We start from the raw sequence: 55853 nt of genomic DNA, 5'->3' as shown, positions 1-55853 counted from the left end.
GCGTTTCCCGCGAGGGCGTGCAGCGCGACCTGCTGCCGCTGATCGAGGGGACGACGGTCGCCACCAAATATGGGCCGGTGAAGACCGACCATATCCTGTTCATCGCCTCCGGCGCCTTCCATGTGGCGAAGCCCGCCGACCTGCTGCCCGAGCTTCAGGGCCGGCTGCCGATCCGGGTGGAGCTAAAGGGGCTTTCGAAGGCGGATTTCGTGCGGATCCTCTCCGACACGGAGGCCTCGTTGACGCGGCAGTATGTGGCGCTGATGGGCACGGAAGGGGTGGAGCTGAGCTTCACGCCGGACGGGATCGAGGCGATCGCCGACATCGCCGCGCAGGTGAACGACCGGGTGGAGAATATCGGCGCCCGGCGGTTGCAGACGGTGATGGAGAAGCTGCTGGAGGAGCTGAGCTTCGAAGCGGCCGACGGCGGCCCGCGCGCGCTGGTGGTGGACGCCGCCTATGTGGAAAAGCAACTGGCCCCCATTGCGCGCGACAACGACCTGTCGAAGTTCATTCTCTGACTTTTGTGGGAGGCGGCGCGCGCCGCTTCCCATTCCACGCTTGGAAAATGCGCTTTATTGGCTAGCATCATGCCATGATGCTGGCCCTTTCCATATTGGCGGTGCTGCTTCTGACCGGCGCGGTCTGGGCGATGGGCTTTCGCGGCCGCCCGGCGCTGGATGAAGCCGCTGCCCGCGACGAGGCGGAAGGGCGGCTGGCCGGCTTTCGCGCCGGCGAAGTGGCGCTGGCCGATTCCGGCCGTGGCGCAGTGCTGCGGGGGCTGGACGGCAGTTTCGCGCTGCTGCTGCCTTTCGGCGATAGCTGGCTGAGCCGCCGGCTTCCGCCCGAGACGCCGCTGGACTGGCGGGACGGCTCGCTGAACGTGCGGCTGGCCGAGCCGATGCTGGCCGAAGCGCACCTGCCGCTGGCGCAGCCGCCGCTCTGGCTGCGGGAGGCGCGGCCGTGAAGCTTCCCGACCCCGTGCAATATGCCATTCCGGCCTTCGTCGCGCTGATATTGCTGGAAATGTGGCTGACGAAGCGGCGCGGCGTCGGGCGTTACGACTGGCGCGACGCCGGCACCTCGCTCACCATGGGGCTGGGCAGCACGGTGGCCGGCGCGCTGACGGCGGGCGCGGTTCTGGCGCTGTCGCTCTGGGTGTGGGAACATCGGCTGCTGGACGTGCCCTGGGCGTGGTGGGCGTTCGCGCTCTGCTTCGTGCTGGACGATCTCGCTTATTATGCCTTCCATCGCACGGCGCACCGCGTGCGCTGGTTCTGGGCCAGCCATGTGATCCACCACTCCTCGCAGCATTATAATCTGACGACCGCCCTGCGGCAGACATGGACCGGCTTCTTCAGCCTGAGCTTCCTGTTCAGCCTGCCCCTGTTCCTGATCGGCTTCCCGCCGGCGATGGTGTTCTTCTGCTCGGCGCTGAACCTCATCTATCAGTTCTGGATCCACACCGAGCAGATCGGCCGCATGCCGCGGTGGTTCGAAGCGGTGATGAACACGCCTTCGCACCACCGCGTGCACCATGCGGTGAACCCGCGCTATCTGGACCGCAACTTCGCCGGCGTCTTCATCGTCTGGGACAAGCTGTTCGGCACGTTCGAGGCCGAGCGCGACGACGACCGGCCGCGCTATGGAATCGTGAAAGCGCTGCCCAGCTTCAATCCCTTGTGGGCAGCCTTCCACGAATGGGTGGCGATCGCGAAGGATGCGGCTTCCGCCCGCTCCCCGCGCGAGCTATGGGGTCGGCTGTTCGGCCCGCCCGGCTGGCAGCCGGGCGAAGGGGCGGAAACCTCGGACGTGATCCGCGCCCGCTGGGAGGCGGCGACAACTGGTAAGGAAGGCTGAGATGGCCCGCAAATTTCTCTGGCTGATCGCCATCCTGATCGGGTTGGTGCTGGTGGGCGCCATCGTCTGGCGGCTGTTCGCGCCGGACCTGCTGCGGCTCTCCTTCTCGCCCACGGTCAGCTTCGCGGAATCCGAACTGGCGCCGGCGCCCGATTATCAGGCGAAGGCAAGCTGGGTGGCGCACCCCGACATTCCCGGCAATCCCGGCCTCTGGACACCCGAAGGCTACAGCGCCGCGCCGAAACCGGCGGCGGCGGTGTTCTTCGTCAGCCCCACCGCCTGGCTGGGGCGCAGCCGCTGGAACGCACCGCTCGACGACGCCGACACCAACGAGCGGCTGGAGCGCTTCACCCGGATGCAGGCCAGCGCCTTCAACGGCGTCGCCGAAGTCTGGGTGCCGCGCTACCGGCAGGCGACCTATGGCGCCTTCCTGAAGCCCGGCCCCGATGCGTTGCAGGCGCTGGGGCTGGCCTACACCGATGTCGAGCGGGCGTTCGACGCCTTTCTGGCGGCGCAGCCCGCCGACCGGCCGATCATCCTCGCCGGGCACAGCCAGGGCTCGCTGCACCTGCTGCACCTGCTGAAGAGCCGGCGCGCGGCGCTGGGCGACCGGCTGGTCGCCGTCTACGCCGTGGGTTGGGTGGTGGCGATGCCCGAGGATACGGCGACGTTCGGCGTTCCCGCCTGCACCGGGCCGGGGCAGCATGGCTGCCTGCTGAGCTGGCAGACCTATGCCGCCGACGGCGAGATCGAAAAAGCGCTGGAAGCCTTGGCCGCAGTGCCCGACCTCTCCGGCAAGCCGCTGGCAGGCCGGCCGATGCTGTGCGTCAATCCGCTGACCGGCGGCTCGGGCAAGGCGGAAGCGGACCGCAACGCCGGCATGCTGGTGGAAGAGAAGCTGGTGCCGCACAAGGTGGGCGCCGCCTGCAACGATCGCGGGCTGCTGCTGATCTCGCCCACGCCCAAGGACGCCGGGCCTTTCGTGCTGCCGGGCGGCAATTTCCACGTCTACGACTATTCGCTGTTCTGGGCGAATGTCCGTGCGGACGTGGAGGCGCGGCTGTCCGCCCACGCCGAGGCGCATTTCGGCGCCGAAGAGCCGGTGAAGGCCGCCGCTTGATCCTGACGGCCGATGCGCAAGCCTTTGCCGAAGCGCTGCCGGCTAAGGGGCGCTTGCTGGGGCTGGATGTCGGCACCAAGGGCATCGGCCTGGCCACCGCCAGCGCCGACTGGCGCTTCGCCACCGCGCGCGAGACGCTGAAGCGCGGCAAGCCCTCGGCCGACATCGAGGCGCTGAAGACGCTGGCGGAGAAGGAGGGGATCACCGGGCTGGTGATCGGCCTGCCGCTGTCGATGGATGGCTCAGACACCACCCGCACCCAGTCCGTCCGGGCGCAGGCGCGCAACCTGCTGAAGGCGCTGGAGCGGCCGATCCTGCTCTGGGACGAGCGGTGGAGCACGGTCGCCGTCGAGCGGGCGATGATCGAGGCCGACGTCAGCCGGGCGAAGCGCGCCGAACGGGTGGACGCGCTTGCGGCAGCGCATATCCTGGAAGGGGCGCTGGCCCGTCTTGCCCATGTGGCGGCCGGGGGGTAAGCCGGCCTGCGTGACACGCGATCCCGAGGCCCCCGCTTTTCCGCACCCCCACCTCCTCGGCATCGAGGGGCTGTATCCGTGGGAGATTTCCTGTCTTCTGGACGAGGCCGAGCAATGGGTGGAGGCCGGCCGCCGCGCCCGCAAGCATGACGGGCGGCTGGCGGGGCTGACGCAGATCAACGCCTTCTTCGAGAACAGCACCCGCACGCTTCTCAGCTTCGAGATCGCCGGCAAGCGGCTGGGGGCGGATGTGGTGAACCTTGCCGCCGGCTCCTCCAGCCTGAAGAAGGGCGAGACGCTGCTGGACACGGCGCTGACGCTGAACGCCATGCGGCCGGACGTGATCGTGATCCGCCACGAAAGCTCCGGCGCGGTGGCGCTGATCGCGGAGAAGGTGGACTGCCCGGTGCTGAACGCCGGAGACGGCCGGCACGAGCATCCGACGCAGGCGCTGCTGGATGCGCTGACCATCCGCCGCCGCAAGGGCCGGATCGAGGGGCTGCGCGTGGCGATCTGCGGCGACATCCTGCACAGTCGGGTGGCGCGCTCCAACTTCCACCTGCTGACGGCGCTGGGCGCCGAAGTGCGGGCGGTGGCGCCGCCGACGCTGATGCCGGCCTTCGTCGAGCGGCTGGGGGCAACCGCCTACACCGACATGGCCGCCGGGCTGGAAGGCGCGGATGTGGTGATGATGCTGCGCCTGCAACTGGAGCGGATGGAGGGCGCCTATGTCCCTTCCACCCGCGAATATTTCCGCGCCTTCGGGCTGACCCGGGAACGCCTGCGGGCGGCGGGGCCGGACGTGCTGGTGATGCACCCGGGGCCGATGAACCGGGGAGTGGAGATCGATTCGGCGGTGGCCGACGACATCCAGCGCTCGGCGATCACCGAGCAGGTGGAAATGGGGGTGGCGGTGCGCATGGCCTGCCTGGACGTGCTGACACGCGCGCGGCGGGGGGAAGGCTGATGCGGCCGATCCTGATCCGCAACGCCCTGCTGGTCGATCCCGCGACGGGCAAGGAACAGGCCGGCGACCTGCTGGTGGCCGAGCGGGCGATCGCCGATTTCGGCCATGGCCTCGCCGCCCCGGCCGAAGCCGAAATCGTCGAGGCGGACGGGCAGGTGCTGGCCCCCGGCCTGATCGACGCGACGGTCTTCCGCACCGATGTGGCGGCGGCCGTTGCCGGCGGCATCACCAGCGTGCTCTTGATGCCCGACCAGTCGCCTCCGCTCGACGATCCGGCGCTGGTGGAGCGGGCCGAACGGCTGGGGAAGCCCCGCCTCTGGGTGCGGCCGCTGGCGGCCGCCACGCGCGGGCTGAAGGGCCGGGAACTGGCGGAACTAAGCCTGATGAAGGAAGCCGGCGCCGTGGGCGTGGCGACCGGGCGGGCGGCGATCGCCGACGCGCAGGTTATGCTGAGATTGCTGCGCTACGCCGCCGGGCTGGGGCTGGTGGTGGTGTCGCACGCCGAATGCCCCTTCCTGACCGCGGGCGCGGTCGCGACCGAGGGCGAACATGCGACGCGGCTGGGGCTGGCCTCGGCGCCGGCCGGGGCGGAGGCGTTGCAGATTGCCCGCGACCTCAGGCTGGCCGAGGAAGCCGGGGCGGCGCTGCACTTCGCCTGCGTCAGCACAGCAGAGGGGGTGGAGCTGGTGCGCCGGGCGCAGGCGCGCGGCGCGGACGTGACCGCGGGGACTGCACCGGCCTATGCCCTGCTCTCGGAAACGGCGCTGATCGGCTATCGCAGCTTCGCCCGGCTGTCGCCGCCGCTGCGTTCGGAAGCGGATCGCGAAGCGGTGCGCGCCGGGCTGGCGGACGGCACCATTTCCATGCTGGTCAGCCGCCACGACCCGCGCACCGAAGAGGAAAAGCGCCTGCCCTTCGCCGATGCCGAACCGGGGGCGGCGGGCTGCGCCACCTTGCTGGCGCTGGGGCTTTCGCTGGTGCACGATGGCCTGCTGTCGCGCGCGCAATTGCTGGCGCTGCTGTCGGCCAATCCGGCGCGGCGCTTCGGGCTTCCGGGCGGAGCGCTGGAGCGGGGCGCGCCGGCCGACCTGCTGCTGTTCGACTCCGGTTCACCCTGGCGGATCGATGCTGACGACCTGCCGGGCCTAGCCGGAAATACCCCCTTCGACGGGCTTCCGGTGCAAGGCCGGGTGCGACTGCTGCTGAAGGGCGGGGAGAGATTGATCTGATGCGGAACCTCGTGATTTCAGCCTGTTGCCTTCTGCTGGCCGGTCCGGCGTTCGCCAGCGTCCAGTCCGGGCAGGAAAAGTGGAAGGCCGGCGACTGGGACGGGGCGGTCGCCGAATGGCTGACGCCGGCGTCGCGCGGCGACGCGGAAGCGATGTTCAACATGGGCCAGGCCTATCGGCTGGGCCGGGGCGTGCCGCAGAATTCGGCGACCGCGATCGAGCATTACCGCCGCGCCGCCGAGAAGGGCCATGTGGGGGCGATGACCAATCTGGGCATCAGCCTCTATCAGGAAGGCCATAAGCATGAGGCGCTGAACCAGTTGCGGCAGGCGGCCGACAAGGGCGACCTGCGCGCTTCCTATGTGCTGGGGGTGGCGACTTTCGGCGGCGACGGCACGCCGCGCAACCCGGCGCTGGGCTATGCCTATGTGGCGCGCGCGCGGGACGGCGGGCTGGCGGTGGCGAGCGCGCAGGCGGCGCGGATGGCGACGCTGATGACGGCCGACGACCGGGCGAAGGGCGAGGCGACGGCCGCCGCGCTTGCGTCCGGCAAGCCGGTGGCGGTGGTGCTGGCCGAACAGTCGGCGCCGAGGCCGGCGGCCGAACCGGTGCAGGTGGCGGATGCCTCCGGCGCGATCGAAAGCGAGGACGAGGCCGAGGAGGCGCCCGCGAAGCCGGTGCCGGCAAAGCCTTCCACGCCGGCGAAGGCGAGGGGGGCGGAAAAGGCCGCCAGCGAGTCGCGCGCAAAGGAGAAGGCGGCCGACAGCGCCGAGGCGCAGGGCGATGGCTGGAAGGTGCAGTTGGGCGCCTACGCCAACCAGGGGGCGGCGCGCACCGCCTGGGCGACCCTCGTCTCGCAGTCGGCGACGCTGCTGAAGGGGCAGAAGCCCATCTACGCCCCGCGCGGCAATCTGGTGCGCCTGCAGGTCGGGCCATATGGCGAGCGGGGCGAGGCGGCGGAGCTTTGCACCAAGCTGGCGGCGGCGGGCCGCCCCTGCTTCGTGACGCGCTGACTCGACTCGGCGGTAGCCTTCCAAAGGCGATTATGCAGTTTACGAACCAACGGCAATTGTGCGGTCGCCGACCTGACACCGGACATTTCCAACAGCCGTCACCCCGGGCTTGACCCGGGGTAACGGTTGTCTTCCTCAAGCGAATCGCCGGCAGAAAAGCTGGACCCCGGGTCAAGCCCGGGGTGACGAGGGCGTTGCATAGCCGCCGCTTCCCACCGGAACCGACGTTCGCCATGCGGGTTCGCAAAGCGCACAATCACCCTTCCGAGCCGCTGCTTCCGGGCAAAAAAAGAGCCGCTGCGCTTTAGGGCGCAGCGGCCAGGGTTCAGGGAGGGAGCGTCCGGCACCATGAGGTGCCCTGACACTCGCGCGGGCGGCAAAAGGGGGATAACGCCAGCCCGCAAACGCCATTTGGGTCGCATGACAGGGAATTTCAAGAGGGCCGATGCAATAAATGCGAATAAATCGCATTAAGCTCCCCGATTCCGCGATGAGCCGCAGCCATGGCACGCCACCCCGACCTGGCGCGGGTCAGGGTGGCGAGCTGCACCGGATGCCGGCTGATAGCTTCGGCTATTCCTGTGTGCGGAACAGGGTTTCGGCGGTGTGCTCGCGCGGGGCGATTCCGTCTTCCTCGCCCTCCTGCGTCTGCGCTTCGCGCTCGGCGCGCAGTTCGGCCAGCATCGCTTCCCGGTCGGCGCCAAGGCGTCCGTCGTCCTGCGGCGTCACCCCCGCCTTCTTGGCGGCGGCGGCGACCAGCGCGTCCAGTTCCCGCTGCGAGCAGAGGCCGAGCGTCACCGGGTCCTTGGGGGTGATGTTGGCGATGTTCCAATGCTCGCGGTTGCGGATCGCGGCGATGGTGGTCTTGGTGGTGCCGATCAGCTTGGAAATCTGCCCGTCGGTGATTTCCGGATGGTTGCGGATGATCCAGGCGATGCCGTCCGGCTTGTCCTGCCGCTTGGCGAGCGGAGTGTAGCGCGGGCCGGAGGTGCGGCGCACCTGCGCCGGGCCGGCCGAGATCTTCAGCCGATAGGCGGGATCGGAATGGCCCTTGTCGATTTCCGCCTGCGCCAGTTCGCCGGCGCGGATCGGGTCGCGCGGGGTCAGCTTGGTGGCGGCGGTCTCGTCGGCGATCGCCTGCACTTCCAGAGCGTGGATCTGGCAGAAGGCGGCGATCTGCGCGAAGGTCAGCCCCGTATTCTCGACGAGCCAGGTCGCGGTCGCGTGCGGCATCAGCGGCTGGGCCTGCTTCACATGCTTCAGGCTGGTGGCCATGGCTTTGTCCTCAAAATCCTCGGCGAATGATGTTCGGCGGAATAAGATATGAAAACGGCCACCCCGTGGAGGGATGGCCGAACGAGCCGCGAGAGTAAGGCGACGAAGGCCGAAGTGCAAGCCTTCATGCGTTCGACTGGCGCCTCCGCTCGAACAGCACGAGATCATTCGTCGCCCCGGGCTTGACCCGGGGTCCAGCTATTTTTGCGCGATGCGGCGGAAACGAAAAGCTGGACCCCGGGTCAAGCCAGGGGCGACGGGAGATTGTGGCAGCGGCGGGCGCTGGCCATCTCCCCGCCTGAAGCTCTCTTGAAATCATGCTCCGCAGGGCCATCTTTCCCCCGCTGCCGCGGATCGACGGCCGCGAAAGGAGACTGGCAGGCGATGGCGACAGCCGCGACGCTGGAAGGTTTTGACGGGCTGGCTACGGTGCTGGGCGTGTCGCGCAGCCCGCGCGATGTGCGTTCGCGGCTGATTGTGCTGGAACGGATCCTGGAAGGCGCGGTGCGCCTGCCGGGGAACCAGCGCGTCGGTCTGGACGCCTTCATCGGGCTGGTGCCGGTGGTGGGCGACCTGATCTCGGCGACGATCGGCACCTATCTGGTCTGGGAAGCGCGCAATGTGGGCGTGTCGCGCTGGGCCTGCGCCCGCATGCTGGGCCGGGTGGGGCTGGACGCGGCGCTGGGCGCGATCCCCGTGGCTGGCGACTTGCTGGACTTCTTCTATCGCTCCAACACCCGCAACGTGAAGCGCATCCTCGCCCATATCGAAAAGCACCACCCCGGCGCCGGAGTGATCGACGGCGTCAGGCTCTGACCCAATAATCGATCGCGCCGAATCCGGCGGCGCCCAGCGGCTTCAGCCGCCGCGCCCTTTCCCGGCTCATCCCGCCCAGCGCCAGAACCGGCCCGCGCGCTTGTCGTGCGATCAGCCCGAAGCGGGCCGGCCCCAGCGCCGTGGCGCCCGGATGGCTGCGCGTCGGGAAAACGGGGGACAGGAACACCATATCCGCGCCGCGCGCGAAGGCCTGCGCCACCTCGCGGGCGTCATGCGCGGCGGCGGTGACGAACCGGCCGTGCGCCGGGCTCCGATCGCCGGCCGGCCGGTGCACGCCTGCGTGGGCGGCGCCGGGGGCCTGCGGCAAGCGGCTGACGGCGATCTTCAGCCCCCGCCGCCGCGCCAGCGCCTGCAGTTGCACAAGGAGAGCAACTCGTTCCGCGTTGCTCCAGCCATAGTGGCGGAAGAGGATGCCGCTACCACGCGGCAGGTTGCGCACGGCTCGCCACAGCGGGTCGGCCGGGTTCCGGCCGCCGAGGCGTTCGTCGGTGAACAGCCACAGGGTCGGAATCCGTTGCCCGGCGCCACTTTTCCTTGAGGCCATCACCGCTCCGCTCTACCGCCACCGGATGAAGAAGGCCATCGCCACCCCCGCGCCCACGCTTGAAGGCTCCGCCGAAGAAAGGCTGCGCGCGCTCCGCCATGCGCTTGCCGAGGCGGCCCGGGCCGGGGGGCACGCCGAACCGAAGCTGATCGCTGTCAGCAAAAGCTTCAAGGCAGACGACATCCGCCCGCTGATTGCCGCGGGCCAGCGCCTGTTCGGAGAGAATCGGGTGCAGGAAGCCGCCGCCAAATGGCCGGAGCTGATGGCGGAAACGCCGGGCCTGGAACTGCATCTGGTGGGGCAGTTGCAATCGAACAAGGCGGCGGAGGCGGTGGCGCTGTTCGCGGCGATCCACAGCCTCGACCGATCCTCGCTGGTGTCCGCCTTGGCGCGCGCCTGCGATGCGCGGGGAAGCCAGCCGCACCTGTTCGCGCAGGTGAACATCGGCGCGGAAGCGCAGAAGGGCGGGGTGGCGATAGAAGCGCTGCCGGCGCTGCTGGCCGAAGCACGGGACGCCGGCCTCGGCGTTTCCGGGCTGATGGCGGTGCCGCCGCTGGACAAGGACCCGGCCCCCTATTTCGCGCTGCTGGCCAAACTGGCGGCCCGGCACGGTCTCTCCGGCCTCAGCATGGGCATGAGCGCGGATTATGACATTGCCGCGACGCTGGGAGCCACCCATGTGCGCGTCGGCTCCGCTTTATTTGGTAAACGAATGTTAATATAAATATTCACCGTTAATATGAAGTAAATATCAATTCAAGGCGAAATGCCTGCCAAATTGTAAAGCATCGTCAAAACCGCTGGTCATCGGCTTGTAACAGGAAATCCCTGGGCTCATATTGAGAGCACAGGGTATTTTTGTTGGTTCTTCAGTATTGCGGAAGTGTTCCGTCGGATCGTGGGATGATCCGGCGACAGCCCTTGCGCATCAGTTGGACAGGGTCGGAACATGGTTGGAATGAAGGAAATCTGCGCGCTGCTGCTCGCGGGCGGGGTGGGCGCTGGCTCGGTTGTGACGGTTCAGCAAGTGAAGCCTGCTGTCAGCAAGCCGAAGAAGAAGCCGATTGCGCCCAAGGCGCACAAGACGGCTTCGCGCAATGTCACACAGACGCAGATCACGGACTGCCCGGCGGTGGCCGCGCCGCTGGGCGGCGGCATAGCCGATCTGGCGCCGCTGCCGTCGTTCGAGACGTTCGTGCCCGGAAGCGCGCTTCCTTCTTCGCCAGTGGCCTTCGTGCCGGACGGCGGGGTGGTTTTCCCGGGAGGTGGCGGCGGCGGAAGTGGCGGCGGCGGTGGCGGCCCCGTTTTCCCGCCCTCCCCGGCGCCGGGCGTGCCGCAGCCGGCGAGTTGGGCGATGATGCTGACCGGCTTCGGCCTCGTCGGGCTGGCGATGCGCAAGGGCAGTGGCCCGGCGGAGAATCTCCCGAAAAGCACCTGAGCGCGGACTTGATCGGGAAAAGAAGGGCGATTGTGCAGTTTACAAACCGACGGCAATTGTGCGGTCGCCGAGTTGACACCGGGCATTTCCAACACACGTCACCCCGGGCTTGACCCGGGGTTCTGCTGTCTTCCTCAAGCACTGCGCCGGCAGAAAAGCTGGATCCCGGGTCAAGCCCGGGGTGACGAGGGAGTTGCATAGCCGCTGCTTGCCACCCGAACCGACATTCGCCGCGTGGGTTTGCAGACTGCATGATCGCCAAAAGAAAAGGGGCGGTCCGATCCGGACCGCCCCTTCTTTTCGTCGCCGGAGCTTGACGCGCCTCTCGGCGGCCCCGTCGTCCGTAAGCCAGACTAGCCCACCAGCCGGGTCTTGCCGTCGCCCAGGATGCCGGACTTCGGGCACTTCATCACCATGGTGATATCGTCGAAGTCGCGGTCGCTGCCGCTGGTACGGTCTTCCCAGCCGAAATACATATATTTGCCGGGCACGCAGGGTTGCGTTTCCTTGTTCGGATTGCGGTTCCTGCCCTTGGGCACATTGCTGCCGGGCTTCGACGGATCGCATTTGTCCAGCGAATCGCAGCGCACCGTTTCCAGGATGTTGTTGCTGCCCAGCCCCGGGAAGCTTTCCACCCCGGCCGTGATCCGGGTGTCGGTGTAATGCTTTTTGGCATTGTTGACGTTGATGCCGTCCCACTGCTCGCTTGTCAGCTTCCCGTCATACCCACTGAAACCCTGATAGTTCCGCAGGTGGAAGCTAAGGCTTTGGCCGGCCTTGTCGCACTTCGGCCAATCCAGCGGCTCTTTCGCCACCTGCGTGACCTTGCCCTTGCTGATCGTGATGATGTCGGCAGCGTTTGTGATCTTCGCGCCATTTCGGATCGTTTTGCCTTTGTAGGTGACGTCTTTCCCGGTGTAGGTCGTGGGAAGCTTCAGATTGTTGCCGATCAACGTCTCCGTGTTTGCCACACGCTTGCCGGCGGCATTGTCATAACAATAGGCATAGAGTTCATTGTAGTCCCAAGCCTCGTTGTCGAGCAGCATCCGCTCCGGCGGCTCGTACTGCACGTTCAGCTGCCGCGCCGCGGTGGCTTCCGCGCGCAGCGAAATTTCGTCCGGACCCCAGAACACCGAAAGGATGCGCTTGGCGGCATTGCCCCGTTCGGGCGAGCGTTGGGTGATCACGCGAACGGCATTGGCATCCGGCCCGCTGCCGGCCACAAAGCCCTTGGCGGTGCTGTAGTTGCCGATCGTCACGTCGGACGCCTTCGTCATCTCGCCGAAGTCCTTGGGGACGTTGAGGCCGACGAATCGGATCGCCTCGTTCACCGAAGCGCCAGGCGTGTCGAGCGCCTTCACGCCGGCAAGCGCCCCGGCATCCGCCGCCGCCTGCATGCGGCTGTTGATGATTCGGTAATTGGTGAAATCGATGGCGAACGCCGCCGAACCGATAAGGACCGGGACGGAGACGGCCATGACCATGGCGACCACACCCTTCCTGTCGTCGCGCAGGGCGCGCAGGTTGCGCGCGATTCGATTTTCTTTGCTGATCATGCCCCTACCTCCACGAACGGAAGTTCCTGTTTCATTTCCACCGAACTTGAGATGTCGGTGGTCTGCGCCTTGGTGAAGAAGCCGATCGGCGTAGCTTTGGCGATCGGCAGGTCCGTCGTCATGGTGATGACATTGGTCGCCGGATTGGATGGTGCCGACTGGTTGACCGAAACGGTTACCGAATCGCTCGCCCAGGGCGGCATGCGCCTTTTCAGCTCCGCCTCGGCCTGGCCGGGCATCAATGTGTTCACAGCCAGTTGCCGCGTCACGTCCCGCGTGGCGGCCTGCATGTTGCCGTAGGTGAAATAGACGAAGCTATACTCCACCATGCCCATGAACATGCTGATGAAAAGCGGCATCACCAGCCCGAACTCGGCAGCGACCGCGCCCCGGCGACTGCGAGCCAGCTTCGCCATTGTGCTTGATTTGCGTGACCCCATTTTCTCACCCTCCTGCAGATAAATTTCATATCCGCAATATTGTGAATTTGACGCTATATCTGTCTTTAGCGAGATGGAGTCAATATGGCTTTTCACGACAATGGGTTGGAGGACATAGTTAGTTTACAATTCAGATACAATCAGCGTGGGTGGCTGGTTTTGCAGCTCGGCAATATTTGAATGTGAGAGTCCTTGCCCTTCAGAGATAGGGGTTTCTGACCTTGCTCTGGACAGCGCGCCGCCATTCGTCACCCCGGGCTTGACCCGGGGCCCGGCTTTCGCAGGCCAAGTGCTTGAAGTAAAACATGGACTTCGGGTCAAGTCCCGGGGTGACGGGGCGAGTTTGGAATAGCGAATGGCAGGGGAGCGAAGTTGGAGGCGACGAGTTGCGATCGATGTTCGGTGTCCGGGCAGGGATTGCCTCTCTTTCCCTCGAATCGACTCGCCTATGGATGCAATTCTGCTTGTGTCCGGTGAATTCCTGGACACGGAGACTGCGATTCGACGAGTCGGGACTTTCTATGCGGTAGAAAACGCAGTGGCAGGTTTATCGGTCGGGCGATTGATTTGCCGGCGCGCAGCTGCCCTGCGGCCCCGAGATACGGCCCCTGCTGGTATGCGATGCCACTTCATATGGTAGGTCCGGCCGCTTAGGACATGCTGCCGCAAAGCTTGCCGGAATGTTAACCAATGCAAAAAACCCATATCTCCAAGGGGGTTCCCGGCATTTTCTCTATTGCAACCCAAAATGGATATGGTTACCAGTCGGGGCAGAGGCACGGATCGGGGCGAAACCCGGCGCTCTTAACGGGGGGTCGGACTTTCAAGACGATGAAGTGCCCGCAGCGGCCAGTCTCCAGAAACGACTGGTTTAACTACAATGCCGGAAAATCCGGCCAATTAAATAGGGAAGTCGCAAAATGAAGAACTTCATGCAAAAGCTTCTGTCCGACAAGTCCGGCGCTTCGGCTGCGGAATACGGCCTGATCCTCGCCGTGATCGGCGGCCTCATCATCGTCGGCATCACGGCACTTGGAAACAATCTCAACGGCGCTTTCCAAGCCTCGGCTGACAAGATCAAAGTCGAATCTGACAAGCTGGGCTAAGTCTTCAAGTGCCCTCTTGGGCACTTTGACCTGCGCTTAAGAATCCGGGCCTCGCGCTTTCGCGGCGCGAGGCCCACTTCCCATTTCCGCGTTCTAAAACCAAAATGGATGCCTTTTAGCAACAGGTCTATGGAGAACAGGAAAATTCTTCGTGTAACTCTTGCGCGAAGCAGAAATTAACCATAGCGATTCCGGGAAACTGGCGCTGACCGGCTCCGCCGCTGAGGCGCCCAATAACCAGAAGGTGTCAAGGGGTCATGCGCCGATCGTCCATCTTCCTGTTAGTCGGAGCGGTTTTGCTCGGCCTAATGGCTGTGCTAGGCGTCAAGACGATGATGGGCAATGCCGCCAAGCCGGTAGCGGAAGCCCCGAAGACTTATGCAGTGGTGGCGGGTCGGGCGCTAAAGTTTGGTGAAAAGCTTGATGCGCAGGCACTCAAGCTCGCGCCTTGGCCCGGCACCTTGCCCGACGGATCTTACACGGAAGTAAGGGATGCAATAGCCGATGGTAGTCGCACGGCTCTTCGTGATATCAAAGAGGGCGAATTGCTGCTGGCCTCCGCCATTTCCGGTGAAGTGGGTCGCCTTGCTTCCTCTACGCTGCTCGGCCCGGAGATGCGGGCAGTTTCCATCCCGCTCGATGAAACCTCCGGCGCGGGCGGCTTCGTAGCCCCGGGAGATCGGGTGGACATCATCCTGACCCGCCAATTCGGAGACGAGGCAGCCTATGCCGCCGCTATCATTCAAGGTGTGCGCGTGCTGGCTGTCGGCCAGACGCAGGACACCTCAGCCAGCGAACCAGTGCTGGTAAAGTCCGCGACGGTGGAGGTAACGCCCAACGAAGCGCAGAAGCTGGTTCTGGCACAGAAGATCGGCCAGATTGCTCTGGCGCTGCGCCCCACAGGCGATGAGGCGCGGGTGCCGGTGGCGCTGACCAGCGCCAATGAGGCCTTCGGCATGCGGCCGCCGCCAACCGGCGGAGGGGCGTCCCACGCCAGTGCTCCGGCTGTGGCTTCCGGCGCCCCGCGTGTTGCCGCCGACACCTCCGGCACCGAGGTGCGGGTGGTGCGCGGAACGGAAACCACCAGCTATCGGGTGCCTCGCTGATGCGCAGAAATTCCCTTTCCCCGAAACCGGTTCGCGCTGCGCTGGTGGCGGCGCTGTTCGCGGCCGCGCTTTCATTCCCCGGCGTTCCGGCCGAACTGAAGGCGCAGACGATCAGCACGGGTGACGCCCGCGCCGGAGCTGTGATGGCGGTGCCGGTCAACAAGTCGCAGGTGCTGAAGCTGGACCGCGCGTTCGCGAAAGCGATGATCGGCAATCCGGAAATCGCCGATGTGATGCCGCTCAACGCCAATAGCGTCTATGTGCTGGGGCGGGCGACGGGTTCCACCAACCTCGCGCTTTACGATCGCGGCGGCAATCTGATCGCCGTCGTCGATGTGGTGGTCGGCCCGGACGTGCTGGGGCTGAAGCGGCAGATTTCGGAAATGTTCCCCGGCGAGCCGGTGAGGATCAGCAATTCCAACGACGCGCTGGTGCTGGAGGGGCAGGTTTCCAGCCCCTTGGCCGCCGAGCGGATCATGGCGCTGGCCTCCACCTATGCGCCGGAAAAGGTGCTGAATCTGATGTCCGTCGGCTCGCCGCAGCAGGTGCTGCTGGAAGTGCGGGTGTCGGAAATGTCGCGCGGCACGGTGAAACAGCTTGGGCTGAGCCAGGTGAGTTGGAACGGCGGATCCGTCGTCGGCAATTCGAATATGGAGAGCGGCCCCTATATCGGCCGGATTGCCGGACTGTTCGGAACGAGTCTGGATATCCAGTTTGAGGCGCTGGAACGGCAAGGCCTGATCCGCACATTGGCCAATCCCAACCTTGTCGCCCTGTCCGGCGAATCCGCCAATTTCCTGGCGGGCGGCGAACTCCCGATCCCCTCCGGCGTGGATCGCGACGGACGGCTTTCCGTCGAGTTCAAGCCCTTCGGCGTGGCGGTCGCTTTCACGCCGACGGTGCTGGCGGACGGACTCATCAACCTGCGCGTGGCGCCGGAAGTCAGCTCCATCGACCGGGAAGTCGCCATCCAATTGTCGGGCACCAGCATCCCGGGGCTGAAGGTGCGGCGCGCCATCACCTCGCTGGAACTGCGCGACGGCCAGTCCTTCGCCATGGCCGGGCTCATCCAGTCGGACTATGCGAACAGCGTTCGCGGCGTTCCGCTGCTGGGCAAGCTGCCGATCATCGGCGCCCTGTTCCGCTCCACCTCGTTCCAGAAGAACGAAACCGAACTGGTGATCGTGGTGACGCCGCGGATCGTGCGCCCGGTGCGCGCCGATCAGGTCGCGCTCCCCACCGATCGCGTGCGGGAACCAGGGGCGATGGATCTCTTCCTCCTTGGAAAAACAGAAAAGGTCGTGCCGCTCTCGCCGTCATCCTCGCCGAAGCCCGGCGGAGTCGACGGGGAGTCCGGACATATCGTGAGGTGAGACTATGCAAACCGAGAAGCCGCAACTGGCCCGTATCGCATTGCCGCTGATGGCGGCGCCGCTGTTCCTCTATGGCGCAGCCAGCGCCCCGGCTTCGGCCGAGGACAAGGATTTCGGCTGCACCGTCCGCCGAAACATCGAAGTGCAGACGGTGAACCTGGATCCCCGTTACGAAGGCACGCTGATGGAAGGCGGCGTCGGCGTGCGCAGCGCCGCCGCCATCCGCCGCTACATGACGGACAAGGTCCGGCCGCTGCCGGGCGCCAGCATGGACTCGGCGGTGGGGCAGCAGGGCGGCGCCGGCAACACCAGCGGCGGCGACGTGACGGGCGCGGGCAAGTGACGGCGCACGAGCCCCTGACGACGGAAGGAGCCGGCGTGAACGGACCATCTCCCTGGCGGCGGGCGGAAGAGCGCGGGCCTTCGATGGGCGCGCCGCGTATCCTGATGCTGGTGAAAAGCGCTGGCCGGGCGCCCTCGCGCGAGCAGCTTCTGAGCGTCGGGCTGGAAAGCGTCGAAGCCGAGATTTCGCTCCACGAACTTGCCGAGGATTCACCGCTGCTGGCGGAAGCCGATGCGGTGGTGCTGGAGATCGCGCCGCGCGGCGCCGACCTCGAGGCGTTCGACCGCATCGTGCACATGACCGGCGGGCAATTGCCGGTGATCGCGGCGGTGGACGGGCTGACGGTGGCCGACACCCGCACGCTGCTGCGCGCCGGCGCGCTGGACGTGCTGCCGCTGCCCTTCACCGCCGAGGAACTGCGCCAGGCGGTGGAGCCGGCGCGGCGCCCGGCGCGGCCGGCGGCCAGCCGCGGCGCCCCGCAGCAACCCCGGCGGCAGGGCAAGGTGGTGGCCTTTCTGGGCACCACGGGCGGGGCCGGTGTCACCTCGGTGGCGACGCAACTGGGCATCCTGTGGGCGGCGAACGCCAAAGTGTGCTGCATCGATTTCGACGTGCAGTTCGGCAACGCCGCGCTGCTGATGGACCTGCGGCCGTCGCTGCACCTGGGGCATCTGATCGAGGACGCCGAGCGGCTGGACCCGGACCTGCTGCAATCGGTGGCGATGGCGCATCCCTCGGGCATGGCGCTGGTGGCCTGCCCCAGCGAGATGATGCCGCTGGACATCGTTTCCATTGAGTTCGTCGACCGGCTGCTGCGGCTGGCGACGCAGGTTTACGACGTGGTGCTGGTGGACCTGCCAAGCGCCTGGACGGAATGGACCGTGCGTGTGCTGCAACGGGCCGACACCATCGCCATGGTGACGGGCCTTGGCGTGCCGGGCCTGCACCAGGCGCGCCGGCAACTGGAGGTGATCGAGGCGAACGGCTTGATGCCGAAGCTGAAGATCGTCGCGAACCGGGTGCAGAAAGGCCTGTTCGGCAAGGTGGACCTGAAGGAAACCGAAGCGGTGCTCGGCCGCAAGGTGGAGTTCACCCTCGCCGACGACCCCGCCGCCGTCAGCGCCGCCAACGACGAGGGGCGCTCGCTGAAGGAGGTGAAGCCTTCGTCGCGCGTGCTGAAGGATCTGAAGGCGCTGGCCGAGTCTTTGCAGACGGCCGCGGCCGTTGACGGAGGCGGGCAATGATCTGGCCCGGCCGCAAGGACGGCGCCGCCAGCCGGCTGGCGCCGACTCCAGCCGCCGCGCCCGCCCCGGAGCCGAAGGCCGCGCCCAAGCCGGACGCCGCGCCCGCCCCGAAGAAGGCGGATGTGCCGCGCATGGACAGCAACACCGAACTGAAGGTGGAACTGCACCAGAATCTGCTCAGCCGCATCAACCTCGCCGCGCTGGAATCCATGACCCGCGAGCAGGTGGGGCGCGACATCGGCGACATCGTCACCGAGATGCTGAAGGAAATGAACCACGCGCTGAACCTGGCCGAGCGCCGGCAGCTGGTGGAAGACATATTGGACGAGCTTCTGGGGCTGGGGCCGCTCGAGCCGCTGCTGAAGGACCCGTCCATCACCGAAATCATGGTGAACACGGCCTTCATCGTCTTCATTGAGCGCGCCGGCCGGATCGAGGAGACGCGCGCCGCCTTCGCCGACAACCGCCACCTGCTCAGGATCATCCAGAAGATCGTCTCGGGGATGGGGCGGCGGATCGACGAAAGCTCGCCGATGGTGGACGCCCGCCTGCCGGACGGCAGCCGGGTGAACGCCATCATCCCGCCGCTGGCGGTGGACGGGCCGATCCTGACGATCCGGAAATTCTCCAAGACGCCGATCGACATGGACAAGCTGGTGTCGTTCGGCGCCATGCCCGAAGCTTGCGCCGAGACGCTGCGGGCGGTGGTGAAGGGCCGGCGCAACGTGCTGATCTCGGGCGGGACCGGCTCGGGCAAGACGACAATGCTGAACGCCATGTCCGCCTCCATCGGCGAGCATGAGCGGATCGTGACCATCGAGGATTCGGCGGAACTGCAGCTGCAGCAGCGTCACGTCATCCGGCTGGAAACCCGGCCCGCGAATATCGAGGGGCGCGGCGAGATCAACCAGCGCGACCTCGTGAAGAACTCGCTGCGGATGCGGCCGGACCGGGTCGTGCTCGGCGAGTGCCGGGGCGGCGAGGCGTTCGACATGCTGCAGGCGATGAACACCGGCCACGATGGCTCGATGACGACGATCCACGCCAACACGCCGCGCGACGCGCTTTCCCGTCTGGAGCAGATGATCGGCATGTCGGGGCTGGAGATCAGCCCGAAGGCGGCGCGCTCGCAGATCGCGTCGGCCATTCATGTGGTCTTGCAGCTGGAACGCCTGTCGGACGGGAAGCGGCGGCTCACCTCGCTGGCGGAAGTGACCGGCATGGAAGGCGAGACGGTGCTGATGCAGGAGATCTTCCGCTTCGACCGGCAGGGGATCGACGCGCAGGGCAATGTGATCGCCGAACTGAAGCCGACAGGTATCCGGCCGAAGTTCATGGAATATCTGAGCGCGCGCGGCATCAACCTGCCCGGCAGCCTGTTCGATCCCTATCGCCGGCTGGACTCGGCCGCCTGATGTTGCCCGACAGCAGCACCCTCGTCCTGACGCTGTTGTTCTTCGGCGTCGTCCTCCTCGTGGAGGGGGCCTATTATTATTATCGGGACGTGCATGCGCCGAAATCGCGCGTGGGTCGGCGGCTGGATTCGCTGCGCTCGGGCGGGATGGCGACCGAGGTGCAGGCCTCGCTGAAGCGGGAAAAGCAGTCGCGTAGCGAAACGCTGGTTTCCTCGATCCTCAACAAGCTGGAGCTGAAGCTGACCCAGGCCGGGATGCGGATGACGGCGGAGCGGCTGCTGATGCTGATGGGCGTGGCGACCGCGGGCATCGCCCTAGCCGCGCCGATCCTGCTGGGCATCGCCGACATGCTGAATTCGGTGACCGCCTTCATCCTGGTGCTCGTGTTCGCCGTGGCGATCGGCACGGTGCTGCCGCTCATCCTCCTCGATCGCAAGGCGGCCAAGCGGATGAAGAAGTTCGAGGAGCAGTTTCCTGTCGCCCTCGACATCTTCGTGCGGGGCCTGCGCGCCGGTCACCCGGTGACGGGCGCCCTGGACCTTCTGGTGGAGGAAATGCCCGACCCGATCGGCTCGGAATTCGCGATGGTCGTCGCCGAAATCAGCTATGGCTATGACCTGCGCGACGCGCTCGACAATCTCGCCGGGCGTGTGCAGACGACGGACATCCAGATGTTTTCCGTCTGCGTAGCCATCCAGGCGGAAACGGGGGGGAATCTTGCCGACATTCTGGAAGGGCTCTCCAAGGTGATCCGCGAACGGCAGTCGATGGTGCTGAAGGTCCGCGCACTGGCGTCGGAGGGCAAGATGACGGCGATCGTGCTTTCAGTTCTGCCTATCGGCACTTTCCTCTTCGTCTTTTCCACCCAGCCACACTTCTATCTTGATGTGGTGGATGATCCCTGGTTCCTGCCTGGCCTGATCGGCCTTTCGGCCTGGTATACGATGGGCATCATGCTGATCCGCAAGCTAGTGGACCTGAAGGTCTGACCATGGGCGGCGAGATGATGACATGGCTGATCCTGGCGCTGGTGTTCGGTGCGGTGGTCTTGGTGGTGCTGGCGCTTGCCCCTCTGTTCGGACGGAAGGTGGATGTGGCGCAGCGCCTTTCCACCAGCCCGCGCAGCTCGGAAGTGACGAGCCAGCCGGGCATCCCCTCCCTCAAGACGGACCATAGCGGTTCGCTCTGGGCGAAACTCGTGGCGCAGGTCGAGGCGCGTGGACTTTCGCTGGAAGATTCGAAATCGAACGTGCTGGCCGAGAAGCTGGCACTGGCCGGTTATGAGCAGCCCTATGCCGTTCGAGCCTATGTGCTGATCCGTACCGGCCTGACATTGCTTCTGCCTGTGCTGGCCTATACCCTCGTGACGCTTTCGGGCGCCTCGCTCAGCGTTTCCAAGCTGTATATGCTGCTGGTCGTTGCCGCGGCTGCCGGGCTTTATGTGCCGAACGTGATCGTCAGCGGCCGGGCCGACAGGCGCAAGCAGGAAATTCTGAACGGCTTCCCGGATGCGCTCGACCTGATGCTGGTGTGCGTCGAAGCAGGGCTTGGCATAGACGCCTGTTTCGCCCGGGTCGGCCAGGAGATCGTCAACCTGCATCCGAAGCTTGCCGACCTGTTCGCCGGAGTATCTCTGGAACTGCGCGCCGGGCGGGCGCGGTCCGAAGCCCTGAAGAATATGGCGAAGCGCAGCGGTGTCGAGGAAATCCAGTCCTTCGCGACGCTGGTGATCCAGTCGGACAAGCTGGGGGCCAGCATCGGGCAGGCGCTGAAGGTCTATGCGGCTGAAATGCGCGAAGGACGGCGCATGCGGGCCGAAGAAAAGGCGCATCGGCTTCCGGTTCTCCTTTCCATCCCGCTGGTGTTGTTCCTGTTGCCGACTATGATCGGCGTGCTGGCGTTGCCGGCCTCGATCTCGTTGCGGGATGGAATGTTCGGTGGCTAACGCTAACGTCAACAGAGGCATGTGGACGAAGGAGCGGCTTCCTGCCCTGGCGCTGGGCGCGCTGCTGGCCCATGCGACGGCTGCGGACGCGCATGCCGGCCGACCACTTGAAGATGGAGCCGCGCCTGAAGCGAGTGTCGCCGAAGCCCTGGCCGAGGGGCGGACCCTACTGGCGGCAGGCGATGCGCTGCGCGCGTTGCAGGCCTACAACCGGGCGCTGGCGCAGGCGCCGGAATCGGTGGAGGCGCTGAACGGCGCCGCCGTCTGCTACGATCGGCTGGGGAATTTCGAGACCAGCCGCACCTTCTATGAAATGGCGCTGGGGCTCGATCCCCGCTCGCCCATGTTGCTCAACAATTATGGCTATTCGCTCTATCTCCAGGGCGAAAGGGGCGAAGCCGCGCGCTTTCTGGCGCTGGCGGTGGCGACCGGCGATTCCGACGTGCAGGCGACAGCCCTTCGCATTCTGGGCAAGATCGACGCCGACCGTGGCGCAACCGTGGATTCGGCGCATTCCATGGACCGGGCCTCCGCCGCGCAAACCGCCTACCCCGCGCCCACAGCCGGTTCGGCGCGCCTGCTGCGCACGAGCGCCCATGAAGTGCGGCTGCTGCTGGGCGGGGCGCCTGCGGGAGGGGCTGTCGCCAACGCCATTCTGCCGGTCGTCGCCCTGTCCGCCGAAGAGGAGCGGCTGATCGCCGAAGCCGAGGCGGCCGCCATCCGCCGGGAGGCGGTGGCCGCCACCATCCATGCGCAGCGGCAGGCGCAGCTTCTGGCCTCGGCGCAGACGGCCGCCGTGCCGGCGATGATGCAGGCGATGCTGGATCTGGCGCTGGGCGCCCGCCCGGTGGAGGGCGGTCTCGCCGCCAATGCCGCGGACTTCTTCGCCGCTCCCCGGCCGCCGCTGCCGGCGGCGGGCGATCCCGAGTGGAACCTGAACCAGATTCTGCAAGGCGGGGCTACGCCGGAGGCAGATATCCGGCGCACCGCCACACCCGCCGGCCTTGTCGGCACTGGTCTGCTGCCGCCCCGGCCGGATTTCGGCGCGGCGGAAAGCCCGGCCTTGCCGGCGGACGAGCCGCTCGGCCGCAAGCGCTCCTTCGCCCAGCCTTTCGCCAGCGACGACGCGCGGCTGAACAATTTCGCCCAGCGGCTGCAGCATGGCGAGGCTCCGGCGGATGTGGACGAGCAGGTGGCACGGCTGCAGGCCCTCATCGCGCGCGCGGGGGCGGCGTGATCGGCGCAGGACGCAGGATGGGGCTCGCGCTCGTTCTTGCCCTGTCGGCAGGCGCTGCGGTCCTCCACGCGCAGCCGGCGCCGGAGGTTTTCCCGGATGGCGAAACGCTGACGCTGGAATTCATCGACAAGGCACTTGCGGACGGACGGCTGAAGTCGGCGGCGGATCTGCTCACCCGCGCGCAGGCGCGCGGCAACAGCCCGGAACTGCGCCTCAGGGAAGCGGAACTGTTGCTGGCCTCCGGTCTGCGCAACGAGGCCGACATGCTGTTCCGCACGCTGGAAGCCGAGCCGGCGCTCGCCGCCCGCGCCAAGACCGGGCGCGCGGTCGCCACTCTGCGCGATGGCCAGGTGGAAGTGGCCGGGGAACTGCTGAAAACCGCGGTGGCGTTGGACCCCGCTCTGGCGCGCGCCTGGACGACGCTCGCGGTGCTGGCCGACCAGCGCCAGGACTGGAAGGCTGCGGACGCCGCCTATGGCAAGGCGATCGCCGCCGCCCCGAACGACGCCAACGCCTTCAACAATCGCGGCTATTCTCGCCTGCTGCAACAGCGCACCACCGAGGCGGAGGCGGATTTCCTGAAGGCGCTGGAACTGCGGCCCGGGCTGGAAATCGCCGAGACGAACCTGCGCCTCGCGCGCGGGCTGCAAGGCCGCTACACCGAGGCCTTCGCCGGCAGCAGCCGCGCGCAGCTTGGCCGCGATCTGAACACGGTGGGCTACGCCGCCATGCTGCGCGGCGACCTGAAGCTGGCCGAAAGCTATTTCAGCCGGGCGCTGGAACTGGACCCACAGTATCAAAGCGCGGCGGCGGCCAACCTCGCCTATCTGAAGCAGCTTGCCGGCGGGCAGAGCGCGCACAACCCCTAGGAACTTCGATGCAATGGCTCCCGCTTCTGTTCGCCGGCCTGGCCGGACTGATGCTGCTGATCGCCGCACTGTGCGACATCCGCCGCTTTGAAATCCCGGACAGCCTTTCCATCGCCATATTGGCGCTGGCCGTCGCCTATGGCCTGACGCAGCCGGGCTTTCCGTGGCTGTGGCATGGCGCCAGCCTGTTGCTGATGTTCGGGATCGGCGCCGGCCTGTTCGCGATCGGCTGGATGGGCGGCGGAGACGTGAAGCTGCTGGTGGCCTCGGCCGCCTGGACGACGCTGAAGGGCCTGCCGATGCTGCTGGCGGGGGTCATGCTGGCGGGCGGCGTGCTGGCGATCCTCCTGCTGGCCGGGCGGGCGGTCGCGAAACGCGCGGGGGCCCCGGCCGACAGCATGCCCGGGCCGCTGCGCGAAGGCGCGCCATTGCCCTATGCCATTGCGATTGCCGGCGGAATATTCTGGTGGGCCTGGCGAACCTGGCCGCTGTAAAGGCCAGTGTAAAGCCTGTCAGCGCCGGGCGATGGGGCGGCCGATCGCCTCCGAGATGATCACATACAGCTTGCCGATGTCGGACGACAGCAGCACCAGCGCGAAGGCCTCGCCGTCCGGGTCCTTCAGCACGCGGCGGATCAGCTCCTCGAACTGGTCGAGATAGCGGGCGGCTTCGGCCTGGAATTCGCTGTCATGGTTGTAGTGGCGCGAAATCCGGCGCGCCGTTTCCTTGTCGGCCAGCCGCACCGTCGCGCGGGCGAACAGGCTGCGGTCGCCCTTCAGGTAACGCGCCCAGGCGCTGTCGCCCACATCCACCGCCAGCAGGCGCGCGACATCCACCGACACGGCCTGCAAGCTGTCCACCAGCCGCAGCGAGCGGGCGGCCAGCGTGTCGCGGGCGCGCACCTCCATGCGGGTGTCGACTTCGTCGATCCGCGCTTCGGTTTCGGCGATGGTGCGCATCAGATCGACCAGCCGTCCGCTCAGCCGCTCGGAAGCGGCGCCGGCGGCGTCGGCGGCCTTCACCGAGGCATCCTCCAGCGCCGCGATCTGCAGGCGGATGGGGGCACCAAAGGCCGCTTCCGCCTTGGTGGAGGCGAAGATGTCCAGCGACTGCTCGGCTTCCGCCACCACCGAATTCAGCAGCTCGCGGATTTCCGCGGAGGTGGAATTCACCGCTTGGCGCACCTGCATCACATTTTCCACCATGCGCGCGGCGGCGGTGATCGCCGTCTGCTCCGTGCTGCTGTGGATTTCGCCGACCACGGCCCGCGCGGTGTCGAACTCGCCCGCAAGCGACTGGGCGAGGTTGGCGACGGCGGCATGGTCGCGCTCGAAGGCGGCGGCGCTGTCGCGCAGCAACTCCACCTGCGATTCGATCCGCCCGGCCAGCGCGTCCAACTGCTCGGCGACATTGCGGCCCCGGTCCGACAGATGGTCGAGCCCGCGCGCCAGTTCGGGGATGCGGGCCTGCGCGCCGCCGGCGAAATCCTCGAAGGCCGGCGCCAGAGCGTCGATCCGGCCCTTCAAACCCTGCGTCAGCTCCTGCCGCGCGGAAAGAGCTTCGCCGAGCCCGTCCAATTCGGAAAGCGCCCGCGCGATCAACTCGCCCGCCTCGCGCAGGCTGTCCGCGCCGCTGGCGCCCAGCGCCGCGAAGCGCGCCTCGACCTTTGCGATCCCCTCGGCGGCATCGGCCTGCATCGCCTGCGCCAGTTCCTGCTGCCGCGCGCGCAGGCCCGCCAGCCGGGTTTCCACCGCCTCTATGCCTTCGGCCGCATCCGCTTCCAGCCGCGCGCGCACCTCCGTCTGCCGGGCAGCCAGCCCTTCCAGCCTTTGCTCTACGCCGGAGGCAACGGCCTGCGCCCCGGCTTCCAGCTCGGCGCCCAAGGCTTGCTGCCGGCCCTTCAGCGCTTCCAGCCGCTGCTCCACGCCGGAAATCACCTCGGCCAGTGTCTGTTGCAGGCGGCCGGCCGCCTCCTGCTGGCGCGCGCCGATCGCCGCCACCTGCGCTTCCAGCGCCGTCAGCGCCGAAGCCAGCCGCTCGCGCTGCTCGGATTCCGCCAACCGCTGCCGTTCGGCCAGCTCCACCAGCCGTGCTTCGAAGGCGGCGGCGTTGCCGTCCGCATCGGCCATCAGCGCCTCGGCCGCCTGCACCTGCCGCTCGCGCAACTGCCCCAGCCGGCCTTCGAGGCCGGCAATGCCGCTGTCCGCTTGCGCCACGAGGTTGCGCGTCGCTTCCAGATGCCGCTCGCGGAACGCCCCGAACTGGCCTTCGATGGCGGAAATCGCTCCATCGGTGTCGGCGACCAGCGCCTGCGTGGCCTCGCCCTGGTGCCGGCGCAGATCGTCGATCCGGCCTTCGATGGCGGCGAGGCTTTGCGTCGCCGCTTCGTTCAACTGCCCGGTCAGCGCCTGATGTTCCAGAAACTGCTGCTTCAACTGGTTGGCGGCGCCCAGGAGCACATCCAGTCTCTGGCTGACGACGCGGGTGCCGTCGCTGCCGAAGGCGTCGAGCTCGTTGCGCGCGGTCGCCACCATCTGCTCCACGCGCCGGGCCTGTTCCTGCAATGTGTCGCCGATCGACTTGAACGCCTCCGCCGACCGGTCGAGCACACCGGTGACGGCGGCGTCCAGCGTGTAGGCGCGATTGGCGATGGTCTTGGTGGTTTCGGACGAACTCTGGTCGATCTGGGCGATGAGCGACTGCATGGAGGCGATCATCGACTCCGCCTCGCGCCCGGCGTCGCGGCTGTGCGCGGCCACTTGCGAAAGGGAGGCCTCCACCGTTTCCAGTTGCCGCCGGGCCTCGCTGCCGGCGATCCGCAGCGCGGCCTCGGCTTCGGTCGCCTGCGCCGAAAGCCCTGGCACCAGGTCGAGAAGCCGGGCCGCCGCCTTCCCCATGTCGTCCGAGGAAAGCGCCATGTTGCCGGCGGCCACTTCCAGCGTCTGCGCGGTGGCGGCAAGCCCATCGCCGGTGGGCGCGGCGGCGAGGCGCATGCGCTCCACCTCGGACGCGCAGGCGCCGAGCGTCGCCTGGATGCGCCCGAGCTGGCTTTCGAGGTCGAACGCGGCGTTGCTGGCGGCGCCCACCCGCGCCTCCATCTCCTCGATGTCCAGCGGGCGGCGACCGATCCGCAGGAAAGCGAGGACCAGTAACAGCACCATCACGGGCGGAAGCAGTCGCGACAGGCTGGCCGTGAAGGCCGCCTCATCGGCCGAAATCGGCAGGAAGAACGGGAAGTTGGCGACCACTGCCAGCGCCAGCCAGACGAGGCAGACGATCGCCAGCGCCCATAGAAGCCAGCGCCGCCTGGCTTCGAACCCGATCGCCGATTGATTCATCAGATCAGCGCTCCTCCCGTCGGGCGCATTGGGTAGCGGCTCGTCATGGGATGCTTTCCGCAGGGCTCCGGTTATCTGTTGCAGCCGCCAGCCTTCGTCCATCGCAAACTCTTGTCCTTGGCAAGAGCATAGATACCATATCTGGTAGAAAGCAAGTCGCCTGGGCAGGTTGTCCACAGCTTGATTGCATCTGCCGGCCTGCAAGGCTGCTAGTCGCAGCCGTCCCCGGTTGACCAAAACGGCCTCTCGAGGCTAGTCGCAGGAGACAGGCGCGCGGGTGTAGCTCAATGGTAGAGCAGAAGCTTCCCAAGCTTACGACGAGGGTTCGATTCCCTTCACCCGCTCCATCAGTCTGCTCTCCCAAGATATCGATCCGGGTCGGAAACCGGCGGCTGGCGCATTCGCAATTGGCCAGGGCAGAGCTTGGCCGCTATTCCAGATCCTCTCCCGAGACATAGCTGCGCAGACTCTCGATATCGGTGACCGTTACCGACCGATAGGAATGCTCGACCCAGCCCTTGTCCTCGAAGTCGCGGATCGCGGAATTGACCTGCGCCCGGGATGTGTTGGACATGACGGCCAGATCGCTTTGGGATAATGGGATGGCACGGCCCGTCAGCCAGGCCGAGCGTTCCAGCACCGCGGCTATGCGCCGGGATGCCGAACGCATCTGCAGGTCGTGGACGATCCGAATCAGCGTATCCATGATGGTGAAGCTGATTGCGGCGAAGTCCTGAATCATCCGGGGATCACTGGCAGCCATGTGCCTCATGGAATGCAGCGGCACATGCATCATCCATGCCCCGCCGAGCGAACGCATCTCACCGCGCCTGGGCTCGCCCGTGATGAAACAGCCTTCGCCCGCCCAGATGCCTGGCGCTCCGAAATGGACAAGGCGCGGAATCGTGTTGGGTGGCGCGGAATTAAAGGTGAGGGTGCCGCAAACGAGGCCGTAGATTCCCCCACCTTCCTCCCCATGGCGGAATATCACCTGGCCGGGGGTAAATCGTTTCAGAGCTGCATGCTTCAACAATTCCTTCCGGAACACCGCGGTTCTGGAAGCCAGCCAGCCGGTTTCGCAAAGCAGCCTCGCCGCCTCTTCGAAGGTGGTTTTATTCATGATCCCCAGTTTGTTCGGACTCAAACAAACCTAACTCTCCCATATCGATATGGAAAATCAAAGGGGCAAAGGGCTTCGCTCTTCGCGGGCGCAACCTTGCCGATCATTCCCGATGGCGTTGGAGGGTTAGATGGGTAAGAAGCAGAAAACTGGCGGAATAAACGCGACAGCGGCAAACAAGGGAGGATATGATGTCCTCCCCGTCCCGGACATTCCGCGACCGGGGACGGTATATTATGATGCCAAGGATCCGGACGCGAAATTCCCGCCGCTGGAACTGGTGAAGCCGCCCAAAGGCGCTCCCAATGTGCTGGTGGTGCTGATCGACGATGTGGGCTTCGGCGCCGCGAGCGCCTTTGGCGGCCCGTGCAACACACCCGTGGCGGAACGACTGGCAGCGGCCGGCCTCAAATACACCCGCTTCCACACCACGGCCCTGTGTTCGCCGACCCGTGCGGCTTTGCTGACCGGCCGGAATCACCACGCCGTCGGCATGGGATCCATCACCGAAACTGCCACCTCGGCACCAGGATATACCGGTGTGCGCCCGAACAGTTGCGCAACCTATCCCGACATCCTGCGGATGAACGGCTACAACACCGCTCACTTCGGCAAATGCCATGAAGTGCCTGCCTGGGAAACCAGCCCGATCGGCCCGTTCGACCGCTGGCCCAACGGCAATGGCTATCAGCATTTCTATGGCTTCATCGCCGGGGAAACGCACCAATTCTATCCGGCGCTGTTCGAGAACACGACGCCTGTCGAACCGTGGGGTCTGCCGGAGGACGGCTATCACCTGACCGAGGACTTGGCGGACAAGTGCATAGGCTGGATCAAGCAGCAGCGGGCACTGGCGCCGGACCGTCCGTTCCTGGTCTACTTCGCTCCGGGCGCCACGCATGCGCCACACCATGTGCCGCCGAACTGGATCGACCGCTACAAGGGCAAATTCGACCATGGCTGGGACAAGGTCCGCGAGGAAACGCTGGAGCGGCAGAAAAAGCTCGGTGTGATTCCGCAGGATGCCGTGCTGACCCCGCGCCCGGCCGAAATCCCCGCGTGGGACGACATGGACGACAAGCTGAAACCCGTGCTGGCACGGCAGATGGAAATCTACGCGGCTTTCCTGGAACATACCGACCATCATGTCGGCCAGATCATCGACACGCTGGAACAGCTGGGCGAGTTGGAAAACACCCTTGTCTATTACATCATCGGCGACAATGGCGCGTCTGCCGAAGGCTCGGTTCAGGGCACTTTCAACGAAATGCTGGCGCCCAATGGGGCCACCGAAGACCCGGAGTTCATGATCGAGCGGCTGGAGAAATTCGGCGGACCGGAATCTTATAACCATTATGCAGTCGGCTGGGCGCATGCGCTGAACACGCCCTATCAGTGGACGAAGCAGGTTGCGTCGCATTGGGGGGGCACCCGCAACGGCACCATCGTGCATTGGCCCAAAGGCATCGAGGACAAGGGCGGCATCCGCCACCAGTTCTGCCATGTGACGGATGTGGCACCGACCATCCTGGAAGCCGCCGGCATCAAAGAGCCCAAGCAGGTTCATGGAGTGACGCAGCAGTGTTTCCACGGCGTCAGCATGGTCTACAGCTTCGACGACGCCGGCGCGACCGAGAAGCATCAAACGCAATATTTCGAGATGTTCGGCAACCGCGGCATCTACCACAAGGGCTGGTCGGCGGTGACCAAGCACCGCACGCCGTGGGACTTCTATGGCCAGCCTCCCGCCTTCGACGACGATGTATGGGAACTTTACGACGGCAACACGGACTGGACGCAATCGCGCGATCTCGCGAAGGAAAGGCCTGAGAAGCTGGCGGAACTGCAGCGCCAGTTCCTGTTCGAGGCGACCAAATACAATGTGCTGCCGCTGGACGATCGCAACGCCGAGCGGCTGAACCCGGACATCGCCGGGCGGCCGACATTGGTGCATGGCACCAGCCAGGTCTTTTTCGAGGGCATGGGGCGGCTGAACGAGAACTCCGTCATCAATGTCCTCAACAAGTCGCATCGGGTGACGGCCTTGCTGGAGGTGCCCGAAGGCAGCGCGAATGGCGTCATCATCAACCAGGGCGGCATCCCTGGCGGCTGGGCGCTTTATGTGAAGAACCGGCGTCTGCGTTACGCTTACAACCATGTCGGCGTGACGGAGACGATCATCGCCGCCGATGCCCCGATTCCCGCCGGGGAACATAATGTCAGCGTCGACTTCAAATATGATGGTGGCGGACTTGGGAAAGGGGCTGCGATCGCCCTTTATGTGGACGGCAAGGAGGTCGCGTCCGGCCGGGTGGAGCAGACGCACATTGTGAACTTCACGCTGGATGAAACCACCGATGTGGGGAAGGATACGGGCTCACCGGTCACCAGCGACTATCGGGTCGGCGATAACGCCTTCACCGGCCGCGTGAAGATCGTGAAGATCGACATCGGCGACGATGATCACAGCCATATGATCGACAAGAATATCCTGTTCCAACTGGCGATGTCCAAGCAATGAGCCAGGGGCGGACCTCGGGTCGGCTATCCGGCTTGAGTGCCCGATTCCCTTCGGCAAGTCTTCCACGCGAACGCAGGACCTGTTTGGAAAGCAGGAATTCAACACGCGGCGCTAGGCAGCCATGACTTTGGGAGGCTATGGCCCCAGCCTGTGGAGCCCTCGCGAATCTTGAGCCGAAATCGCTGATGATCGACGCCATGTTCCCGACCGTGAAGGGTGGGCAACAGCCTTCCGGTTCGGCGCGGCGGTCTCCTGCAAGCGGGTTGCGCCTGCGAAATAGGTGAAGCGCGTCGGGCCGGGTCGGATCCCGGCGGCGGCTTCGGCAGCACACCGCGCGCCGGTCGTCCAGCGAATAGACATGGTATTTCTCGGCGGCTTCGTCGAACTTCGTCTTCATCTCGGCCAACTTCTCCGGCTTCATTCTCGAAGAGCACGTTAAAGACGGTCTCTGCTGCTCGCTGAGGCTTTCTCAGCCGGGAACCCAGTCATGGCGCGACGTCAATTCGGTTTTCAGCGGGATGATTCCCATCGGCTTCTGGTTCTCGAAGACGATCTCGCGATAGGCTTCCCAACCCATGTCGTATTTGCCCTTGAACTTGTCGCGTCATTCCTTGGTGACATGCTGCAGGGTGTGCATCGCGCCGGGCGCGAAATAGAGGAAGAAGGACCTGTTCAGCGCCAGCTACTTTGCGTAGTGCATCCACGCGATCGCCCGGCCGGTCATCTCGGTCATGAAGTGATAACTATCTTCGGGCGTCCTATCGGACTCGACGGGCGTCGTGTTCTCGAGCAGCACCATCCGTTACGACAAGACAAGAGGGCTGTGCCTTGGCTTCGATAGTCCCGAAGCAGCAACGATCTGGATGCCCTTTGACAGCGTAGAAGATATCTGGAATTATTTTAGAAAATTAATCGAATTCAATTAAAAGAGATTTAATGCCTCTATGTAGCATAGAGACGGTAAATTCTATATCGGTATCTTTCGTCAATCGTAGATTCTTCAGTCTGTCGAACAGAATTGGAAAGGCGATTTGCATCTCCCGCCTGGCAAGCGCCATGCCAAGGCAAGTGTGGATTCCTGCTCCAAATGCCAGATGTCCTTTGGCATTTTTGCGTGTTATGATGAACTCTTCGGGATTTTTAAAATAACCCTCATCACGATTAGCCGAGCCATATCGGAGTAGGAGAACATCTCCGGCTCTGAGTGAAAGTCCGCCCAGTTCGGTGTCTTCCTTTACAATTCTCCACATATTCTGAGTGGGTGTGAGATGCCGCAAAGCTTCTTCAACGAGGTTCTCAAACAGACTGAGGTCATCTTTCGTCAATGCGAGTTGATCAGGATTTCGGATCATCATGTAAAGCCCATATGTCAACGTATGGGCGGTCGTTTCCTGACCAGCGGTGAAAATCTGATGGATGATGCCTATCAGTTCCGCTTGATTGAGGGGGCGAGGATCGCCTTCTTCGGCCAGGGTCGCATGAACAAGGGTGGAGATCACATCGTCGCGCGGGCAGGCTCGGCGATCCTCGATCGCTGCCAGCATGTAGCGTTGCAGCTCGATTTCCTGCTTGGCGGCGGCGATCCTTGCTTCGCGCGAAGAGGTGCTGCTGAGCCGCACCATCACGGCCTCTAGCCAAGTCTGGAATTGCCCGATATCCGAACGCGGAACGCCGAGCATGTCGGCAATGATGATCGAAGGCAGTTGGTCAGCGAAGGATTTCTTGAAATCTACTTTTTTGCTGCTCTTTATCCTGTCTATAAGGTCATGTGTCGTTTCGGTGATGTAGTCGGTCATTTCCATCACCCTTGGATGGGTGAATGCTTTCATTGCAATTTTTTTATAGCGGCTATGTTGGGGAGGATCGGCTGTCAGCATGGTGTTTACCCATGGCAGGCCCTGAGCCATGATGGCTTCTTCTTCACGGTCCATTCTACCCACGCCACCCGATTTGAGTAGAGTGGCCATTTCACTGGAAAATATCTTGGGCTGCTTGTTGACCGAAAGGACAAGTTCGTAAGTCGAGACACTTATAATATCGGTTTTAGGATCACGAAATATTGGAGACTCCGTGCGTAAACGGGAAAAATAATCAAATGGATTCAATAATAACTTCTGATCATTAATATCAATTTCACTCAAATTTTGAGATATGAGTTTATGATTTTTAAATATCATCTTCTTTTCCTTGTTTGATTTTAAAATACAGATTATATTTTAAATTCATTTCTTATTTTGAGAAGACGACCAGGAATTATAATATTCTGCAATTTCGTGCCGTACATTTTCAGTGTCAATTAGCATTCTTCCGCCATTAGAAGTCATGTATTCAAAAACAGTTGAACTGAATTTATCTGGAAAAACGTGGGTTTTTCCGGATTCCCAGGAATCCAGCATGTTTTCCGCGATTTCGGCAGGAGTGGCTTTGAAGCTGGAAAAAGCTGCCGCCATAGGGGTGTCTATATAGCCAGGAAATGCCAGCATCACTTCCAGACCACGTTTGCCTAAATCGGCAAGAACACCTGCGGCATACATGGCACATGCCGACTTGCTTGCGCTATAAATCGGCGCCGGCCCAGGTGGAATCATGGCCGCCATCGAAAGAACAAAAATCATTCCTGCCTGTCTATGGCTCATTTCCTCTGAAACGAGGCGTGTGAGGCGCGCCGGGCCGAAATAATTCACTTCCATTGTCTGTCGAACCTGCGCATCGTCTTTTTCGCTTACTGGTCCGATGCAGGTCACACCTGCATTGTGCACGATCAAATCCAGTGACGGCCCAAGCGCCGCTGCCTTTTCGATCAGGTCGTGGCGCGTAAGATCGAAAATGAGTGGGCGGATGCGGTCGTCGCCTCGCCAATGATCCGGCGTGTTGGCGATGTTGCGCATCGCCGCATGCACCTGAACTGCCCCTCGGGACAGAAGGGTGTCGACCAGTGCGACGCCAAGTCCGCCATTGGCGCCCGTCACAAGCGCACGTGCGCCAGCGATCGCGCGTTTTCCGTGGTCGATTTTCACGTTCAATTTACCGGCTGCAGTTTGCCGGCTTGCGACGAACGGGATGAGCCGGTCGCAAATGCGGAATCTACGGGTAGCAACTGGTCCGCCTCTGCTGCTTCGTAGGTCGGGTAATCCGTGTAGCCTTCCGCGCCCTGGGTGTAGAAGGTCGAACTGTCCGGCTGGTTGATGGGTAGGTCGTCGCGATAGCGTTCGGCCAGATCGGGATTGGCGATATAGGCTTGACCGAAGGCGACCATGTCCACGCGATGCGCCGCGATTGCCGCAATCGCCTTCGATCGCGTAAAGCCCGCCACGCCGATCATCGGGCCGGCGAACAGGGGGCGCAACACGGCGTGCACATCCCATGGCTGACCATAGTTGCCGACTTCCAGATAGGCGATCTGCCGTTCGGACAGCGCCCGCGCCAACACGGAATAGGTTTCCACCGGATCGTCGTCGAATACATCGTGGAAGGTCCAGCCGGGGCTGACTTTCACGGCGACAAAGCCAGGGCTCGTCGCGGCCTGCATCGCCTCTACGACCTCCAGAACGAAACGGGCCCGATTTTCTGCGCTGCCGCCATATCGGTCCGTTCGTCTGTTCGAATTGGTGGAGAGGAACTGCATTGGCAAATAGCCCGAGGCGGCATGGAGTTCCACGCCGTCCAGGCCGGCGTCCCGGGCTCGGCGCGCGCAATCCGCGAATTCGCCGACCACCGTTCCGATCTCTTCGATCGAAAGCTCGCGGGGCGTTCCATAGACGCGTTTGGGGCGGGGGCAATTGACAGTGTAGTGCCGTGCGAGCGGATCCGGCCGCACCGCCGAAGCGCTGACAGGATTTGTGCCATGCGGCAAAACCAGCGGATCGCTCAGTCGGCCGACATGCATCAGTTGCCCGAAGATGGCGCCACCAGCTGCATGCACGGCCTCGGCGATCCGGTGCCAGCCTTTCTGATGCGAGTCGGTGTAAAGCCCCGGCGCAAACAGATAGCCATTGCCGCCGGCCGCGGGACTGATCCCTTCGCTGATGATGAGGCCGGCACCGGCTCTCTGCCGGTAATATTCGATCATCAACTCGGTGGGGGTGCCGTCCAGATGCGCGCGCTGGCGCGTGCAAGGCGCCATGGCAATCCGGTTGCGCACGCTGATGTTACCGACCTTCAGTGGTTGGAACAGAATGGAGCTGTCAGCCAACGGATACCCTCCCTGGTGAGCGATGTGTGAGAGCGGAATAGGAATAGTCGCCATGGTCACGCCTGTTAGGGGGCGGCTGAACCTCGGGATTATTGGGTTCGACGATAATCGGAACCCCCGGGTCACCTCGACGGTGCAGGACTTTTTCCGTTCGATTCCAATCCATCAGGGATTGGCGATGATTTATCGCCCAGGAGCCATCAATTCGCTCGAAACGGTCAATATACCGGCCCTGGCTGATCGAATCCCAAATATCTTCGCCAAATTTCTTGCGTAACGTCACTTGCCAATAGCATTCGGTCGCCGCCCTACTTCCATCTACTTCAATCAGGACGTTGCTGATCGAATGGCGCGTCAACTCGAGTGTCGCATGGACTGGCCAAAGCCATTCTATGAAGCCTGCAGCCGTGCCGGAATAAAGCGGCGCATGGTCGTCGGTTCCTCCTGGATGCCAGCAGCTCAGGGCCAAAGGGGCATCCATCCTGTCCATTGCCCTTGCATAGCGGTGCAGGACATCGGTGATGGCAAGCCGGGCTTCGATCTCTTCGCGATCCATTTTCGCCTCCCTTTAGGCCTGATACTATGCTGCGCGGCATTGTTTGACAAGAAAGTATTGCGCGATAGAAAAATGGAAGAACTCATGAGAGGCATGAGGGGGCAAGTGGACAGTGATGCTGTGCAAGAGCTAGGCTTCAAGCTGTCGGGAGCTTGGATTTTGGAGGAAATGCCAATATAATAGATTGAAATATAATATAATTATGCAATTCAATTTTCAGTTTCGGGATTGTCCCATTTCGGGTGAAGGGAGGACAAGTCTCAGGCGGGGGGTGTCAGGATTCGCCATCCCTTCAAGCGGTAGTCCCACCATCAATGACGAGAATCTGGCCCGTCATCATCGCGGCCATGTCACTCACCGAAAATAGTGCAACGCGAGCTACATCGTCCGCCAGCGCGATACGTCCAAGCGGGGCGGACAGGCTCGCCAGCTTGTGGCCGGCAGCCTGGACGCGCTCCAGGGCTTCCGCATTGCCGGGGGACACGGTCAGGCCGGGCGCAATGGCCATGACCCTTATGCCGAATTTGCCCAGTTCCAGGGCCAGGCTGCGTGTGAGGCCGGCAACGGCATGCTTGCTGGCGGAATAACCGCTCATGCCATTTTGCCCTCTGATGGCTCCGATGCTCGCGATGTTGAGGATAACGCCTTTGCCGACCATGTGCCGGGCCGCCTCGCGCGCGCCCATGAAGACACCCTGGACGTTGACCGCAAGGATTTGTTGGAAAACAGTGTCTTCGGCTTCCTGAATGGCGCCGCTGGGTGGAAAAATTCCGGCGTTGTTCACCCATATATCGAGTCTGCCGGTCCGTGCGACCGCCGTTTCGGCCAAGGCTCTCACCGCATCGGCCCGGGTCACGTCCACTTCAAGGGTTGCGGTTCGCGCGCGGAATGCCTGGGGGAAACTGTCGCGAGCCTTTGCGAGGTCATCCGCGCGCAGATCCGCGAGAACAACATAAGCGCCACTTTCGACGAGACGATGTGAAATGGCGAGGCCGATGCCGCGCGCCGCGCCGGTAACGACCGCTGTTCGCCCTTCATTGCCGATCAGGCTTGCAATGGAGCGGTGGGCGAGGGCCTCAGCCTCTCGGCGGCTTTCTTCCGAGAAGAAAGTCATCATGTCCATGGATCAGGCCGTCTGTGCTGCACTGCGCGCCGCAAGCGTGGCGTGGATGCCCGCCCGTCGTCCCAAGACGATCGCAGGCCCGATCGACATCCCGCCGCCGCCATAGCGTTTGCCCATCAGCACACCCAGAACCTCGCCCGCCGCATAAAGGCCAGGCACAGGGCGCCCGTGGCTGTCCAGCACCGCGCAGTCCCGATTTATGTCCAGCCCGGCGCCGGTGACGGCAATGACGGCTGCGCGAATTTCGGCAGCATAGAAAGGGGCTGTGGAAACCGGATAGCGCTTGCCCAGCTTCTGGAAATAATGGCTGTCGACACCCAGGGCGCAGTCCTCGTTATAGGTTCGCACCGTTTCCGCCAGCCCTTTCGGGTCGATGCCGATCCGGGCGCACAAAAGGTCGAGGGTGTCGGCAGACTGGATTTCCCCCTTGGCGACGCGTTCGCGCAGCATGGGCTCTTCCCATGTGGGAATTTCGATCCCCGAACCATAGGGGTCGAGATAGCTGAGGTCGGAACTGGCTTCGACGAGTGCGCGCTCGTCGAAAATGGCGAAGGCGACCTCGTCGGTCTGCTCGTTCAAGGCATAGCCGGAAATGGTGTAGGATGAGGTTTCCGGAATGAAACGCCGGCCTTCGCGGTTCACCAGCATCAGCCAGGGCGGCAGAAACGGCTCCAGCGCCTTCCCGCCGGCGTTGGAGCCTGGCAGCAGCAGGCCCGTATCATGGCCGACGATGCGGGCATCGATCTGCTCGCCCAACCGGATTCCGTCCCCCAGGATGTAGGGCGCGCGACGGTGGACTGCCCATGTCCAGTCGCCTTTGCGGGCAGCGGTCGGGAAGAAGCGGGCAATCATCTCCGGGCTGTTGCCGAAGCCGCCGGTGGTAAGGATGACCGAGGGCGCGCGCAGATCGATGCCTGCGGCGTGAACGCCGATCACCTGGCCGTCCTCCAGCAGCAAGCGTTCCACCCGCGTTCCCAAGGCTGTCTCGATACCGAGCGCGCCTGCGGTGTTGATCAGCGTTTCGGCTATGCCCGTGCCGGCGCCATGGCTTGGATGCGCCCGGGGCTTGGCTTCGATGCCGCCGAAGGTGACTTGCTCGGGCAGGAATTCCGTGCCCTCGGCGATCAGCCACTCCAGCGTCGGGCCGCTTTCGTCGGCGAGGATGCGAAAGATATCCGGCTTCACGCTCCAGTGATTGAGCGTCATCAGATACTGGAACATGTCCTCTGCGCTGTCGTCGATACCGGCCGCGCGCTGGACGCTGGTGCCGGCGGCATAGAAGACTCCCCCTGACTGGGCGGTTGCACCCCCGAGCTTCGTGTCGGCTTCCAGGATGATGCAGTTGGCGCCCGCACGTTTCGCTTCAATGGCGGCCGCAAGGCCGGCACCGCCGCCGCCGACGATGATGACGTCATAGTCCCAGGCCATAAATCCTCCCGGATTGCGGTTTCTTCAGTTGTGATCTCGCGACCCCGCAGCGAGGTAATGGCTGTCTCGATCACAAACCAGGAAGCGCGTAGGGGGCAGCGCGCGCCTTCTTTCGGGCGTCACGCGCAATGCCCTCAATGGTCCGGCTTCAATCCAGTGCGGCGATCAGTTCGCCCACTGGGTAGATTTCGCCCACCTGGCCGATGATGCGCAGCTTGCCGCCCGCGGGCGATTCCACTTCCTGCACGGATTTGTCGGTTTCCAGGCTGTAGAGAAGCTGGCCTTCCACCACGTCCGCGCCGTCCGCCACCAGCCATTCGACAAGCGTCGCTTCTTCCATCGAGATGCCGAGCTTGGGGATACGGATTTCGGTGCTCATCACTTTGCCTTCAGCCAAGGGTTTTGCGGATGGCGGCTTCGATATCGGCCTGGCTGTAGAGCCAGTCTTTCTCGAGAACCGGGGAAAATGGAACGGGCGCGTAACGCGAGCCGACGCGGGCCACGGGGGCCTTAAGATCCCGGAACAGCTCTTCATGGATGCGGCTGGAAATCTCCGCGCCCACGCCGAACTCCTTCACCGCTTCATGCACGATGACGGCGCGCCCGGTCTTCGCGACGGAATTCAGCACCGTCTCGGCATCGAAGGGGGCGATGGTGCGCAAGTCCACCACCTCGACGGAAATGCCTTCTTCCGCCAGTTTGCCGGCGACGGCCAGCGCGTCGGCTATGGGCCTGCCGTAGCCGATCACGCTGATGTCGCGCCCTTCGCGCTGCACGGCGGCCTTGCCCAGCGGCACGCGATAGCCGGGTTCCGGCGGCGGGCCGGACGTGCGGTAGGTGGGCGTGTTCTCGATAAAGATGCAGGGGTTGTCGTCCTCGATACAGGAAAGCAGCAGCCCCTTGGCGTCAGCCGGATTGGAGGCGGTGGCGATCTTCAGGCCGGGCACATGCGCGAACCAGGCTTCCAGCATGTCGCTGTGCTGGCCGCCGAAGCCGCGCCCCGCGCCGGAAATGGTGCGGATGGTGATCGGCACGCTGGTCTGACCGCCCGACATGAAGCGCAGCTTGGCTGCGTGGTTCACGATCTGGTCCATGGCGACCGTGATGAAGTTCATCAGCATGATTTCCGCGACGGGGCGATATCCCACCAGCGCAGCGCCGATCGCCGCGCCCACGATCGCCTGTTCGGCGATCGGCGTGGAGCGGACGCGCGCGTCGCCATATTTCGCCGAAAGCCCGAGCGTGGTCTTGTAGACGCCACCGCCCTGACCGTCGGCGATGTCCTCGCCCAGCAGGATGACGCGCTCGTCGGCGGCCATGGCCTCGTCCATCGCCATGTGGAACGCCTGGCCGAAGGTGATCTTTTTCAACGGCGCGTTCACGCGGCAATCTCCCTGTTGTCCAGCATCTCGACATCCAGCACGTCGATCCGGTTCTCGCGGAGGTCCGGATAAGGGCTGTCCAGGGCGAATTGCGCGGCTTCCGCCACCTGCGCGGTGATCTCCGCCTCCAGCGCCGCCAGCGTGGCTTCGGACACCTGCGTTTCCAGCAGCGTGCGGCGCAGCGCCGGGACCGGGTCGGCGGCCTTGGCCGCCTCCATTTCCGCCTTCGGGATATAATGGCTGTCGTCGCCCAGCAGGTGACCGTTGAAGCGGAAGGTCATCGCCTCGATGAGGGTAGGCCCCTCCCCGGCGCGCGCGCGCGCCACCGCCTCGCGCGCAACGGCATGCATGGCGGCGGCGTCGTTGCCGTTCACCCGCACGCCCTTCATCCCATAAGAAATGGAACGATCGGCGATCCGCTCGGCCCCCGTGCTCATGGCATAGGGCGTATGCTCGCCGTAAAGATTGTTCTGGCACAGGAAGATGACGGGCAACTTCCATACGGAGGCCATGTTCAGCGCCTCGTGGAAGGCGCCGATGTTGGAGGCGCCGTCGCCGAAGCAGCAGACGGTTACCCGGCCGTCTCCGTTCAACTGGGAGGCGAGCCCGAGCCCATTGGCGATGGGCATGCCGGAGCCGACGATACCGGTCGTCACCATCACCCCCGTTTCAGGATGGGTGATGTGCATCGGGCCGCCCTTGCCCTTGCAGGTGCCGGTCGCCTTGCCGGCGAACTCAGCCCACAGTTCCTTCAGCGGAATTCCCTTGGCGAGCTGGTCGTGGATGCCGCGATAGATGGTGACGAGATAGTCGTCCGGCCGCAGGGCGGCCATCATGGCGGCGGCCACGACTTCCTGGCCACGCGGGCTGTAATAGAGAATTTGCAGTTGGCCGGTGGTGATCATGGCGCGGAACTTCGCGTCCGCCTGATGGATCAGCCAGGCCCGGCGATAGATGTCCAGCAATAGATCCTTGTCGACATTCGTTTCGGTCATATCCCGCCCCTTTTCCGGCTGGCGTGGAGATAGCACAGATTCTATATTGCGCAATATATTTCGTCTGGAAATTCCCCTTGATGCTGGTGCGGGGGCGTGCTGCGGCGAGCGGGCAATTATAATTTGCCATATGTGCTATTTTCGTGATAGCCCGCTGCCCCGGAGAGGTGGAGACATGAAGAGACTGCAATCCAGGAAGGCCCTCGTTATCGGCGCCGCCGGACGGGACAATATGGGCCAGGTGATCGCAAGAAGGCTGGCGGCCGAAGGGGCGCAGGTGCTGATCGCGGGCCGCCATCCGGTCGAACTGGAGCGACTCGCGGCGGAGATCGGCGGACTGGCGACTGTTGCCGACATTACCGACTCCGGCAGCCTCGACGCGCTGGCGGCCCATGTCGGCGAAACATGGGGTGGTGTCGACATTGTGGTGAACGCCACCGGTTGGGGCTTGCTGAAGCCGTTCGCGCTGACAACGGAGGATGAGCTTCGCCGGATGGCGGACCTGCAATTCATCGGGCCTTTCCTGTTCTTCCAGAAACTGCTGCCGCTGGTCGGCGATGGCGGGTCGCTGGTGCAGATCAGTTCGGCGACGGCGACGATCATGCTGGACGACCATGCTGCCTATATGGGAACCAAGGCCGGCTTCGATCATGTGATGCGCTGCATCGCCAACGAATATGGCGAGCGCGGCATCAGGGCGAATTCCATTTCTCCGGGATTGACGGAAACGCCGATGACGGCGCGCGCCAAGGCGGTGCCGGGCGTCTGGGAGTCCTATCTCGCCCGCTATCCGCTGGGCCGTGTCGGCACGTCGGAGGACATCGCCGCCGCGGTGATCTGGCTCAGCGGCGACGATTGCTTCATGACGGGCCAGAATCTGCAGGTGAACGGCGGTTTGACGCTGCGCGGAAACCCTTCAGGAGCAGAGATCGATCGTGCCGTGCTGGAGGCGACCGGCAAGCCCCGGCCCCGACCGTGGGCGACCGCCGGTGTCGCCCGAGCCTGACCGATGGCGCCCATATACGAGACCGATAAGCCCATACTCTATGAGCGGAGTGGGGCGACTGCGTGGATCACTCTGAACCGCCCGGACTATGGCAACGCGCAGAATGCGCAGATGCTCTACGCCTTGGACGATGCCCTTGTGCGCGCGTCGGAAGATCCGGAAATCCGGGTGATCGTGCTGAAAGGGGCGGGAAAGCATTTTTCCGCCGGCCACGATATCGGCAGCCCCGGTCGCGACGCGGATCGGCCCGCGCCGCGCCGTGCGACCCTTTGGGGGGATCATTCCACCCTGGACGGCGCGGCAAAATATTATGTGCGGGAACAGGAGGCCTATCTTGGCCTCTGCCGTCGCTGGCGGGAGTTGCCGAAACCGACGATCGCCGCCGTGCATGGCGCCTGCATCGCCGGCGGCCTTATGCTGGCCTGGGTCTGCGATCTTATCATTGCTTCGAGGGATGCGGTCTTCAGCGACCCCGTGCTGCGCATGGGCGTACCGGGTGTCGAATATTTCGCCCATGCCTTCGAGATGCATCCGCGCGTGGCGCGAGAGTTCCTGTTTCTGGGGGAAAGGATGAGCGCCGAGCGCGCCTGGCACCTTGGGATGGTGAACCGTGTGGTGGACCGCGAGGCGCTGGAGGCCGAAGTGGAGGCGGTGGCCGCGCGGTTGGCCGAGCTGCCCGCCTTTGGCCTGACGCTTGCGAAGCAGGCGTTCAACGCCGTCGAGGATTTCGCCGGCAAGCGGTCGGCGATGGATGCCAGCTTTCACATGCACCATCTGGCCCATGCCCATAACGCGCTCGTCAATGGCAATGCGATCGCGGGAATGGACGCACGGGCGATGGCCACGGCATCGGTTCGGGCGACCGAAACGAGGGAAAGAGGAGGAATTTATGGCTGACGCCGATGCAGCGGGTGGCCGCGAAGCGGCCAAGGGCGTGAGCTGGTTCGAGCTGGCAAAGGCCGACACCGGCCGGATTCCCGACCATCTGGTGGAGGATCATTACCAGTTCCTCGGCTCCGAGCCTTTGGACGTGGCCCGCTACACCTCGCCGGAGTTCTTCCGGCGGGAAATCGAGCAGATGTGGCCGCATGTCTGGCAATATGCCGCGCGGGAGGAGGAGTTGCTGAATCCCGGCGACAGTGTTGTCTATGAAAACGCCGGTCGGTCCTATGTGCTGGTGCGCCAGGCGGACAACAGCGTGCGCGCTTTCCACAATGTCTGCCTGCACCGTGGCCGCAAGCTGCGGCAGCGCAACGGCCGACTGGGGGAGCTTCGTTGCCCCTATCATGCCTTTTCGTGGAATCTCGACGGCACGCTGAAGAATATTCCCTGCCGCTGGGACTTCACCCATCTGAAATCGGAGGAGATGAGCCTGCCGGAAGCGCAGGTCGGCCAATGGGGCGGCTATGTCTTCGTAAAGGAGGCCGAGGGTGGCCCTTCGCTGGAAGAGTATCTGGCGCCGATTCCCAGCCACTTCGAGCGCTGGAAGCCCGAACAATGTTTTACGACGAAATGGGCCGGCAAGGTCATCAAGGCCAATTGGAAGACGTGCATGGAGGCCTTCATGGAGGCCTATCATGTGATCGCCACCCACCCGCAGATCATGCCGTTCACGGCGGACGCCAATTCCAAATATGATCTCTACAGCGACCATGTGAACCTGATGATCACGCCTTTCGGCCTGACCTCGCCCCATGTCGAGCGACGGGTGCGGGACGAGCAGTGGGTGATCGACCAGTTCCTGAAATACAATGGCCGGGTCGTGGAGCCCGGAATGACCATCGACGTCGAGCCGGGCGAGACGGCGCGGCAGGCGATGGGCAAGCATAACCGGGCGCGTTTCGGCAAGCTCTACGAAGCCGACCTGTCCGATGCCACGGATTCCGAAGTGCAGGACGCCTATACCTATAACGTCTTCCCCAATTTCTCGCCCTGGGGTGGGATGGGGCCGCAGGTGGTCTATCGCTGGCGCCCCTGGCCGGATCACGAGCACACCTTGATGGAGGTTCGCCTGATCCAGCGCCTGCGTCCGGGGGAGGAGATGCAGCCGTCTATCCCGATGCATTTCCTGCAGGAGGATGAGAATTGGGAGGGCTATTTCGGCCAGCTCGGTGCCATCCTCGATCAGGACATGGGCAATATTCCCTTCGTTCAGGAGGGGATGAACTGTTCGAAGACGGGCAAGCTGCAGCTTGGCAATTATCAGGAAATCCGCATCCGCCATTTCCACCAGACCCTCGATCGTTACCTGGAGCGTTGATCATGAGCAGCGGACTGGATCTTGGCCTGACGGGCCGGAAGGCCATCGTGTGCGGATCGAGCAGCGGTCTTGGCCTCGCCTGTGCCCGGGCGCTTGCGGATTGCGGCGTGGAACTGGTTTTGAACGGCCGCCACCGGGAAAAACTCGAAGCGGCAGCCGAGGCGATCGCGGCCCGCACCGGCAATGCGCCTGCCATTGTCGCAGCCGATGTCGCCACGCCGGAAGGGCGCGCTCAGCTGCTCTCGGCCTGCCCCGATCCAGACGTTCTCGTCACGAATGCCGGCGGCCCGCCGGCGGGGGACTTCCGTAGCTTCGACGAGGCGACCTGGCTGGCCGCCATCCAGGCCAACATGCTCTCTGCCATCTTCCTCATCAACGGCGTGGTGGATGGGATGATCGCCCGCGGCTGGGGGCGTATCATCAATATCACCTCAGCGGCGGTGAAGGCGCCGATGGCGCCGCTCGCGCTCTCCAATGGTGCGCGCAGCGGCCTTACGGGCTTTGTGGCGGGGGTCTCGCGGCAGGTGGCGCCGCACGGCGTTACCATCAACAACCTGCTGCCAGGCCCCTTCGCGACCGACAGGTTGACCGGATTTGCCGCCCGTATGGGGGCGGAGCGCGGTGTCGGGGCAGACGCCGTGATGGCGGAAATGGCAGGCGCCGTCCCAATGGGCCGTGTGGGCGATCCGGATGAATTCGGCGCCTGGTGTGCCTTCGTCGCGAGCCGCCAGGCCAGCTTCATGACCGGACAGAATCTGGTTCTGGACGGTGGTGGCTACCCCGGCATGCTTTGAAATGCAGCCTCGCTCGGTCGAGGATTATCGCGGCCTCGCCGCGCGCCGCCTCCCCGCCTTCATGTTCGAATATGTCGATTCCGGTTCCTGTGCCGAAGTGACGATGCGCCGGAATCGCGACAGCCTGAACGCATTGGCGCTGCGCCAGCGTGTCCTGCGCGATGTATCGGAGATCGATACCTCGACGGAGCTGTTCGGCACGCGCTGGGCCTTGCCTTTCGCGCTGTCGCCAGTCGGTATGGCGGGCATGCTGGCACGCCGGGGAGAAGTGCAGGCAGCCCGGGCGGCCCGGGAGGCAGCGGTGCCGTTCACTTTGTCCTCGGCAAGTGTCTGCCCGCTCGAGGAAGTGGCCGCCGGCACCGGGAGCCCTTTCTGGTTCCAGCTCTATATGCTGAACGATCGCGGTTACATGCAGGAGCTTTTGCAGCGCGCCCGTACGGCCGGCTGCTGCGCTCTTCTCGTAACCGTGGATACGCCGGTGCTGGGCACCCGCTACCGCGATTTCCGTGCCGGTATCTCCAACGATCCATGGCCGGTTCGGGCTGCCCGGCTGGCCGGGCAAGTGGCGACCAAGCCGGCCTGGGCCTGGCATGTGGGCCTGCACGGCCGGCCGCACATGCTCGGCAATATGGCGGCCGCCGTCGAGGCTGGCTCGCCACTGGCCGCCGTGGCCGGCTGGATGCAGTCCAGCCTCGCGGCTTCGCTCGGCTGGAAGGATCTGGAGTGGATCCGCGACCGCTGGTCGGGGCCGCTGCTGCTAAAGGGCCTGCTCGACGCGGAAGACGTGCGCATGGCGGCGGCAAGCCCGATAGACGGGCTGGTGGTCTCCAACCATGGCGGGCGTCAACTGGATGGCGCCATGGCGACCGCGGAGGTGCTGCCCGGCATCGTCGATGCCGTTGGCGGACGCTTCCCGGTTCTGGTGGACGGTGGCGTCCGCTCGGGGGCGGATATCCTGCGCATGCTCGCATTGGGCGCCAGCGCGGTGATGGCGGGGCGGGCGTGGGCCTATGCGCTAGCGGCCGCCGGCGGCGCGGGAGTCGAACGCCTTCTTCAGCTCATCTCCCAGGAACTCCGGATCGCGATGGCCCTCGCCGGCGTGACCCGCATCGCCGATATCGGCCCCGATTGCCTCGGCGGCTTCTCCCGAACCCACGAAACGCAAGGACGCACAATATGACACAAGCCGACATTTCGGAAGATATCGCCGGCCGGCTGGAACTGTTGGGCCTGCCCAAGGGCAGCTACACGCTGGCATCGCACAGCCGGCTGCAGGCCTTTATCGCCGGCCGGCTGACGGAAGCGGCCCAGTCGGTCCCCAGCTTCCCGCTGGAGATGCATGTAGCCTTGGACCCGCTGCTGAAGGCCCGGGCTCGCTACAACAGCGAAGGCGGGCGAATCTCCGTCAACGATCTGCTGCTGAAGGCTGTGGCGCAGGCGTTGATGGAAGTACCTGAAGTCAACAGCAGCTTCACTTCCGACGGGCTGCTCCGCCACCGCCACGCCGATATTGCCGTGGCCGTCGCCACCGATCATGGGTTAGTGACCCCCATCGTTCGGCGCGTGGAAAGCCTCAGCCCCGGAGAGATTTCCGAAACCATGCGCGATCTCGCGGATCGCGCCCGGCGGCGGCGGTTGAAGCCCGACGAATACACCGGCGGGACATTCTCGGTCTCCAACCTCGGCATGTTCGGAATCTCGTCCTTCGGTTCCATCATCAACCCGCCGCACGCCGCGATCCTGTCCGTTGGCAGCGCTGAGCAGCGTGTCGTCGTGCGCGATGGCGCCAGCGCGATTGCGACCATGATGACGGTCACGCTGACCTGCGATCATCGCGCAATCGACGGCGCCACCGGCGCTCGCTGGCTGGCGGCTTTTCGCGCGCAGGTGGAAGCGTTGGACGCAGCGGGGAACTAGCCCCGCCGCCGTTCAGATGTCGCGAACGGGGTCTGCGCCATTCCAGCCACGGGCCGCGTCGCGATACATGGCGAAACGGGCATGGCCTTCCGGCGCCAGCTGCACCATCTCCACCATGGTGCCGGGGCCACCGCCGGTGTCGACATAGATGGCGCCGCCGCCCGGCCAATAGACTTCCTGCACCACTTCCATCCCCTGATCGACGGACTGCGCGCGCGCGGCCGTGATGTCGTCTACCGCGATGCAAACATGCTGCAGGCCCTCTTGGCCAGCGGCGGTCCAGTCCCGGTAGATGGAGGGGGCGTCGTTCAATTGCTCGATCAGTTCGATCTGCAGATTGCCCCAATAGCCGATCAGCACGTCGAAGCGGATTGGGCTTGGAGCGCCGCGATACAGGCTATGCTCGAAGGAGAGGGCGCGGCGGCGGAAAAAGGGGCCGGCGCCCATCAACTGTGTCCAGAAGCGGATCGCGGCTTCCATATCGCCGGGAACATAGGCGAGCTGGAATATCTCGCCCATGCGGGCGATCCGCGAGCTGAGAGCCGGCTCAGCCTTCATTGGCCGCATCCAGTATTTCCGCGATCTGCCGATGCTGTTTCTGCAGAACCGCCTCGTTCGCGCCGAAGCGCATCCGGAAGCCCGGCGGCGCCCAGCCCAGGTTGCGCTGGCCTTCGGCGGAGACGCTGTAATCCTCGTCCCGCACCACGGCGTGGATGAAGTCGTGCGTGGCCTCCCATGCGGACATCGGCATCTCCGGATCGGCATGGCCGGGGCGATAATGGGTCATCAGCGTGACCGATTTGCCCGGCTCGTCCCCGGGGAAAACGCGCGAGACGCCATAGAAGGGGCCGCCCCCCTGCATGCCGTTCACATTGATCACCGTGTTGGGGAAGATCATGTAGAGGCCGCCATAGTCGGAGTGAGGCCAATCCTCTTCCGGCAGGTTCGCATAGGCCGCGAAATCGGCGCGGGGGAAACCCAGCCGGGTGTGCAGGCCGTGCGGGCGATGCGTCATGGTGTTGGAGAATGCCAGCGAGCCGATGGTGGTGGGGTGCAGCGTGGCGAAATGATAGCTCTCGCCATAGGTGTCGAAGGCGTATTTCCAGTTGGCATCGGTGTGCAGCGTGCCGGATTTGGCCGGGACGGCCTTTTCGAGCTCCAGATGGCGAAGCTCCGCCGCCATGTCGCCCAGCCAGTCCTCTATGTCGATCGGGTCGCCGCCGGGATCGGCGCGGACGAAGATCATGCCGTGCCACTCCACCACCGGCACCGGCAACAGGCCGATCTTGTCGCGCTCCATGTCGGCAAAGCCCTCCTTGCCCGGCAAGCCGATCAACCGGCCGTCCAGATCGAAGGTCCATCCATGGAAGCGACAGGTCATGCGGCTGAGGGAATTGCATTCGGTCACAAGCCGGGCTGCACGGTGCGGGCACATGTTGAGGAAGGCATTCACCTCGCCGGCCTTGTTGCGGATGAGGAGGATCGGCGGGCCCAGCACATCGAACAGCAGCTTGTCCCCGGCGTTGGGGATATCCCCCGTCAGGCCCGCGAGGATCGGCCGCTTGCGGAACAGTTCGCGCCGCTCGGCCTCGAACCGCTCCGGGTCGGTGTAGGCGGCCGGATCGATCGGCATGGAGGCGGCGGCCAGATCGGTAGTCTTCGCGCGCATATGGGCGATGGTGCGGCGGCGTATGTCCTGGTGCGACACATGTCTTTCTTGCTCCCTGTCGTCGGCGTTGCCGGTTCCCTGGGGTTGCGATGCCATGTCCTGATCCTCCCGATTCCAGATGACAATAATTATATCACGCAGTATTTATTTAATGTGCGACTGCTTTTACCGCCTTGCGTCAGAAAGAAAGTGCGCGTTATATAAATTAGGGAAAGAGAGGGTGGATGTCCAGCGATTCCGCAAGGCTGAAGCTTGCCGCCAAAGCGATTGGCGAAATGCCCGTCGCGGCTGCTGCCATTGCCCCTGCGATCCGAATGCCTTCGGTCGTTCTGGATATCCGCGGGGCTTGTCTCGGCCATGATGTCGCCATGCCCGGCCTCATGGTTCGAGCCTGAGCCTCCGCCAGGGAGAAATACCGCATGGACCAGTCTACACAGGATCGAATTCGTTCGGAGATGGAGTGGGAAGCCGCTCGAAAGGCGCCGCCTGAAGGCTTTCCGGCGCTGCCGCCCATAGCGGCGGCCCGCTACACCGATCCTTCCTTCCTGGAACTGGAGATCGAGCGCATCTTCCGGCGTTCATGGTTGGCCGCCATCCGCGTGGAAGAGCTGGAATCGAGCGGAAGCTTCGTCGTCTGGGACAAGGTGGGCGTGCCGGTGCTGATCGTGCGCGGAAAGGACGATGTGGTGCGCGCCTTCCACAACAGCTGCCGCCACCGGGGCGCTGCTGTAACCCCCGCCGCGCGCGGGCGCGGCTCGCTGCTGCGCTGCCAATATCATAGCTGGTCCTACGACCTGACCGGACGGCTGGTGGCGGTGCCGGACGAACAGGATTTCTGCGGCCTGGACAAATCCGCCAATGGCCTGATCCCCATTCGCTGCGAGACCTGGGGCGGATGGGTGTTCGTGAACCTGGACGACGAGGCCGGGCCGCTGATGCAGCAGATCGGCCCGACAGTCGGGGAGTGGGGGGACATAGACGTGTCCACGCTTCGGGTGGTCCAGAACCAGACCAGCCTGCTGGACTGCAACTGGAAGGCGGCGCTGGATGCGTTCCAGGAAGTGTATCATATCAACACGATCCACCGGGATTCGATTGGCAAGGCATTGAATTCCAGGGCCTGCTCCATCGGACTTCTGCCTGGCGGCCATTCGCGGATGGTGGTGCGCTACCATCCCTGGGCGCTGGAGACGCTTGGCATGGATTCGCCCGACACGCCCAGCATCCCCGGGGCATTGGACATGCATCGCGACACCAGCACGGCCTATTTCACCTTTCCCAACCTCGTCACGCCGATCCGCTCCATTTTCATCCAGTTCATGCAGTTCTGGCCGCGCGGCGTTGGGCAATGCGAGATGCAGGTGACGGGGCTGGGGCCGGGCTGGGGCGATGGTCCGAGGCCCGATTATTGGGATCGGGCCGCACCGGCTTTTGCGAAGGTGCTGGATGAGGACATGGCCAATCTGGGCTCGATACAGCGCTCCCTGTCGTCTGGCGCACTGGATGGCGTGAGGCTCTCTTATCAGGAGCGTCGGATCTACTGGGCGCATGAGGCGATCGACCGCGCCATTGGTGCCGATTCCATTCCGCCGGGCCTTGCCGTTTCCCCGCTGTTGTCGACATTCGCCGAGCAGCCGGTCGCTACGGCCCATTGAACGAACTTTGCCATGAAGGATTGCGTGTGACGGATTACCCACTTCTGATCGGCGGCGAGTTGGTGCCGGGCGACGCGACGCTGGATGTGGTGAATCCAGCCACCGGTGCTGTCTTCGCGGTCGCGAGCCGGGCATCGGCCGCGCAACTCGACCAGGCGGTGGCGGCGGCGCGCGCGGCCTTTCCCGGCTGGCGTGCAACGGACGTGGCCGAGCGTGGGCGGCTGATCGGGCAGCTTGCCGACGCCGTGGAGGCCAACGCCGACGAACTGGCGCGACTGCTGACCGCCGAGCAGGGCAAGCCGCTAGCGGAAGCGCGGATGGAAGTGGATGGCGCGGCCGGCATGTTGCGCTACTTTGCAAGGGTACGGCTGGATCCGGAGGTGCGCGAGGACAGCGATCGCCGCCATGTGGAACTGGTCCGCCGGCCACTTGGGGTGGTGGGGGCGATCGTGCCCTGGAACTTCCCGCTGCTCATCCTGATCGGCAAGGTCGGGCCGGCTCTTGCGACTGGCAACACGATGGTCGCGAAACCAGCGCCCACCACGCCCCTGACGGCGTTGCGGTTCGGAGCGCTCGCGGCCGGCATCCTGCCGCCGGGTGTTCTGAACGTGATCGCCGACGCCAACGATCTGGGGCCGGCGATGTCTGCCCATGCGGGGATCGACAAGATCTCATTTACCGGCTCCACGGCGACCGGCACGCGGGTGATGCAGGGGTCCGCCTCGACCCTCAAGCGGCTGACGCTTGAGTTGGGCGGCAACGATGCCGCGCTGGTGCTGGACGATGCCGACCCCGTTTCGATCGCGCCCTATCTGTTTGGCGCCGCTTTCACCAACAATGGCCAGATCTGCGTGGCGGTGAAGCGCATATACGCCCATGAGCGCATCTATGACAGCTTATGCTCGGAACTGGCAGCGCTTGCCGACAAGGCCGTGCCCGGCGACGGGGCTGAGCAGGGTGTGACCCATGGGCCGCTGCAGAATGCGGCCCAGCTTGCGCGGGTGGAAGAACTGGTAGCCGATGCCCGCGAACGGGGGCGCATCATCAGCGGCGGCAGCCGCCCGGACCTGCCGGGCTTCTTCTTCCGGCCCACCATCGTGCGGGACATCGAGGATGGGTCGCGGCTGGTGGACGAGGAACAGTTCGGCCCGGTGCTGCCAGTCATCCGCTACAATGATCTGGACGACGCGGTCGAGCGGGTGAACCGCTCCCCTTACGGCCTTGGCGGCTCCGTCTGGTCTTCCGACACGGCGCGTGCGCGCTCCGTGGCCGAGCGGATCGACGCCGGGACGGTCTGGATCAACCAGCATCTGGATTCCCTGCCCCACATTCCCTTCGGCGGGGCCAAGGCCTCTGGGCTGGGGGTGGAGTTCGGGCGGGAAGGGCTGGCGGAATACACCCAGCTTCATGTGATCAACCAGGCGCGCTGAGGACGGATGTTCATGACGGAGACTGCCGAGACCGGGGCTAACGGCGCCGAAAGCCTGATCCGCACCCTTGTCGCTGCCGGGGTGGATACCTGCTTCGCCAATCCGGGCACGTCCGAGATGCATTTCGTCGTGGCGCTGGACCGCGTGCCCGAAATGCGCCCTGTACTGGGCCTGTTCGAAGGCGCGGTGACCGGAATGGCTGACGGCTATGGCCGCATGGCCGGGAAGCCCGCGGTGACCTTGCTGCATCTCGGCTCCGGGCTGGGGAACGGCATCGCCAATCTGCACAATGCGAAGCGCGCGAACACGCCGATGGTGAACATCGTCGGGGACCACGCTTCCTACCATCTGCAGTGGGACACGCCGCTCGTATCCGATATCGTTGGACTGGCGCGGCCGGTGTCGGCCTGGGTGCACCGCACGGAAAGCTCACGCACTGTAGGGGCTGATGCGGCTCGTGCTGTTTTCGCGGCGCAGCAGGCGCCGGGAGGCATTGCAACGCTGATCCTGCCTGCCGACACCGCATGGGGGCCGGGCGCCGGCGCAGCGCCCGCCCTGCCGAAGCCGCAGCCGGCCGCCGTGTCCGACGCAGCGGTGGACGAGGCCGTGCGTTTGCTTCGCTCCGGCTCGCGCACTGTTATCCTGACGCGCGGCGCGACGCTGTTGGAGCGCGGTCTCACCGCGCTTGGACGCATCGCGGCTGCCAGCGGCGCGTGGCTGATGTGCCACCAGCTTTCGCCGCGCATGCAACGCGGCGCGGGTCGCACGGTGGTGGAGCGCGTGCCCTACCGTGCGGAAGATATCGTGGGCATATTCAAGGAGGTGGCGAATCTGATCCTGGTCGGCACACATCCGCCTGTCGCGCCATTCGCCTATCCCGATTACCCGAGCTGGTGCCTGCCGGAAGGCATCGCCATTCATTATCTGGCGCAGGATCATGAAGACGGAGTATCGGCACTGGAGGCCGTGGCCGAGGCATTGGGGGCGCCGCGCGCACCTGCACTTCTGGCTGCAAGCGAATTGCCCGGACGTCCTGCCGGCGAATTGGACCAATTCTCCATTGGCGCCATCATCGCCCGTCATATGCCGGAAGGCACCATCGTGTCCGACGAGGCCGCCACCAATGGCCTTGGACCTATGCAGGCGACGCGTGGCGCGCCTCCGCATGAATGGCTTTCCAATACCGGCGGCGCCATCGGCCAGGGCATTCCCGTGGCCACGGGGGCCGCCGTCGCCTCTCCGGGACGCAAGGTGATAAATCTGCAGGCAGATGGCAGTGCCATGTACACCTTGCAGGCGCTTTGGACGCAGGCGCGCGAGAAGCTGGATTGCGTGACCATCATCTTCTCCAACCGCAGCTACGCCATCTTGACGGTGGAACTGGGCCGGGTCGGCGCGCGCAATCCGGGGCCTCGAGCACTTTCGATGTTCGACCTTGGCAACCCGGACATCGACTGGGTGGGCATGGCGCGCTCGCTGGGCGTGGAAGCAAGCCAGGCCGCCACCGTCGCCGAGTTCGAGGCGCAATTCATCGATGCCATGGCTCGGCCGGGGCCGAGGCTGATCGAAGCCGTCATCTAGGGGAACGCATATGCCCGTCTATCTTGAAGCCCGGATCCGTGCTGTTCCCGGCAAGTTGCGGCCGCTGGTGGAACTGCTGTCCGGCGAACTGATTCCGCTGATGCAGGGGCAGGGGTGGAAATTGCAAGGCCTGTTCGTGGGCAAGACCGGGCCGATCAACACGATCATCAATCTGTGGGAACTGGAGGACATGGAGCATTTCCGCCGCGCTTATGGCGGTTTTGTCGGCCATCCGGACTTCCCCTCGATCCGTGCGCGGCTGGACAGCCATGTGCAGGAGGAAGTGCTGACCTTCCTGGACCGGCGGGACTGAAGCCTTTGCGACTCAGGCGGGGAAGATACGCCCTCGCCCAAGGATGTTCGCAGGGTCTAATGCTGCTTTCAGGTTGCGCATCAGCGCCACGTCCAGTTCCGACCGGCAATGCCCGAGGTGGCGGCGCTTCTTGAGCCCGATTCCATGTTCGGCGGAAATCGAACCCCGGTGCCGCTCGACCACTTCGCAGACCCGATCCTCAATGGCGTTGTGCGTGCGGGCATCCGCATCGGGCGCGCCCACCATGATGTGGATATTGCCGTCTCCCAGATGACCGAGCGCGACGAATGGGCTGCCCGGCCAATTTGCCGAAACCTCCGATTCGCAATCGACCAGCATTCGCCCCACTGCGCTGGCCGAGGCGCTGATGTCGAATACCACGGGGTTGCGAATCATCGAGCCCATTTCCGGGCATTCGCGGATCGCCCAGAAATTCCGCGCATCCTGCCCGGAGCGGGCGATGGCGGCATCCGTCAACAGCCCTTCCTCAAGCGCCCTCGCCAGGAAGGCAGTGAACGCTGCTTCATGCCCCTCGGTCTGCATCGCACTGGATTCCACCAGAACATGGAAGAGGTGATTGTCGTGCAGGGGCCGCCTCAGCCCTGGGACATGTGCGATGACCCTGTCATGGAAGCTGGCCCACATCACCTCGAAGGCGGACAGGCCATCCCCCAGTGTCGCGCGGGCCGCCACCAGGAAACGACCGACGGACTCGAAGTCCGGCAGACCGCACCAGGCCGTCTGCACCGAGCGAGGCACCGCTCTCAGGCGCAGGACCGCGCGGGTGATGACGGCCAATGTGCCTTCACTGCCGGCGAGCAGATTCCGCAGATCGTAGCCGCTGTTGTTCTTCACCATATGGTGCATGTTGTCGAGAAGACGCCCATCGGCCAGCACGGCTTCCACGCCCAGAAGCTGGTCCCGCATCATGCCATATTTGATCACGCGGATTCCGCCGGCATTGGTGGCGATGTTGCCGCCGATGGTGCAACTGCCCCGGGCGCCCAGGTCCAGCGCGAACTGGAAGCCGGCCGCCGCCGCCGCTTCCTGGACGGATTGCAAGGTGGCGCCGGCTTCCACCACCATGGTCCCGGCGACCGGATCGATCGATTCGATGCGCGTCATGCGTTCCAGGCTGAGCGCGGCTTCACCCGGCTGAACGACCGCTCCGCCAGACAGGCCGGTGAGGCCGCCTTGCACAACCAGCGGCTGGCCGAGATCGTGACAGGCGCGCACTATCGCCGCCACATCCGCGCTGCCGCGGGGGCGCAGAACCGCGACGGGCGTGACTGCGGCGATGCCGCTCCAGTCCTGCCGTGGCGCGGATGCGGCGCCATCCGCGACGAGATCGGGGCCGAAGCGCCGTTGCAATTCCGCCAGGGTGGCCTGTGTCGCTGCGTTGCCCATTTTCGCTCCTGTCGAGACCCCGAAAGAAAAGTGCGCGCATCATTATTCGCCTGACGTTGGTTTGATGAGCCTGACGCCGCCGCTCTGAATTTTATCCACGACAATAAAATAGTATTGCACTGTATAATTTCTGTCGGCAAGGATAATGCAACGGAGCGACGGAGGGCCGACAATGGGTGTGGAGGAAAAGGGGGTGACGGCTCCGATGAAGGACGAGGACGACTATCCCAGCCGTGGTCGGGCCGCCTTCACCCTTGCCGTGCTCGTGCTGGCCTACATCGTCTCGTTCGTCGACCGGCAGATCCTTTCCTTGATGGTGGGGCCGATCAAGAAGGATCTGCTGCTCTCGGATTTCGAGATCAGCCTTTTGCAGGGCTTCGCTTTCGCAGTCTTCTTCTGCCTGTTGGGCATTCCGTTGGGGCGGATGGCCGATCGCCATAGCAGGCGGCTCATCATCGCGGCTGGCGTGTTTTTCTGGAGCCTGATGACCGTGCTGTGCGGCTTCGCCAACAGCTATGCCACTCTCTTCCTGGCTCGCATGGGCGTGGGGGTGGGGGAGGCGGCCCTGGCTCCGGCCGGCTATTCCTTGTTGGCGGACAGCTTCCGCCGCCACCGCCTGGTTCGCGCCACCTCGATCTTCACACTGGGCGGGATGATCGGCGTGTCGGTCGCCTTGCTGGCCGGGGGGCAGATCATCGACTATATCAATTCCAATGCGGCCATGCCCTTCGGTCTGGAGGGTATGGCGGCCTGGCAGGCGGCTTTCGTGATCGTCGGCATTCCGGGCCTGTTCGTGGCGCTGCTGGTGCTGATGATCCGCGAGCCGACGCGCAAGGGCGTAGGGCAGTCGGTTCCGCTCAACACCCGGCAGGCCTTCGCCTACCTATGGACACGCCGCCGCGACTATCAGGCGCTGTATGTCGCGGCGACCTTGATGGCGGTGCTGTCCTATAGCGGACTGACCTGGTTCCCCACCCATATCATCCGCAGCTTCGGCCTGACGCCGGGCGAAACGGGGTTGTTGCTGGGGGCCATCCATTTCTTCGGGCCAATCGCCGGCGTGACATTGGGCACTCTGCTGACCGAGCGTTTCGCCGCGCGCGGCCATGGCGACGCGTCCTTGCGGACCATCATGCTGACGGCGGGAATCGCCGGGCCGAGCTATGTCGCGCCGCTGATGCCGACCATCGAACTGACGGCCGCCATGTGGTTTGTCTCCGTGATCTTCCAGAACGCCTATTACGGCAATGCCTTGGCTTCGTTGCAGATGATCACGCCGAACCAGCTTCGCGCCACCAATTCGGCCATGCTGACACTTGTCGTCAGCCTGGGCGGTCTCGGAATGGGTACCGCAGTGATCGGCGCCATGTCGGACACGCTGTTCGCCGGAGATCCACGCGGAGTGGGCAAGGCCATGGCGATCGTTGGCGTCACCTGCGGGCTGCTGGCCAGCGTGGCAGCAGCCAGAGGGCGCAGCAGATTTCGCGAAACAATGCGTCTGCAAGGCGAGCGGGCATAAAAGTATCACATATGCGAATGATCGTGGATCATAAAAAGAATAACTTGTTGCCATTTCTTTGGTGTCCGGCTATCATGCTGGCAGCGACTTGTTGCTGGAGAAATCTGTGTCGGTGACAGAGCGCCTCGGGCTTGTGGACATGGATGGATTTCGCGAGGATGTGCGTGCCTTCCTCTCCACCTCCCTCACTGCGGAGATGCGGGAAGCGGCCGACAGGCAGGCCGGCATTTACGCGGACCCCGACCTTGCGCGGG

General features: G+C 64.5%; 53 protein-coding genes and 1 tRNA gene (2 of these 54 running past the window's edge). 36 read left to right on the top strand and 18 right to left on the bottom strand.

Annotation, left to right across the window (positions count from 1 at the left end; genetic code table 11):
* The 8 genes from hslU to L6Q21_RS06265 all read left to right on the top strand — a co-directional run.
* On the top strand, positions 1 to 521 hold the 3' portion of the coding sequence (gene hslU, locus L6Q21_RS06300) for an ATP-dependent protease ATPase subunit HslU (protein ID WP_237829832.1). The gene continues 814 nt to the left of window position 1, outside the view; only the last 521 of its 1335 coding nucleotides appear in the window; its start codon lies off the left edge, out of view; its stop codon occupies positions 519 to 521.
* 74 nt (positions 522 to 595) lie between these two features.
* The gene (locus tag L6Q21_RS06295; protein ID WP_237829831.1) at positions 596 to 967 is read left to right on the top strand and encodes a hypothetical protein; all 372 of its coding nucleotides are present in this window, start codon (positions 596 to 598) and stop codon (positions 965 to 967) included.
* On the top strand, positions 964 to 1860 hold the full coding sequence (locus L6Q21_RS06290; RefSeq protein WP_237829830.1) for a sterol desaturase family protein: 897 nt from the start codon (positions 964 to 966) through the stop codon (positions 1858 to 1860). Before L6Q21_RS06295 ends, L6Q21_RS06290 begins: the two co-directional genes overlap by 4 nt.
* Before the next feature lies 1 nt (position 1861).
* Positions 1862 to 2980, top strand: coding sequence for a DUF3089 domain-containing protein (locus tag L6Q21_RS06285; RefSeq protein ID WP_237829829.1), 1119 nt, complete (start codon positions 1862 to 1864; stop codon positions 2978 to 2980).
* Complete coding sequence (ruvX, locus tag L6Q21_RS06280; RefSeq protein ID WP_237830030.1) at positions 2980 to 3456, top strand: Holliday junction resolvase RuvX; 477 nt, start codon at positions 2980 to 2982, stop codon at positions 3454 to 3456. The genes L6Q21_RS06285 and ruvX overlap by 1 nt, the downstream gene beginning before the upstream one ends.
* Positions 3457 to 3466: 10 nt before the next feature.
* A complete protein-coding gene (locus L6Q21_RS06275; RefSeq protein WP_237829828.1) occupies positions 3467 to 4423 on the top strand; it encodes an aspartate carbamoyltransferase catalytic subunit in 957 nt (318 codons plus the stop codon).
* Positions 4423 to 5652: a dihydroorotase gene (locus tag L6Q21_RS06270; protein ID WP_237829827.1), complete on the top strand. Its 1230-nt coding sequence runs from the start codon at positions 4423 to 4425 to the stop codon at positions 5650 to 5652. Before L6Q21_RS06275 ends, L6Q21_RS06270 begins: the two co-directional genes overlap by 1 nt.
* A complete protein-coding gene (locus L6Q21_RS06265) occupies positions 5652 to 6665 on the top strand; it encodes an SPOR domain-containing protein (protein ID WP_237829826.1) in 1014 nt (337 codons plus the stop codon). Before L6Q21_RS06270 ends, L6Q21_RS06265 begins: the two co-directional genes overlap by 1 nt.
* Positions 6666 to 7238: 573 nt before the next feature.
* On the opposite strand, the gene L6Q21_RS06260 is transcribed toward L6Q21_RS06265, so the two are convergent.
* Entirely contained in the window at positions 7239 to 7898 is a 660-nt protein-coding gene (locus tag L6Q21_RS06260) for a DUF1013 domain-containing protein (protein ID WP_237830028.1), read from the bottom strand.
* Between the two features lie 426 nt (positions 7899 to 8324).
* On the opposite strand from L6Q21_RS06260, the gene L6Q21_RS06255 reads away from it, so the two are divergent.
* Entirely contained in the window at positions 8325 to 8756 is a 432-nt protein-coding gene (locus L6Q21_RS06255; RefSeq protein ID WP_237829824.1) for a DUF4112 domain-containing protein, read from the top strand.
* On the opposite strand, the gene L6Q21_RS06250 is transcribed toward L6Q21_RS06255, so the two are convergent.
* Complete coding sequence (locus tag L6Q21_RS06250; RefSeq protein WP_237829823.1) at positions 8746 to 9321, bottom strand: thiamine phosphate synthase; 576 nt, start codon at positions 9319 to 9321, stop codon at positions 8746 to 8748. The genes L6Q21_RS06255 and L6Q21_RS06250 overlap by 11 nt on opposite strands.
* 25 nt (positions 9322 to 9346) lie before the next feature.
* Between L6Q21_RS06250 and L6Q21_RS06245 the strand changes: the two genes are divergently transcribed.
* Positions 9347 to 10045 carry a YggS family pyridoxal phosphate-dependent enzyme gene (locus L6Q21_RS06245; protein WP_237829821.1) on the top strand — a complete coding sequence of 233 codons (699 nt, stop codon included), beginning with the start codon at positions 9347 to 9349 and terminating at the stop codon, positions 10043 to 10045.
* Between the two features lie 234 nt (positions 10046 to 10279).
* Positions 10280 to 10759, top strand: a complete 480-nt coding sequence (locus tag L6Q21_RS06240) for a PEPxxWA-CTERM sorting domain-containing protein (protein WP_237829819.1) — start codon at positions 10280 to 10282, stop codon at positions 10757 to 10759.
* A 353-nt stretch (positions 10760 to 11112) separates the two neighbouring features.
* Here the strand turns inward: L6Q21_RS06240 and L6Q21_RS06235 are convergent, their stop codons facing one another.
* Together L6Q21_RS06235 and L6Q21_RS06230 are read right to left on the bottom strand one after the other, a co-directional pair.
* Positions 11113 to 12315: a pilus assembly protein TadG-related protein gene (locus L6Q21_RS06235; RefSeq protein WP_237829818.1), complete on the bottom strand. Its 1203-nt coding sequence runs from the start codon at positions 12313 to 12315 to the stop codon at positions 11113 to 11115.
* Positions 12312 to 12731, bottom strand: coding sequence for a TadE/TadG family type IV pilus assembly protein (locus L6Q21_RS06230; protein ID WP_237829816.1), 420 nt, complete (start codon positions 12729 to 12731; stop codon positions 12312 to 12314). Before L6Q21_RS06230 ends, L6Q21_RS06235 begins: the two co-directional genes overlap by 4 nt.
* Before the next feature lie 944 nt (positions 12732 to 13675).
* Between L6Q21_RS06230 and L6Q21_RS06225 the strand changes: the two genes are divergently transcribed.
* The 11 genes from L6Q21_RS06225 to L6Q21_RS06175 all read left to right on the top strand — a co-directional run bounded on the left by L6Q21_RS06225 (position 13676) and on the right by L6Q21_RS06175 (position 23887).
* Complete coding sequence (locus L6Q21_RS06225) at positions 13676 to 13861, top strand: Flp family type IVb pilin (RefSeq protein WP_237829815.1); 186 nt, start codon at positions 13676 to 13678, stop codon at positions 13859 to 13861.
* Positions 13862 to 14118: 257 nt separating this feature from the next.
* Positions 14119 to 14967: a Flp pilus assembly protein CpaB gene (cpaB, locus tag L6Q21_RS06220; RefSeq protein ID WP_237829814.1), complete on the top strand. Its 849-nt coding sequence runs from the start codon at positions 14119 to 14121 to the stop codon at positions 14965 to 14967.
* Positions 14967 to 16340 carry a type II and III secretion system protein family protein gene (locus L6Q21_RS06215; protein WP_237829813.1) on the top strand — a complete coding sequence of 458 codons (1374 nt, stop codon included), beginning with the start codon at positions 14967 to 14969 and terminating at the stop codon, positions 16338 to 16340. The genes cpaB and L6Q21_RS06215 overlap by 1 nt, the downstream gene beginning before the upstream one ends.
* Before the next feature lie 4 nt (positions 16341 to 16344).
* Positions 16345 to 16683 carry a hypothetical protein gene (locus tag L6Q21_RS06210; protein ID WP_237829812.1) on the top strand — a complete coding sequence of 113 codons (339 nt, stop codon included), beginning with the start codon at positions 16345 to 16347 and terminating at the stop codon, positions 16681 to 16683.
* Positions 16684 to 16718: 35 nt separating this feature from the next.
* Entirely contained in the window at positions 16719 to 17927 is a 1209-nt protein-coding gene (locus L6Q21_RS06205) for a CpaE/TadZ family protein (protein WP_237829811.1), read from the top strand.
* Positions 17924 to 19342, top strand: a complete 1419-nt coding sequence (locus tag L6Q21_RS06200; RefSeq protein WP_237829810.1) for a CpaF family protein — start codon at positions 17924 to 17926, stop codon at positions 19340 to 19342. Before L6Q21_RS06205 ends, L6Q21_RS06200 begins: the two co-directional genes overlap by 4 nt.
* On the top strand, positions 19342 to 20331 hold the full coding sequence (locus L6Q21_RS06195; protein ID WP_237829809.1) for a type II secretion system F family protein: 990 nt from the start codon (positions 19342 to 19344) through the stop codon (positions 20329 to 20331). The genes L6Q21_RS06200 and L6Q21_RS06195 overlap by 1 nt, the downstream gene beginning before the upstream one ends.
* A gap of 14 nt (positions 20332 to 20345) precedes the next feature.
* On the top strand, positions 20346 to 21287 hold the full coding sequence (locus L6Q21_RS06190) for a type II secretion system F family protein (protein WP_237829808.1): 942 nt from the start codon (positions 20346 to 20348) through the stop codon (positions 21285 to 21287).
* On the top strand, positions 21280 to 22524 hold the full coding sequence (locus L6Q21_RS06185; RefSeq protein ID WP_237829807.1) for a tetratricopeptide repeat protein: 1245 nt from the start codon (positions 21280 to 21282) through the stop codon (positions 22522 to 22524). The genes L6Q21_RS06190 and L6Q21_RS06185 overlap by 8 nt, the downstream gene beginning before the upstream one ends.
* Positions 22525 to 22541: 17 nt before the next feature.
* Entirely contained in the window at positions 22542 to 23393 is an 852-nt protein-coding gene (locus L6Q21_RS06180; RefSeq protein ID WP_237829806.1) for a tetratricopeptide repeat protein, read from the top strand.
* Between the two features lie 8 nt (positions 23394 to 23401).
* Entirely contained in the window at positions 23402 to 23887 is a 486-nt protein-coding gene (locus L6Q21_RS06175) for an A24 family peptidase (RefSeq protein WP_237829805.1), read from the top strand.
* Positions 23888 to 23905: 18 nt separating this feature from the next.
* On the opposite strand, the gene L6Q21_RS06170 is transcribed toward L6Q21_RS06175, so the two are convergent.
* Complete coding sequence (locus L6Q21_RS06170) at positions 23906 to 26731, bottom strand: coiled-coil domain-containing protein (RefSeq protein ID WP_237829804.1); 2826 nt, start codon at positions 26729 to 26731, stop codon at positions 23906 to 23908.
* A 273-nt stretch (positions 26732 to 27004) separates the two neighbouring features.
* Here L6Q21_RS06170 and L6Q21_RS06165 point away from each other — a divergent pair.
* Positions 27005 to 27078 (top strand) — tRNA-Gly (locus tag L6Q21_RS06165).
* A gap of 83 nt (positions 27079 to 27161) precedes the next feature.
* On the opposite strand, the gene L6Q21_RS06160 is transcribed toward L6Q21_RS06165, so the two are convergent.
* Positions 27162 to 27851 (bottom strand): Crp/Fnr family transcriptional regulator, encoded by a 690-nt coding sequence (locus tag L6Q21_RS06160; RefSeq protein ID WP_237829803.1) that lies wholly within the window; start codon positions 27849 to 27851, stop codon positions 27162 to 27164.
* A 130-nt stretch (positions 27852 to 27981) separates the two neighbouring features.
* On the opposite strand from L6Q21_RS06160, the gene L6Q21_RS06155 reads away from it, so the two are divergent.
* A complete protein-coding gene (locus tag L6Q21_RS06155; RefSeq protein WP_237829801.1) occupies positions 27982 to 30372 on the top strand; it encodes an arylsulfatase in 2391 nt (796 codons plus the stop codon).
* 908 nt (positions 30373 to 31280) lie between these two features.
* On the opposite strand, the gene L6Q21_RS06150 is transcribed toward L6Q21_RS06155, so the two are convergent.
* The 9 genes from L6Q21_RS06150 to L6Q21_RS06110 all read right to left on the bottom strand — a co-directional run bounded on the left by L6Q21_RS06150 (position 31281) and on the right by L6Q21_RS06110 (position 40048).
* Positions 31281 to 32549 (bottom strand): cytochrome P450, encoded by a 1269-nt coding sequence (locus L6Q21_RS06150; protein WP_237829799.1) that lies wholly within the window; start codon positions 32547 to 32549, stop codon positions 31281 to 31283.
* Between the two features lie 45 nt (positions 32550 to 32594).
* Entirely contained in the window at positions 32595 to 33389 is a 795-nt protein-coding gene (locus L6Q21_RS06145) for an SDR family NAD(P)-dependent oxidoreductase (RefSeq protein ID WP_237829798.1), read from the bottom strand.
* Between the two features lie 2 nt (positions 33390 to 33391).
* The gene (locus tag L6Q21_RS06140; RefSeq protein ID WP_237829797.1) at positions 33392 to 34618 is read right to left on the bottom strand and encodes an alkene reductase; all 1227 of its coding nucleotides are present in this window, start codon (positions 34616 to 34618) and stop codon (positions 33392 to 33394) included.
* Complete coding sequence (locus tag L6Q21_RS06135; protein WP_237829796.1) at positions 34557 to 35120, bottom strand: nuclear transport factor 2 family protein; 564 nt, start codon at positions 35118 to 35120, stop codon at positions 34557 to 34559. Before L6Q21_RS06135 ends, L6Q21_RS06140 begins: the two co-directional genes overlap by 62 nt.
* Positions 35121 to 35412: 292 nt before the next feature.
* Positions 35413 to 36243: an SDR family NAD(P)-dependent oxidoreductase gene (locus L6Q21_RS06130; RefSeq protein ID WP_237829795.1), complete on the bottom strand. Its 831-nt coding sequence runs from the start codon at positions 36241 to 36243 to the stop codon at positions 35413 to 35415.
* Positions 36244 to 36246: 3 nt separating this feature from the next.
* On the bottom strand, positions 36247 to 37671 hold the full coding sequence (locus tag L6Q21_RS06125) for an FAD-dependent oxidoreductase (protein WP_237829794.1): 1425 nt from the start codon (positions 37669 to 37671) through the stop codon (positions 36247 to 36249).
* A 148-nt stretch (positions 37672 to 37819) separates the two neighbouring features.
* Positions 37820 to 38050 (bottom strand): biotin/lipoyl-containing protein, encoded by a 231-nt coding sequence (locus L6Q21_RS06120; protein WP_237829793.1) that lies wholly within the window; start codon positions 38048 to 38050, stop codon positions 37820 to 37822.
* Between the two features lie 10 nt (positions 38051 to 38060).
* Positions 38061 to 39053, bottom strand: a complete 993-nt coding sequence (locus L6Q21_RS06115; protein WP_336246228.1) for an alpha-ketoacid dehydrogenase subunit beta — start codon at positions 39051 to 39053, stop codon at positions 38061 to 38063.
* Positions 39050 to 40048 carry a thiamine pyrophosphate-dependent dehydrogenase E1 component subunit alpha gene (locus L6Q21_RS06110; protein ID WP_237829792.1) on the bottom strand — a complete coding sequence of 333 codons (999 nt, stop codon included), beginning with the start codon at positions 40046 to 40048 and terminating at the stop codon, positions 39050 to 39052. Before L6Q21_RS06110 ends, L6Q21_RS06115 begins: the two co-directional genes overlap by 4 nt.
* 175 nt (positions 40049 to 40223) lie before the next feature.
* On the opposite strand from L6Q21_RS06110, the gene L6Q21_RS06105 reads away from it, so the two are divergent.
* From L6Q21_RS06105 to L6Q21_RS06080, 6 genes are read left to right on the top strand one after another with little or no spacing between them, the layout of a single operon-like run.
* On the top strand, positions 40224 to 41054 hold the full coding sequence (locus L6Q21_RS06105; protein WP_237829791.1) for an SDR family oxidoreductase: 831 nt from the start codon (positions 40224 to 40226) through the stop codon (positions 41052 to 41054).
* Positions 41055 to 41057: 3 nt separating this feature from the next.
* Complete coding sequence (locus L6Q21_RS06100; RefSeq protein ID WP_237829790.1) at positions 41058 to 41951, top strand: enoyl-CoA hydratase; 894 nt, start codon at positions 41058 to 41060, stop codon at positions 41949 to 41951.
* On the top strand, positions 41944 to 43314 hold the full coding sequence (locus L6Q21_RS06095; protein WP_237829789.1) for an aromatic ring-hydroxylating oxygenase subunit alpha: 1371 nt from the start codon (positions 41944 to 41946) through the stop codon (positions 43312 to 43314). Before L6Q21_RS06100 ends, L6Q21_RS06095 begins: the two co-directional genes overlap by 8 nt.
* Before the next feature lie 2 nt (positions 43315 to 43316).
* Positions 43317 to 44108, top strand: coding sequence for an SDR family oxidoreductase (locus L6Q21_RS06090; RefSeq protein ID WP_237830024.1), 792 nt, complete (start codon positions 43317 to 43319; stop codon positions 44106 to 44108).
* Between the two features lies 1 nt (position 44109).
* Positions 44110 to 45288 (top strand): L-lactate dehydrogenase, encoded by a 1179-nt coding sequence (locus L6Q21_RS06085; protein WP_237829788.1) that lies wholly within the window; start codon positions 44110 to 44112, stop codon positions 45286 to 45288.
* On the top strand, positions 45285 to 46025 hold the full coding sequence (locus L6Q21_RS06080) for a 2-oxo acid dehydrogenase subunit E2 (protein ID WP_237829786.1): 741 nt from the start codon (positions 45285 to 45287) through the stop codon (positions 46023 to 46025). The genes L6Q21_RS06085 and L6Q21_RS06080 overlap by 4 nt, the downstream gene beginning before the upstream one ends.
* Positions 46026 to 46037: 12 nt before the next feature.
* Here the strand turns inward: L6Q21_RS06080 and L6Q21_RS06075 are convergent, their stop codons facing one another.
* Positions 46038 to 46583 carry a VOC family protein gene (locus L6Q21_RS06075; RefSeq protein ID WP_237829785.1) on the bottom strand — a complete coding sequence of 182 codons (546 nt, stop codon included), beginning with the start codon at positions 46581 to 46583 and terminating at the stop codon, positions 46038 to 46040.
* A complete protein-coding gene (locus tag L6Q21_RS06070) occupies positions 46573 to 47790 on the bottom strand; it encodes an aromatic ring-hydroxylating oxygenase subunit alpha (RefSeq protein WP_237829784.1) in 1218 nt (405 codons plus the stop codon). Before L6Q21_RS06070 ends, L6Q21_RS06075 begins: the two co-directional genes overlap by 11 nt.
* A 323-nt stretch (positions 47791 to 48113) precedes the next feature.
* Here L6Q21_RS06070 and L6Q21_RS06065 point away from each other — a divergent pair, with 323 nt between their 5' ends.
* Genes L6Q21_RS06065 through L6Q21_RS06050 form a run of 4 tightly spaced genes read left to right on the top strand, consistent with a single transcriptional unit; the run spans position 48114 to position 52673 of the window.
* Entirely contained in the window at positions 48114 to 49349 is a 1236-nt protein-coding gene (locus L6Q21_RS06065) for an aromatic ring-hydroxylating oxygenase subunit alpha (protein ID WP_237829783.1), read from the top strand.
* Between the two features lie 26 nt (positions 49350 to 49375).
* Complete coding sequence (locus L6Q21_RS06060) at positions 49376 to 50779, top strand: aldehyde dehydrogenase family protein (protein ID WP_237829782.1); 1404 nt, start codon at positions 49376 to 49378, stop codon at positions 50777 to 50779.
* A gap of 12 nt (positions 50780 to 50791) precedes the next feature.
* On the top strand, positions 50792 to 52360 hold the full coding sequence (locus L6Q21_RS06055; protein ID WP_237829781.1) for an acetolactate synthase large subunit: 1569 nt from the start codon (positions 50792 to 50794) through the stop codon (positions 52358 to 52360).
* Positions 52361 to 52370: 10 nt separating this feature from the next.
* On the top strand, positions 52371 to 52673 hold the full coding sequence (locus L6Q21_RS06050) for an NIPSNAP family protein (protein ID WP_237829780.1): 303 nt from the start codon (positions 52371 to 52373) through the stop codon (positions 52671 to 52673).
* Between the two features lie 12 nt (positions 52674 to 52685).
* On the opposite strand, the gene L6Q21_RS06045 is transcribed toward L6Q21_RS06050, so the two are convergent.
* A complete protein-coding gene (locus L6Q21_RS06045; RefSeq protein WP_237829779.1) occupies positions 52686 to 54080 on the bottom strand; it encodes an FAD-binding oxidoreductase in 1395 nt (464 codons plus the stop codon).
* Positions 54081 to 54252: 172 nt separating this feature from the next.
* Here L6Q21_RS06045 and L6Q21_RS06040 point away from each other — a divergent pair, with 172 nt between their 5' ends.
* Both L6Q21_RS06040 and L6Q21_RS06035 read left to right on the top strand, forming a co-directional pair.
* Positions 54253 to 55599, top strand: coding sequence for a spinster family MFS transporter (locus tag L6Q21_RS06040; protein WP_237829777.1), 1347 nt, complete (start codon positions 54253 to 54255; stop codon positions 55597 to 55599).
* Between the two features lie 112 nt (positions 55600 to 55711).
* Positions 55712 to 55853, top strand: partial view of an acyl-CoA dehydrogenase family protein gene (locus L6Q21_RS06035; RefSeq protein WP_237829775.1) — the 5' end (the start) only. 1043 nt of this gene lie beyond the right edge of the window; the window shows 142 of its 1185 coding nt (coding positions 1–142); the start codon lies at positions 55712 to 55714; its stop codon lies off the right edge, out of view.

It is taken from the genome of Sandaracinobacteroides sayramensis (assembly GCF_022014495.1).
Lineage (GTDB): Bacteria > Pseudomonadota > Alphaproteobacteria > Sphingomonadales > Sphingomonadaceae > Sandaracinobacteroides > Sandaracinobacteroides sayramense.
This window is presented reverse-complemented; position numbering and strand designations above follow the sequence as displayed.

What these genes read in the sequence shown, in the direction of transcription:
- L6Q21_RS06295 (WP_237829831.1), top strand. Translation starts at nt 596, where the DNA reads ATGATGCTGGCCCTTTCCATATTGGCGGTGCTGCTTCTGACCGGCGCG.
- L6Q21_RS06285 (WP_237829829.1), top strand. Translation starts at nt 1,862, where the DNA reads ATGGCCCGCAAATTTCTCTGGCTGATCGCCATCCTGATCGGGTTGGTG.
- L6Q21_RS06270 (WP_237829827.1), top strand. Translation starts at nt 4,423, where the DNA reads ATGCGGCCGATCCTGATCCGCAACGCCCTGCTGGTCGATCCCGCGACG.
- L6Q21_RS06265 (WP_237829826.1), top strand. Translation starts at nt 5,652, where the DNA reads ATGCGGAACCTCGTGATTTCAGCCTGTTGCCTTCTGCTGGCCGGTCCG.
- L6Q21_RS06260 (WP_237830028.1), bottom strand. Translation starts at nt 7,898, where the DNA reads ATGCCGCACGCGACCGCGACCTGGCTCGTCGAGAATACGGGGCTGACC.
- L6Q21_RS06255 (WP_237829824.1), top strand. Translation starts at nt 8,325, where the DNA reads ATGGCGACAGCCGCGACGCTGGAAGGTTTTGACGGGCTGGCTACGGTG.
- L6Q21_RS06250 (WP_237829823.1), bottom strand. Translation starts at nt 9,321, where the DNA reads ATGGCCTCAAGGAAAAGTGGCGCCGGGCAACGGATTCCGACCCTGTGG.
- L6Q21_RS06245 (WP_237829821.1), top strand. Translation starts at nt 9,347, where the DNA reads ATGAAGAAGGCCATCGCCACCCCCGCGCCCACGCTTGAAGGCTCCGCC.
- L6Q21_RS06240 (WP_237829819.1), top strand. Translation starts at nt 10,280, where the DNA reads ATGAAGGAAATCTGCGCGCTGCTGCTCGCGGGCGGGGTGGGCGCTGGC.
- L6Q21_RS06235 (WP_237829818.1), bottom strand. Translation starts at nt 12,315, where the DNA reads ATGATCAGCAAAGAAAATCGAATCGCGCGCAACCTGCGCGCCCTGCGC.
- L6Q21_RS06230 (WP_237829816.1), bottom strand. Translation starts at nt 12,731, where the DNA reads ATGGCGAAGCTGGCTCGCAGTCGCCGGGGCGCGGTCGCTGCCGAGTTC.
- L6Q21_RS06225 (WP_237829815.1), top strand. Translation starts at nt 13,676, where the DNA reads ATGAAGAACTTCATGCAAAAGCTTCTGTCCGACAAGTCCGGCGCTTCG.
- cpaB (WP_237829814.1), top strand. Translation starts at nt 14,119, where the DNA reads ATGCGCCGATCGTCCATCTTCCTGTTAGTCGGAGCGGTTTTGCTCGGC.
- L6Q21_RS06215 (WP_237829813.1), top strand. Translation starts at nt 14,967, where the DNA reads ATGCGCAGAAATTCCCTTTCCCCGAAACCGGTTCGCGCTGCGCTGGTG.
- L6Q21_RS06210 (WP_237829812.1), top strand. Translation starts at nt 16,345, where the DNA reads ATGCAAACCGAGAAGCCGCAACTGGCCCGTATCGCATTGCCGCTGATG.
- L6Q21_RS06200 (WP_237829810.1), top strand. Translation starts at nt 17,924, where the DNA reads ATGATCTGGCCCGGCCGCAAGGACGGCGCCGCCAGCCGGCTGGCGCCG.
- L6Q21_RS06195 (WP_237829809.1), top strand. Translation starts at nt 19,342, where the DNA reads ATGTTGCCCGACAGCAGCACCCTCGTCCTGACGCTGTTGTTCTTCGGC.
- L6Q21_RS06190 (WP_237829808.1), top strand. Translation starts at nt 20,346, where the DNA reads ATGATGACATGGCTGATCCTGGCGCTGGTGTTCGGTGCGGTGGTCTTG.
- L6Q21_RS06180 (WP_237829806.1), top strand. Translation starts at nt 22,542, where the DNA reads ATGGGGCTCGCGCTCGTTCTTGCCCTGTCGGCAGGCGCTGCGGTCCTC.
- L6Q21_RS06175 (WP_237829805.1), top strand. Translation starts at nt 23,402, where the DNA reads ATGCAATGGCTCCCGCTTCTGTTCGCCGGCCTGGCCGGACTGATGCTG.
- L6Q21_RS06170 (WP_237829804.1), bottom strand. Translation starts at nt 26,731, where the DNA reads ATGAATCAATCGGCGATCGGGTTCGAAGCCAGGCGGCGCTGGCTTCTA.
- L6Q21_RS06160 (WP_237829803.1), bottom strand. Translation starts at nt 27,851, where the DNA reads ATGAATAAAACCACCTTCGAAGAGGCGGCGAGGCTGCTTTGCGAAACC.
- L6Q21_RS06155 (WP_237829801.1), top strand. Translation starts at nt 27,982, where the DNA reads ATGGGTAAGAAGCAGAAAACTGGCGGAATAAACGCGACAGCGGCAAAC.
- L6Q21_RS06150 (WP_237829799.1), bottom strand. Translation starts at nt 32,549, where the DNA reads ATGATATTTAAAAATCATAAACTCATATCTCAAAATTTGAGTGAAATT.
- L6Q21_RS06140 (WP_237829797.1), bottom strand. Translation starts at nt 34,618, where the DNA reads ATGGCGACTATTCCTATTCCGCTCTCACACATCGCTCACCAGGGAGGG.
- L6Q21_RS06135 (WP_237829796.1), bottom strand. Translation starts at nt 35,120, where the DNA reads ATGGATCGCGAAGAGATCGAAGCCCGGCTTGCCATCACCGATGTCCTG.
- L6Q21_RS06130 (WP_237829795.1), bottom strand. Translation starts at nt 36,243, where the DNA reads ATGGACATGATGACTTTCTTCTCGGAAGAAAGCCGCCGAGAGGCTGAG.
- L6Q21_RS06125 (WP_237829794.1), bottom strand. Translation starts at nt 37,671, where the DNA reads ATGGCCTGGGACTATGACGTCATCATCGTCGGCGGCGGCGGTGCCGGC.
- L6Q21_RS06120 (WP_237829793.1), bottom strand. Translation starts at nt 38,050, where the DNA reads ATGAGCACCGAAATCCGTATCCCCAAGCTCGGCATCTCGATGGAAGAA.
- L6Q21_RS06110 (WP_237829792.1), bottom strand. Translation starts at nt 40,048, where the DNA reads ATGACCGAAACGAATGTCGACAAGGATCTATTGCTGGACATCTATCGC.
- L6Q21_RS06105 (WP_237829791.1), top strand. Translation starts at nt 40,224, where the DNA reads ATGAAGAGACTGCAATCCAGGAAGGCCCTCGTTATCGGCGCCGCCGGA.
- L6Q21_RS06100 (WP_237829790.1), top strand. Translation starts at nt 41,058, where the DNA reads ATGGCGCCCATATACGAGACCGATAAGCCCATACTCTATGAGCGGAGT.
- L6Q21_RS06095 (WP_237829789.1), top strand. Translation starts at nt 41,944, where the DNA reads ATGGCTGACGCCGATGCAGCGGGTGGCCGCGAAGCGGCCAAGGGCGTG.
- L6Q21_RS06090 (WP_237830024.1), top strand. Translation starts at nt 43,317, where the DNA reads ATGAGCAGCGGACTGGATCTTGGCCTGACGGGCCGGAAGGCCATCGTG.
- L6Q21_RS06085 (WP_237829788.1), top strand. Translation starts at nt 44,110, where the DNA reads ATGCAGCCTCGCTCGGTCGAGGATTATCGCGGCCTCGCCGCGCGCCGC.
- L6Q21_RS06080 (WP_237829786.1), top strand. Translation starts at nt 45,285, where the DNA reads ATGACACAAGCCGACATTTCGGAAGATATCGCCGGCCGGCTGGAACTG.
- L6Q21_RS06075 (WP_237829785.1), bottom strand. Translation starts at nt 46,583, where the DNA reads ATGAAGGCTGAGCCGGCTCTCAGCTCGCGGATCGCCCGCATGGGCGAG.
- L6Q21_RS06070 (WP_237829784.1), bottom strand. Translation starts at nt 47,790, where the DNA reads ATGGCATCGCAACCCCAGGGAACCGGCAACGCCGACGACAGGGAGCAA.
- L6Q21_RS06065 (WP_237829783.1), top strand. Translation starts at nt 48,114, where the DNA reads ATGGACCAGTCTACACAGGATCGAATTCGTTCGGAGATGGAGTGGGAA.
- L6Q21_RS06055 (WP_237829781.1), top strand. Translation starts at nt 50,792, where the DNA reads ATGACGGAGACTGCCGAGACCGGGGCTAACGGCGCCGAAAGCCTGATC.
- L6Q21_RS06050 (WP_237829780.1), top strand. Translation starts at nt 52,371, where the DNA reads ATGCCCGTCTATCTTGAAGCCCGGATCCGTGCTGTTCCCGGCAAGTTG.
- L6Q21_RS06045 (WP_237829779.1), bottom strand. Translation starts at nt 54,080, where the DNA reads ATGGGCAACGCAGCGACACAGGCCACCCTGGCGGAATTGCAACGGCGC.
- L6Q21_RS06040 (WP_237829777.1), top strand. Translation starts at nt 54,253, where the DNA reads ATGGGTGTGGAGGAAAAGGGGGTGACGGCTCCGATGAAGGACGAGGAC.